Source organism: Hydrogenophaga sp., from assembly GCF_036675665.1.
GTDB lineage: Bacteria > Pseudomonadota > Gammaproteobacteria > Burkholderiales > Burkholderiaceae_C > Hydrogenophaga.
This window is the reverse complement of record NZ_JAKFEO010000083.1, coordinates 55,424-105,843: the sequence shown is the minus strand read 5'-3', so window position 1 is coordinate 105,843 and position 50,420 is coordinate 55,424. Positions and strand designations below refer to the sequence as shown.

Annotated in this window: 47 protein-coding genes, 3 tRNA genes and 1 pseudogene (1 of these 51 cut by a window edge); 29 read left to right on the top strand and 22 right to left on the bottom strand. The window is 64.6% G+C overall.

What is annotated here, in order from left to right:
- The first annotated feature begins 649 nt into the window (after positions 1–649).
- On the top strand, positions 650–835 hold the full coding sequence (locus tag V6M63_RS20245) for a hypothetical protein (protein ID WP_304778080.1): 186 nt from the start codon (positions 650–652) through the stop codon (positions 833–835).
- Positions 836–851: 16 nt separating this feature from the next.
- Complete coding sequence (locus tag V6M63_RS20240) at positions 852–1,283, top strand: hypothetical protein (RefSeq protein WP_304778078.1); 432 nt, start codon at positions 852–854, stop codon at positions 1,281–1,283.
- 59 nt (positions 1,284–1,342) lie between these two features.
- Here V6M63_RS20240 and V6M63_RS20235 read toward each other — a convergent pair whose 3' ends face one another.
- Positions 1,343–1,495, bottom strand: coding sequence for a hypothetical protein (locus V6M63_RS20235; protein WP_304778075.1), 153 nt, complete (start codon positions 1,493–1,495; stop codon positions 1,343–1,345).
- A gap of 655 nt (positions 1,496–2,150) precedes the next feature.
- Here V6M63_RS20235 and V6M63_RS20230 point away from each other — a divergent pair.
- The 3 genes from V6M63_RS20230 (at position 2,151) to V6M63_RS20220 (ending at position 4,618) form a co-directional block, all read left to right on the top strand.
- On the top strand, positions 2,151–2,339 hold the full coding sequence (locus V6M63_RS20230; protein ID WP_304778072.1) for a hypothetical protein: 189 nt from the start codon (positions 2,151–2,153) through the stop codon (positions 2,337–2,339).
- A gap of 96 nt (positions 2,340–2,435) precedes the next feature.
- Positions 2,436–3,344: a hypothetical protein gene (locus V6M63_RS20225; RefSeq protein WP_304778069.1), complete on the top strand. Its 909-nt coding sequence runs from the start codon at positions 2,436–2,438 to the stop codon at positions 3,342–3,344.
- A gap of 146 nt (positions 3,345–3,490) precedes the next feature.
- Positions 3,491–4,618, top strand: coding sequence for a hypothetical protein (locus tag V6M63_RS20220; RefSeq protein WP_332744805.1), 1,128 nt, complete (start codon positions 3,491–3,493; stop codon positions 4,616–4,618).
- Positions 4,619–4,874: 256 nt separating this feature from the next.
- On the opposite strand, the gene V6M63_RS20215 is transcribed toward V6M63_RS20220, so the two are convergent.
- Entirely contained in the window at positions 4,875–5,591 is a 717-nt protein-coding gene (locus tag V6M63_RS20215) for a hypothetical protein (RefSeq protein WP_332744803.1), read from the bottom strand.
- Positions 5,592–5,941: 350 nt separating this feature from the next.
- Between V6M63_RS20215 and V6M63_RS20210 the strand changes: the two are divergent.
- Both V6M63_RS20210 and V6M63_RS20205 read left to right on the top strand, forming a co-directional pair.
- Positions 5,942–6,612 (top strand): annotated as a pseudogene (locus V6M63_RS20210) (ATP-binding protein); the annotation flags it as partial.
- A gap of 921 nt (positions 6,613–7,533) precedes the next feature.
- Positions 7,534–8,658 (top strand): tyrosine-type recombinase/integrase, encoded by a 1,125-nt coding sequence (locus V6M63_RS20205; protein ID WP_304778066.1) that lies wholly within the window; start codon positions 7,534–7,536, stop codon positions 8,656–8,658.
- Positions 8,659–8,761: 103 nt separating this feature from the next.
- Here V6M63_RS20205 and V6M63_RS20200 read toward each other — a convergent pair.
- The 3 genes from V6M63_RS20200 to hrcA all read right to left on the bottom strand — a co-directional run bounded on the left by V6M63_RS20200 (position 8,762) and on the right by hrcA (position 10,003).
- Positions 8,762–8,838, bottom strand: a tRNA-Arg gene (locus tag V6M63_RS20200).
- A 28-nt stretch (positions 8,839–8,866) separates the two neighbouring features.
- A tRNA-Ile gene (locus V6M63_RS20195) sits at positions 8,867–8,943 on the bottom strand.
- A 40-nt stretch (positions 8,944–8,983) separates the two neighbouring features.
- Complete coding sequence (gene hrcA / locus V6M63_RS20190) at positions 8,984–10,003, bottom strand: heat-inducible transcriptional repressor HrcA (RefSeq protein WP_332744801.1); 1,020 nt, start codon at positions 10,001–10,003, stop codon at positions 8,984–8,986.
- A 100-nt stretch (positions 10,004–10,103) separates the two neighbouring features.
- Here hrcA and V6M63_RS20185 point away from each other — a divergent pair, with 100 nt between their 5' ends.
- Genes V6M63_RS20185 through rapZ form a run of 3 tightly spaced genes read left to right on the top strand, consistent with a single transcriptional unit; the run spans position 10,104 to position 13,632 of the window.
- On the top strand, positions 10,104–11,015 hold the full coding sequence (locus V6M63_RS20185) for an NAD kinase (protein ID WP_442909624.1): 912 nt from the start codon (positions 10,104–10,106) through the stop codon (positions 11,013–11,015).
- A 44-nt stretch (positions 11,016–11,059) separates the two neighbouring features.
- Positions 11,060–12,703, top strand: coding sequence for a DNA repair protein RecN (recN, locus tag V6M63_RS20180; RefSeq protein WP_332744798.1), 1,644 nt, complete (start codon positions 11,060–11,062; stop codon positions 12,701–12,703).
- Positions 12,704–12,717: 14 nt separating this feature from the next.
- A complete protein-coding gene (gene rapZ, locus V6M63_RS20175; protein ID WP_332744796.1) occupies positions 12,718–13,632 on the top strand; it encodes an RNase adapter RapZ in 915 nt (304 codons plus the stop codon).
- On the opposite strand, the gene mutY is transcribed toward rapZ, so the two are convergent.
- From mutY to mutM, 3 genes are all read right to left on the bottom strand, one after another.
- The gene (mutY, locus tag V6M63_RS20170) at positions 13,629–14,732 is read right to left on the bottom strand and encodes an A/G-specific adenine glycosylase (protein ID WP_332744793.1); all 1,104 of its coding nucleotides are present in this window, start codon (positions 14,730–14,732) and stop codon (positions 13,629–13,631) included. The two genes, rapZ and mutY, sit on opposite strands and share 4 nt — an antisense overlap.
- On the bottom strand, positions 14,729–16,672 hold the full coding sequence (locus tag V6M63_RS20165; protein ID WP_332744791.1) for a dynamin family protein: 1,944 nt from the start codon (positions 16,670–16,672) through the stop codon (positions 14,729–14,731). Before V6M63_RS20165 ends, mutY begins: the two co-directional genes overlap by 4 nt.
- A gap of 93 nt (positions 16,673–16,765) precedes the next feature.
- Positions 16,766–17,581: a bifunctional DNA-formamidopyrimidine glycosylase/DNA-(apurinic or apyrimidinic site) lyase gene (gene mutM, locus V6M63_RS20160; RefSeq protein WP_332744790.1), complete on the bottom strand. Its 816-nt coding sequence runs from the start codon at positions 17,579–17,581 to the stop codon at positions 16,766–16,768.
- Positions 17,582–17,672: 91 nt separating this feature from the next.
- Here mutM and V6M63_RS20155 point away from each other — a divergent pair, with 91 nt between their 5' ends.
- The 7 genes from V6M63_RS20155 to pth all read left to right on the top strand — a co-directional run bounded on the left by V6M63_RS20155 (position 17,673) and on the right by pth (position 23,603).
- Positions 17,673–19,487: a tetratricopeptide repeat protein gene (locus V6M63_RS20155; protein ID WP_332744789.1), complete on the top strand. Its 1,815-nt coding sequence runs from the start codon at positions 17,673–17,675 to the stop codon at positions 19,485–19,487.
- Complete coding sequence (locus V6M63_RS20150; protein WP_332744787.1) at positions 19,484–19,957, top strand: lipoprotein insertase outer membrane protein LolB; 474 nt, start codon at positions 19,484–19,486, stop codon at positions 19,955–19,957. The genes V6M63_RS20155 and V6M63_RS20150 overlap by 4 nt, the downstream gene beginning before the upstream one ends.
- Positions 19,958–19,971: 14 nt before the next feature.
- Entirely contained in the window at positions 19,972–20,862 is an 891-nt protein-coding gene (gene ispE / locus V6M63_RS20145; RefSeq protein WP_332744819.1) for a 4-(cytidine 5'-diphospho)-2-C-methyl-D-erythritol kinase, read from the top strand.
- 94 nt (positions 20,863–20,956) lie between these two features.
- A tRNA-Gln gene (locus V6M63_RS20140) sits at positions 20,957–21,033 on the top strand.
- A gap of 100 nt (positions 21,034–21,133) precedes the next feature.
- On the top strand, positions 21,134–22,108 hold the full coding sequence (locus V6M63_RS20135) for a ribose-phosphate pyrophosphokinase (protein WP_056269363.1): 975 nt from the start codon (positions 21,134–21,136) through the stop codon (positions 22,106–22,108).
- A gap of 100 nt (positions 22,109–22,208) precedes the next feature.
- Positions 22,209–22,841: a 50S ribosomal protein L25/general stress protein Ctc gene (locus V6M63_RS20130; RefSeq protein ID WP_332744784.1), complete on the top strand. Its 633-nt coding sequence runs from the start codon at positions 22,209–22,211 to the stop codon at positions 22,839–22,841.
- A gap of 90 nt (positions 22,842–22,931) precedes the next feature.
- Positions 22,932–23,603, top strand: coding sequence for an aminoacyl-tRNA hydrolase (pth, locus tag V6M63_RS20125; protein WP_332744781.1), 672 nt, complete (start codon positions 22,932–22,934; stop codon positions 23,601–23,603).
- On the opposite strand, the gene V6M63_RS20120 is transcribed toward pth, so the two are convergent.
- The 5 genes from V6M63_RS20120 to V6M63_RS20100 all read right to left on the bottom strand — a co-directional run bounded on the left by V6M63_RS20120 (position 23,540) and on the right by V6M63_RS20100 (position 27,903).
- Positions 23,540–23,851, bottom strand: coding sequence for a YfhL family 4Fe-4S dicluster ferredoxin (locus tag V6M63_RS20120; protein WP_332744780.1), 312 nt, complete (start codon positions 23,849–23,851; stop codon positions 23,540–23,542). The two genes, pth and V6M63_RS20120, sit on opposite strands and share 64 nt — an antisense overlap.
- 16 nt (positions 23,852–23,867) lie before the next feature.
- A complete protein-coding gene (gene coaD, locus V6M63_RS20115) occupies positions 23,868–24,386 on the bottom strand; it encodes a pantetheine-phosphate adenylyltransferase (protein ID WP_332744778.1) in 519 nt (172 codons plus the stop codon).
- Between the two features lie 36 nt (positions 24,387–24,422).
- The gene (gene rsmD / locus V6M63_RS20110) at positions 24,423–25,037 is read right to left on the bottom strand and encodes a 16S rRNA (guanine(966)-N(2))-methyltransferase RsmD (RefSeq protein WP_332744776.1); all 615 of its coding nucleotides are present in this window, start codon (positions 25,035–25,037) and stop codon (positions 24,423–24,425) included.
- Positions 25,038–25,156: 119 nt separating this feature from the next.
- Positions 25,157–26,503, bottom strand: coding sequence for a M16 family metallopeptidase (locus V6M63_RS20105; RefSeq protein ID WP_332744774.1), 1,347 nt, complete (start codon positions 26,501–26,503; stop codon positions 25,157–25,159).
- A complete protein-coding gene (locus tag V6M63_RS20100) occupies positions 26,500–27,903 on the bottom strand; it encodes a M16 family metallopeptidase (RefSeq protein WP_442909622.1) in 1,404 nt (467 codons plus the stop codon). The genes V6M63_RS20105 and V6M63_RS20100 overlap by 4 nt, the downstream gene beginning before the upstream one ends.
- 29 nt (positions 27,904–27,932) lie before the next feature.
- Between V6M63_RS20100 and ftsY the strand changes: the two genes are divergently transcribed.
- Positions 27,933–28,958 (top strand): signal recognition particle-docking protein FtsY, encoded by a 1,026-nt coding sequence (gene ftsY / locus V6M63_RS20095; RefSeq protein ID WP_332744772.1) that lies wholly within the window; start codon positions 27,933–27,935, stop codon positions 28,956–28,958.
- 4 nt (positions 28,959–28,962) lie between these two features.
- Here the strand turns inward: ftsY and V6M63_RS20090 are convergent, their stop codons facing one another.
- A complete protein-coding gene (locus V6M63_RS20090) occupies positions 28,963–29,172 on the bottom strand; it encodes a zf-HC2 domain-containing protein (protein WP_332744771.1) in 210 nt (69 codons plus the stop codon).
- Entirely contained in the window at positions 29,169–29,753 is a 585-nt protein-coding gene (locus V6M63_RS20085; RefSeq protein ID WP_332744770.1) for a sigma-70 family RNA polymerase sigma factor, read from the bottom strand. The genes V6M63_RS20090 and V6M63_RS20085 overlap by 4 nt, the downstream gene beginning before the upstream one ends.
- Before the next feature lie 198 nt (positions 29,754–29,951).
- On the opposite strand from V6M63_RS20085, the gene V6M63_RS20080 reads away from it, so the two are divergent.
- Genes V6M63_RS20080 through V6M63_RS20040 form a run of 9 tightly spaced genes read left to right on the top strand, consistent with a single transcriptional unit; the run spans position 29,952 to position 37,901 of the window.
- The gene (locus V6M63_RS20080; protein ID WP_332744768.1) at positions 29,952–30,233 is read left to right on the top strand and encodes a BufA1 family periplasmic bufferin-type metallophore; all 282 of its coding nucleotides are present in this window, start codon (positions 29,952–29,954) and stop codon (positions 30,231–30,233) included.
- A gap of 28 nt (positions 30,234–30,261) precedes the next feature.
- Entirely contained in the window at positions 30,262–31,167 is a 906-nt protein-coding gene (bufB, locus tag V6M63_RS20075) for an MNIO family bufferin maturase (RefSeq protein ID WP_332744766.1), read from the top strand.
- Positions 31,164–31,991 carry a DNA-binding domain-containing protein gene (locus tag V6M63_RS20070; RefSeq protein ID WP_332744764.1) on the top strand — a complete coding sequence of 276 codons (828 nt, stop codon included), beginning with the start codon at positions 31,164–31,166 and terminating at the stop codon, positions 31,989–31,991. Before bufB ends, V6M63_RS20070 begins: the two co-directional genes overlap by 4 nt.
- On the top strand, positions 31,988–32,476 hold the full coding sequence (locus V6M63_RS20065) for a DoxX family protein (protein WP_332744763.1): 489 nt from the start codon (positions 31,988–31,990) through the stop codon (positions 32,474–32,476). Before V6M63_RS20070 ends, V6M63_RS20065 begins: the two co-directional genes overlap by 4 nt.
- Before the next feature lie 38 nt (positions 32,477–32,514).
- Complete coding sequence (locus V6M63_RS20060) at positions 32,515–33,738, top strand: ABC transporter substrate-binding protein (RefSeq protein ID WP_332744761.1); 1,224 nt, start codon at positions 32,515–32,517, stop codon at positions 33,736–33,738.
- The gene (locus V6M63_RS20055; RefSeq protein WP_332744759.1) at positions 33,714–35,396 is read left to right on the top strand and encodes an ABC transporter permease; all 1,683 of its coding nucleotides are present in this window, start codon (positions 33,714–33,716) and stop codon (positions 35,394–35,396) included. The genes V6M63_RS20060 and V6M63_RS20055 overlap by 25 nt, the downstream gene beginning before the upstream one ends.
- Positions 35,393–36,043, top strand: a complete 651-nt coding sequence (locus V6M63_RS20050) for an ATP-binding cassette domain-containing protein (protein ID WP_332744757.1) — start codon at positions 35,393–35,395, stop codon at positions 36,041–36,043. The genes V6M63_RS20055 and V6M63_RS20050 overlap by 4 nt, the downstream gene beginning before the upstream one ends.
- Positions 36,033–36,638 (top strand): CDP-alcohol phosphatidyltransferase family protein, encoded by a 606-nt coding sequence (locus V6M63_RS20045; protein ID WP_332744755.1) that lies wholly within the window; start codon positions 36,033–36,035, stop codon positions 36,636–36,638. The genes V6M63_RS20050 and V6M63_RS20045 overlap by 11 nt, the downstream gene beginning before the upstream one ends.
- A 48-nt stretch (positions 36,639–36,686) precedes the next feature.
- On the top strand, positions 36,687–37,901 hold the full coding sequence (locus V6M63_RS20040; protein WP_332744753.1) for an ATP-binding protein: 1,215 nt from the start codon (positions 36,687–36,689) through the stop codon (positions 37,899–37,901).
- Positions 37,902–37,965: 64 nt separating this feature from the next.
- Here V6M63_RS20040 and V6M63_RS20035 read toward each other — a convergent pair whose 3' ends face one another.
- The 7 genes from V6M63_RS20035 to V6M63_RS20005 all read right to left on the bottom strand — a co-directional run bounded on the left by V6M63_RS20035 (position 37,966) and on the right by V6M63_RS20005 (position 46,557).
- Entirely contained in the window at positions 37,966–40,719 is a 2,754-nt protein-coding gene (locus V6M63_RS20035) for a cation-translocating P-type ATPase (RefSeq protein WP_332744752.1), read from the bottom strand.
- A gap of 60 nt (positions 40,720–40,779) precedes the next feature.
- Positions 40,780–42,147: a sigma-54 dependent transcriptional regulator gene (locus tag V6M63_RS20030; RefSeq protein WP_332744750.1), complete on the bottom strand. Its 1,368-nt coding sequence runs from the start codon at positions 42,145–42,147 to the stop codon at positions 40,780–40,782.
- 11 nt (positions 42,148–42,158) lie between these two features.
- A complete protein-coding gene (locus V6M63_RS20025; RefSeq protein ID WP_332744748.1) occupies positions 42,159–43,478 on the bottom strand; it encodes an acetate kinase in 1,320 nt (439 codons plus the stop codon).
- A 140-nt stretch (positions 43,479–43,618) separates the two neighbouring features.
- Positions 43,619–44,212 (bottom strand): hypothetical protein, encoded by a 594-nt coding sequence (locus tag V6M63_RS20020; RefSeq protein ID WP_332744747.1) that lies wholly within the window; start codon positions 44,210–44,212, stop codon positions 43,619–43,621.
- On the bottom strand, positions 44,212–44,892 hold the full coding sequence (locus tag V6M63_RS20015; protein ID WP_332744746.1) for a C39 family peptidase: 681 nt from the start codon (positions 44,890–44,892) through the stop codon (positions 44,212–44,214). Before V6M63_RS20015 ends, V6M63_RS20020 begins: the two co-directional genes overlap by 1 nt.
- 14 nt (positions 44,893–44,906) lie before the next feature.
- Entirely contained in the window at positions 44,907–45,227 is a 321-nt protein-coding gene (locus tag V6M63_RS20010) for a hypothetical protein (protein WP_332744745.1), read from the bottom strand.
- A 130-nt stretch (positions 45,228–45,357) separates the two neighbouring features.
- Positions 45,358–46,557, bottom strand: coding sequence for a hypothetical protein (locus tag V6M63_RS20005; RefSeq protein WP_332744743.1), 1,200 nt, complete (start codon positions 46,555–46,557; stop codon positions 45,358–45,360).
- Positions 46,558–47,081: 524 nt separating this feature from the next.
- Here V6M63_RS20005 and V6M63_RS20000 point away from each other — a divergent pair.
- Together V6M63_RS20000 and V6M63_RS19995 are read left to right on the top strand one after the other, a co-directional pair.
- Positions 47,082–49,244: an FAD-dependent oxidoreductase gene (locus tag V6M63_RS20000; RefSeq protein WP_332744741.1), complete on the top strand. Its 2,163-nt coding sequence runs from the start codon at positions 47,082–47,084 to the stop codon at positions 49,242–49,244.
- A 70-nt stretch (positions 49,245–49,314) separates the two neighbouring features.
- Positions 49,315–50,420: the 5' portion of an FAD-dependent oxidoreductase gene (locus V6M63_RS19995; protein WP_332744739.1), read on the top strand. It continues 106 nt past the right edge of the window; only the first 1,106 of its 1,212 coding nucleotides appear in the window; it begins with the start codon at positions 49,315–49,317; the stop codon falls past the right edge of the window.

Below are 50,420 nucleotides of genomic sequence, written 5' to 3'. Positions count from 1 at the left end.
CTTTGAAAGGAGCCAGCAGTCCCGATTCAATGCCCGCGAGCATTACCCACAGCATGCTGACGGAGCACCCCAAATGGTTTGAGAATCAAACCAGCAACCGTCCACCGGACGGGGTCAACTCCAGTCCCGCGTCAATACGTGCGCCCGACCTGGCAACGACTTAGGTTCCGAAGATTCGATCTCACGGCAAGGAAGTAGAGCGGCACGCTTGTCACCGCTTGCTCTAACAGAGACGCAACTCTCTGGGCCGGAACGGCCCGTAGCGGGCCAAGCCGGGCCAACCTTGCCCGCCAGCCTCTGACTACTCACCTCATTTGGCCCGGAGTGGCCCGCTCCGGGCCAGGCCGGGCCAGGACGACTTGGTTGCCGCGATCAAGCTGCTAGTACCTGGCCTGAAGTGGCCCGGAGTGGCCCGGAGCGGGCCACTCCGGGCCAGGGACTGGTCGCCATCGCTTGCGCACTTGTGCGGGCGACCAGAAACTCCTCTCCCAGCACACCCCGTGCATGCAACTTCTTCAAGGAGAGTCCAATGAAACACGCTGCGAACATCACCTGCGTCCCAGCTCGAGCAATCAACGCTCGCTACAAGGGGGCCCCTTACGGGGTCCTTCGCCGTGGACATGAGGCAATGCTCAACACGGTGGGCGCCATGAACGACTTCGACAACATCTTGATCTGTGGTGGCGGTGGCGCGGCGTTCCTTGAGTTTCTCCGCACTCATGCTCGTGAGCTACGCCTTCGTCTGAGGATGGATGGCGGCTCAACCTTCTCCAACGTGCGCAGTTTCCGGGTAGTGGCCGACTACTCTGTGAACGAAGCCTCCGCAAACCGTTGATCGAAGGGAGCACAACATGGCGCAACGAAAACGATCACAGAATTCAGCTGACGCTCTGCGGTTGCGGGTCCGAGTCACCATTCACCCCGATGGGGTCGGGCTTCTGGACTATCTCAAGGGGATCAGCCCCGCAGGCCTAAGCATGGAGATCCTGCAGTTGATCCAGTTGGGCTACCAGCTCCGAATGGCCATTGGCCGCATGAGTTTTTCGCCCCTCGGCCAAATGCTGCCTTCGCCTGCTCCAGTTGCAGATTCAGCGGCCCCCTTGGATCTTTCGGTATCCGATGGCGCACCGGAGAGAACCCAAGTGAGTGCTGCCGATCACATGGAGGAAGGAGCATCGTGCGCCAGTCCGTTCGACGCGAAATTCAAGAGCCTCTTTGGACAAGCATATGAAAAAACCATGAACAAAAGAGCTACGGCCCGAACTGGGCCACCAGGGGAATGAAAACGAGACGCGGTCACTCATCAACTCATTCAGCAGTGGTCCATAGAGATGTGAAGATTTCAAGGGCACTCTTCACCACAGGCCATCTGCTCTCGCTCACGCCGTGTTTCCTCTTTGAGCTCTGCGATCGCTTTGTTCATCCAGCGGATTCCACATACGGCTACCACGATGCCCACAGCCATGAATATCTTTAGCAGATCTGCCGCCGTCATTTGAACTCCTGGTTGGTCGCAATTCTTCCAAAAGATTCTAGGCGTCCATGCTCAGAAATCAAGATGAACGCTATGGAAAAGCGTGCACCTGCGCATGGCATCACAACTCAGTTTGGTGAGGACGGGCAACGGGCCCCTAGATTTTTCATTCACCCGATGTACTCCGCTTGCCAGCGGTATGCAGGGCGAGCTGCAGACGACGAAAATTGACCGCGCGGACTTGACATCAGGTCTTCTTGTGCGAACTTGGTCTGACCAATCACACACAAGAGGAACAAATGACTCCCACTCACCAAGAAGCGGTTCGGGCCACGGCTTGGCGCCAAAGCCTGAGACAGCACTTCGACATTGCCGCGCTAGATCGATCTTCCACCGAGGCGCCCCACTGGCTCTTGAGGTCTGCGTGCGTACGCAACCTGCTTGTGCAGAAGTTGTGTCGATTGCGGCCCGACCTGGCTTTCTCGATCTGGAAAAACTCCAGTGCCTTGGATCCCCTGCTTGAGGCCATGGTCGACGAGCTTGATCTGCGCACGATGCCTGAACCCAGCAGCGTGCAGGAGCAGATTTGCTTTCTGCGTTGGGCCGTTGCACAGCTCGTCTTGAGAGAGCGATGCCGTTCGCGTGGCCACAGCTACCTCATCACAGGAGCTAGGGCATGAACTCCACAACCTGGCTGGCGCTCGGATTCATCGTTCTTTTTGTAGTACTAGCGTCTCAAGGCAGCAGCAGCGCGAGAGGTCGATCATCAAACTCTGATGACGACGATGACGACTCCTACAAGCAGATTCAAGACCAGATGGAAGAGGACAACCTGTACCGCCTCTGGCAGGACAGCGACTACTGATTCAGCCATGACAAAACCATCACACATCAGCATAAGCCAGGAGCCATCTAACTTGGTTCCCACGAAACAGTCCTCCGTCCGCACCGGAGGGATGCCATGAAAGAAGAACTGCAATCACTGCTTGTGGAGTGTTTGAGCGAGATACAACAGGGAAGGCAGACCAGGACTGCTAGGAGCACGTCACTTCAAACCGGCGAGAACGCAATGGCTCCCGGCTCACAAACCGCAGAGGATCTGGACCAACTTGCCGTCACGGCGACCCGGCTGGCCTACAGGCACCGCCAAAAAGTCACTTTCAATGAACTCCTGGCCATACCCTTGCTGTTCTGCGAGATGGACCATGTGGTCGTCAATGACGGCCCAGCTCTGCGGCCGCGCTCAACACATTGGGACATGGTTCAGGAGGCCCTGCAAAATTGGGCACCCGAAGGCGTACGCACAAGTGTCCTGCACCGGCTACCGTGGGTAACTGATCTTGAGCACTGGGAACCTGAGACCACCCGCTTCTTGCTTGAACACGCGCTGCCCGGAGGTGCGACGTTTAAGCACGAGCTGGCACTTCCAGCACATCAACCCGCAAACACCCCAGCATCGCGACTCGGATTCGTCCTGCTGGTGGCAAGCAGTGAACGAGGCTGGCCATCCCGTCGGCTCGTCCGCCCGCAGGAGGACGCACGCCTTAGAAGTGTCCTGAATTTTGTGCTTGAACTCGAAGGGACATGTGTTGCGAAAGTGGGTCCGGTATTGCCCATCTCAGAGGCACTGACCCAGGGCGTCTGTGACTGGTTGACGTTTGAAATCGAACCCTCGGCCCACACCACCTGGAATCTTCATCTTGACCGATGCGATGTAGATCGCAGGTGGATACACGTCGGGCGAGCTGGCGAACCGGCGTCCCAGTTTCGCGTTCCCCTCCGGTGCCATCTGATTGGCTCGACGGGTCTGTCACGAATCGTCTCCCACATAAGCCTGCTCGCCGCACGCCACCCAGAGGTACGGCAGTGAGGCGCAGGGCTGAGCTGTATCTGCTCGCACTTGGCTCCTGTGGACTCACAGTTGGCTATGTGGCCTGGCCTGGTACCGCGTGGGGAGGCGCCCTCAGCATCCTGCTGCCTTTCATGTGCGGAGTTCAGCCAACTCGTTTACAGGCCTTGGCAATCTCCGCTGGCTACTACCTTGGCGCGCTCGGTCCATACGCCATCTGCGGGTTGCTGGAGACCCAGGGCATGGTGGAGTGGGAACGGCTGGTGACCGCTTGCGCGGTTTTTACCTTCTGTGCAGTGGCATGGGCGTTCGCTGGTGGCCACCACCCGACTGCATTTAGGCGGTTCGTCACAATGCTGGGCGTGTGGTTCGTGACACTCGCCACACCCATGGGTGGATGGGGTTTGGCACATCCGAGCTTTGGTTGGCTATTCATCGGCAAAGGCGGAATGGGCCCGCTGACATTTGTGATTGCCGGTGTTTTGACCGCGTTTCTGGTCACCGCTATTCGCAGAGAATACGAGCGGCGCGCACCGATGAGCGTGATATCCGGGCGATCGCTCGCCTTTGCCATCTGCGCCATTGTGATTCTGGGCGGAACCTTCGATCAGACGGCTGCACCAAGCCACTTAGGTCCTGTCGCAGCAGTGTCGGCCAATCGAACTCAGGGAGAGCTGCATAGCCCCGACGTGCAGCGTGAAAAAGTCCTGCGGCTTGAGGTGCTGCTCGGCAAGCTCGCCCTAGTCAACCTGCAGCATGAACCGATCCTGCTGGTGTTCACACCCCAACGGCACATCGGGGTGAAGCTTTCCACAGAGCGGGAGGCTGTCCTAAAGGAACTTCGTACTTCAGTGACGCGCCACAAGATCGGGCTAGTGGTGAACTTGGCCACTGAAACCTCGGGACCCTCGCCAACGATTTCGTCGAACTGCACAGCTTTGCTCCCGAGCACGATGGCCATATCAATCACGTTTCGGAATCGAGTCTGCAATGTAGAGGTGATACCAATGGACTCATCTGATCGAGCGGGCACTGGCAGTTCTGTCGACCGACCACTTCCACGTCTTGAGATTTCGTATCAACGTTGGCCGCAGTATGAGTTGAAGCCGTCTCTGGAGCTTTGGACTTCACTTGTGAAATCGAGAAATCATGCGCGCATCGTCGTTTTCAGCACTACGGGCGATACCCCTTGGATGACTCACACGAGCCGTTTTGCAGCAAAACAAGTGCTTTCGCTCAATTGGGCCACGCGTAGCGGCGTCATCTTTGAAACACTCGGACGAGCGGAAGAGTGAAACGCGATCGGAGAATAGGACGCGATTGCGAGCGGAAACCATGACGCCTTGAAAGGATGTAACTTTGGAGTAAAGGTACGCCCATTCATTGGCGATTGCTATGACTGCGTCATCTCCCGAACATGATCCTTGATGTTGATTGAGGATCTTGAGCGACTTTTAGCTGAAAATCACAAACACCCTGAAGTCCCGCCCAATCCTATGGCTCGGGAAGCTTCCAAGTGTACTTGCCTTCCGCAAGCATTCTCGCAGTTTGCTAGAACTTCAGGCCGCCGCTTCCTTGAAGCCACTTAACCCAAACAAGCGTGATGGTTGGAGCACTGTAGCCCAGCGATTGCGTCACTGCCTTGATGGCCGCCTCCATCTCCAATGCGTTTACGCGTATCGATTCAAACTCATTCTGGTTTTTGGCAAGCTGCATGTAACCCATATAGTCCTCAAACATGAGGTGTGCATACGCACGGCGCAGGTCTTGATAGGTGACCGGCATCAAACTTTTAGAAATACGGTGGGTCGCGAGTACACGCTCAAACCTTCGATAGCTCTGATCTTTAGATAGGCCTTCATATCCCATAGTATTGCCGGCAGCTTTCTCCGAATGTTGCAAGCACCGGGAATAGACCTGACGTTGACGGTGCACCGTAGAAGGCAACTTTGCATAAGGGATTAAGCGGGAGCGACCATCTTTTGTTCCCCGCTGGACAAGCAATCCCGCAGGCGTGATCGATTCGTGAGGCTTTAAGTCCAGCGCCTCGGAAAGCCGAAGACCAGAGATCAGCATCAGATCGCATAACAATGCCTCATCCGGGTTAGTTGTTGCCACCCTCCCAATTAGTTCTTCGCAATCGGTTACTAATTTTCTTGACATTGAGTTTGCCAGCAACTCTCGGACTGATGCACTTATGGTGCTCTCAACTTTCGGATTGCGCATGGCCTTCTGTCGCTTGGGATTCTTCGGGATATCGTCTTGCATTTGATCTGTTCCAGTGCAGTTGGGTTGGGTGAAAGAGCCTAGGCCCTCGGAGACACCTCAACGGTAATGCCGTTCCCTCGTCACGCTCCCCCACCTTTCACGGGGAACACCCCCCGTTGACGCACCCCCGTTGATTAGATTCAGTAGAGATGCATCATTTCGAACTACAAATTCTGGACGAGTGAACGTCAGATGCGCGCGCGCCCACCCGGCTACCCGGCACCGAGCGCTGGCGCAAACCTCGCGTGTTCGTGGCCACGCTGCGTTACTCGCGGCGCAGCTTCCGCCTCGTGGTCTGAAATTCCGGCCAAGAGATGTGGGCCAAGCTGCACGAGCAGGCCTGGCGCTACTTCGCGGCCATGCTGCAATGCGAGCTGGACCGCCAGCGCGCTCGCCTGACCAAGCGCCGCTTCAAGCGATCGGGTCTGGATGAGCGGCCCTCGCTGGCGAACTTCGTCTGGCGATTCAACCCGAAGCTGCCGCGCAGCGCCTGCTTCGAGCTGCAAGCCCTGAAGTTCATCGGTGAGAGGGCCATCGCGCTAATCATCGGCAAACCGGGTGCCGGCAAGAGCCATTTGGCCAAGGCCGTGGCCTACTAGGCCACGCTGCAGAAGTACGACGTGCGTTACGTGGAGACCGACACCGAGTTCGCCCGCTACGGGCTAGCCAGCACTGCCGAGCAACTGACATGCAGGATAGAGCCAGACCTGCTGGTGCTGGACGACCTGTTCCTGGCCGACGCTTCGCCGATGTGAGCGCCGCGTTGCTTCAGGGCATCGTGCACCAGCGCTACAAGCTGCGCCGCTCCATCGTTATCACCTCCAACCGCGTTGTGCAGGACTGGGGCGAATACCTGGACGACGCCACTATGGCCACCACCATCTTGGGCCGGCTCATACACCGCTGAGTGATGCTGGAGTTCTAGGGCAAAAGCTATCTTCTGAAGGAGGCCGCCTCACGTTTCGCCATTACGTCCACATCGCCAGAATCCGACCGCCCTGCCTGGAGCAGTTTGGGCTAGCCATCGGGGACCACGCTGGGGCACACGTTGGTGCTGATCTCTCTAGAAAGCATTGTTCTCATGGAATCTTGGAACAGATGCAGGACATAGCATCTCACTGAAGTCGGTTATTCAGCGCGTGTGGTGTTCTTCAGAGCAGCTTTCAGTCGTCGGTGACAAGGGTCAGCGCGCGGGACTGGTCGGGATCGATTGACCAGGTTCGGTCTACCCAATACATTTCCAGTCACCGTACGAGAGTACGTGAAGGCACATGCCTTCCTTCAACTTGAGTTCACCGTTTTTACGAGTGAACTCTGCATAGATCAGCGATGTGATGAGTCTCGAATGAAAAGACTGGTCATGGTTGTCTGATTGATTCAGATCTGACCTAGATACCCGGGTCAGCGCACGCAAGTGCGTGAAGGCGAAATCCTTCAATCATCGCGAGCTAGCAGCCATTCACGCGCCAGCTTCGCACCGGCCGCCTTCTGCGCAGGCCACACAGGCATTTTCCGTTCCGCTCTTCGCAAAGCGGGCTCTTCATTTTTTCCTTTTCATCATTTGGGCAAGTTGTCTGCGCCCAGGCTCGGCTTTGCCTCACTGAGGCGCTTGCGTACTGCCGTGCTCTTGACAAGTTACTGACCTATGAAATCTTGATCAGAGAGAACCACACATGAAAGAAAAACCACGACCCGACTTCGACGATGAGCTCCCTCGGTACTGCATGAACCGCCAGAACGCCATTCAAGCACTTTGCGTCAAGCCAAACTACTTCGACACGCACATCAGGCCGCGCTTGAGAACAACAAAGCAAGGCACTTCGCTCCTGTTCCTTTGCGAAGAAGTGAAAGCGATCGCATACGAGATGTTCGACAAATCAGGCACCGAGAGCGCTCGGGCCGACGACATGCAGACAAAACCAGTAAACACGAGTGAAACACCATGGGGAAAAAATCAACCGGCATCTACAAACGGCAAAACGGTAGCTGGGTCGTCGACAAACGCGTTGAAAACGTTCGGTTTTACCAAAGCTTTGGATCATATGAAGACGCAGAAGCGTGGCTCACCCGGGAACTAGAAGCACTACGGCAGACGCGTGTCCATGGCGCCACCCCCCAGATCACCTTCGACCAAGCTGCTGGGCGCTACATTGAAGAGAATGCGCATATGGCGTCAGTGGAGTCGTCTGGCTATCACCTGAAGGCCGTGATGCCCTACATTGGCGACCTTCTGCTTGAGCAAGTTCACTCAGGAACACTGCGGCCTTTCATTGATGCTCGACGCGAGGCAAAGATCTCACACAAAACGATCAATTTGAGCTTGGGCGCGGTGCGTCGAGTCCTCAATCTGGCAGCGGGAACATGGCGCGATCCCGATTCGGGCAAGCCTTGGCTGGTCTCTGCCCCGCTGATCACCATGTTGCCTTTGACAGGCCATCAGCGCCCGCCACGGCCGATCACTTGGGACGAGCAGGCGCTTTTACTGAAGGAGTTGCCGAAGCATCTTCACGAAATGGCGCTGTTTACCCTGCACAGTGGCGTGCGAGATGATGTGGTTTGCAATCTCCAATGGGCTTGGGAGATCCCAGTGCCGGAGCTCAACATCTCTGTTTTCGAGACCCCGCCAGAAAACGTCAAGGGGCGCCGCACTTCAAAGCTGGTGGTGTGCAACAGCATTTCCCAGGCCGTGATTGAGGAAGCGCGGGGGCATCACCCAACCCACGTTTTTGCGATGTCTTGGCGCCACCGTGAACTGGGACCAATTAAGGCCATGAACAACAGCGCGTGGCAAGCTGCGCGCGCAAGGGCTGGTCTGGGCGATCTGCATGTACACGACCTTCGCCATACGGTGGGCATGCGACTGCGTGAGGCTGGCGTCAGTGAGTCGACCCGGCGGGACGTCCTGTGGCACAGCAATCGCTCCGTTACGGACCACTACTCCATGGCCCAGATCCGAGAGATTCACGAAGCTCTTGAGAAGATCACACACCCGACCAACGGCTGGAACAAGAGCCTCCAGGCGCTAAAAGCGGAGCACGCGCTGCGGAAAGCCGGCACACGGACTTGAGCCTCGTATGCTGATGATCAATTCCGAGTCCCGCAAAAGTCCCGCAGCAAAGAAAAACGGGCTAGCTCTTTTGGAGCTAACCCGTTGATCTAGAACGATGTTCTGGTGCGGCTGGCAGGAATTGAACCCACGACCCCTTGGTTCGTAGCCAAGTACTCTATCCAACTGAGCTACAGCCGCGAAGCCTTGAATTATAGCAGGGTTTTTTTGGTAGGCCGTGTTGGACTTGAACCAACGACCAAAGGATTATGAGTCCTCTGCTCTAACCAACTGAGCTAACGGCCCGACAACAGCGGGATTGTAGGGGCCGGGCTCGGGCAAACCTCTACTTGTTGTGGCTCAGGGCGTTGCCCACCAGTTTGGCGGTCACATCGACGATCTGGATCATGCGTTCGTAGGGCATGCGTTGAGGGCCGATCACGCCCAGTGTTCCAACGATCTGGCCATCGATCTCGTAGGGCGCCGTGACCACCGACAGATCTTCGTACGGCACGACCTGACTCTCGCCGCCAATATAGATACGCACGCCGTCGGCCTGGGCCGACACATCCAGCAGGCGAATGAGCTGGGTCTTTTGCTCGAACAGGTCGAACATGCGGCGCAGGTTGCCCATGTCGCTGGAAAACTCACTCACCGAGAGCAGATTGCGTTCACCCGACACCACCACCTCGTCTTGAGCCGAGTCGTTTTCGGCGCCGATGTCCACCGCCGCCTTCATGAGGTCTGCAATCTCACCGCGCAAGGCGTCGACCTCGTTCTTCAGCCGTTCGCGTACAGCCTCCATGGTCAGGCCTGAATAATGGCTGTTGAGGAAATTGGCTGCTTCAAGCAACTGCGACTGGGTGAACGTTGCCTGTGTGTGGATGATGCGGTTCTGCACCTCTCCCTCGGGGGAGACGATGATCACCAGGACCCGCCGGTCCGACAGGCTCAGGAATTCGATGTGGCGAAACACAGAGGCACGGCGCGGGGATGTGATGACGCCCACGAACTGCGACAGACTGGACAGCATGTTGGCCGCGTGGCTGATGACACGGTGCGGCTGACCAGCCTCGATGCCCGGTGCCGTCATCTCGCTCACGGGCGACAGACCTTCGCGTCGCACGGTGAGCATGGTGTCGACAAACATGCGGTAGCCGCGCGCGGTTGGGATGCGTCCGGCCGAGGTGTGTGGGCTGGCGATCAGGCCGAGCTCTTCCAGATCGCTCATCACGTTGCGGATGGTGGCCGGCGACAGCTCCATGCCGGCGGCACGCGCCAGGGTGCGCGAGCCCACGGGCTGGCCGTCGGCGATGTATCGCTCGACAAGGGTTTTGAGCAGCAGCTTCGCGCGGTCGTCCAACATCGCTTCATTTTACGGAGAGACCACTGCCCGGTACCGCTCGCAAGCGAGGGTTTTCGGGCAATCCACCACAGACGGGCTATGTTGTAATTTGCGCATGAGCATGCCCCCCGACACACGGTCCACCCCCATCCGATCGGACCGACCCTTGCGCTTCTCGCATGTGGTTATCGTCGGCAAATACCACGCACCTGGGTCGCGAGACGCGGTCGACGAAATCGCGCACTTCCTGCACGACGAGGGCTGCGACGTGTCGCTGGAGCAGGAAACTGCGCTCAACACCGGCCTGACGCAATACCGGGCGCTCTCGGTACCCGAGATGGGCCAGCACTGCGATCTGGCCCTGGTGGTGGGAGGCGACGGCACGATGCTGGGCATTGGTCGACAACTGGCGCGCTACGGCGTGCCGCTGGTGGGTATCAACCAAGGGCGCCTCGGCTTCATCACCGACATTCCTTTTGAAGATTTCCGCGCCAAGCTGCACCCCATCCTGCGCGGCTCGTTTGAGGACGATCCGCGCTCGCTCATGGCCGCCAGCGTGTGGCGCGATGGCCGCTGCGTGTTCGAGGCCACCGCACTTAACGACGTGGTGGTCAACCGGGGTGGCGCCGCCAGCATGATCGAACTGCGGGTGGAGGTGGACGGGCATTTCGTGGCCAACCAACGCGCCGACGGCCTGATCATTGCCTCTCCCACGGGTTCTACCGCTTACGCCCTGTCGGCCGGGGGGCCGCTGCTGCACCCGGCGATCGGGGGCTGGCTGATGGTGCCGATCGCGCCGCACACCTTGTCCAACCGGCCCGTGGTGTTGCCCGGGCACAGCGAGATCGCCGTGGAGATCGTCTCGGGCAAGGAAGCCAGCGCCAATTTCGACATGCAGTCCTTCACCAGTCTGTTGCACGGCGACCGCATTGTGGTACGCCGATCCGAACATGCCTTGCGCCTGCTGCATCCGGTGGGGTGGAGTTACTTCGACACCTTGCGCAAGAAGCTGCATTGGAACGAAGGGGTCTGAGGACCCGTCAGAATTCCGCCTGTCCACAACACCCGACACCCATCATGAGTCTCCGCCGCATCGCCCTGCGCGACTTCGTCATCGTGCAATCCCTCGACTTGGAACTGGGCCAGGGTTTTGGCGTGCTCACGGGCGAGACCGGTGCGGGCAAGTCCATCCTGATCGACGCGCTGCAGCTGGCGCTGGGTGCCCGGGCCGAAAGCGGCGTGGTGCGCGAAGGCGCCCCGCGCTGCGAGATCGCTGCCGAGTTCGACGCGCCCGCCTCCCTGACACCCTGGCTGGAAGAACAAGGTTTTCCGGTGGAGGACGGCCTGCTGGTGCGTCGCACGGTGGACACCGAGGGCCGCAGCCGCGCCTGGATCAATGGCAGCGCAGCCACGATGGCGCAGCTCAAGGCCTTGGCCGATGGCCTGGTCGATATCCACGGCCAACATGCCTGGCAGAGCCTCACGCGTGCAGAAGCCGTGCGTGACCTGCTCGACGCCTACGCCGGTATCGACGCCACCGGCGCCACCCAGGCCTGGGCTCAGTGGCGCCAAAGGCGCAAGGCCCTGGACAACGCGACCGAGAAGCAGAACACGCTCCAGCAGGAAAGCGAGCGCCTCGCCTGGCAGATTTCGGAACTCGACAAGCTCACGCCGCTGCCCGGCGAATGGGAAGAACTGAATGCGCAGCACAGCCGCCTGGCCAACGCGCAGGGCCTGCTGGACGCCGCGCAAGCCGCGGTCACCGCACTGGACGACGAGGAACCCGGTGCGGCGACACTGATCCACCGCGCGCTCGTGGCTCTGCAGGCGCAGGCACACATCGAGCCCCGGTTTTTGGACGCCATCGCCGCACTGGAAGCCGCCTTGGCGCAAGTGCAGGACACCGTGCACAACCTGCACCAGTACGCACGCCACACCGACCAGGACCCTGCCAGTCTGGACGCGTTGGATCAACGTCTCGCGCAGTGGGTGTCGTTGGCCCGGCGCTACCGCCGCAGTCCCGACGAACTGGCCGAGGTGCTCGGGCAATGGAAAAGCGAGCTGGCCGCAATCGATCAGGCGCTGGATCTGGACGCACTGCAGCAGGCCGAGCGCTCGGCCTGGAAAGCATTCAACACCGAGTTGCAAACCATCACCAAGGAACGCCAGAAGGCTGCGCCCAAGCTGTCAAAGGCGGTCACTCAGAGCATGCAGAGCCTGGGCATGCAGGGCGGCGTGTTTGAAGTGGCGTTGCAGCGCCTCGATGAGGCCCAGGCACATGGTTGGGAACAGGTCGAATTTCGCGTGGCGGGCCATGCCGGCGCCACACCCAAGCCGGTGGGCAAGGTGGCCTCGGGTGGTGAACTGTCCCGCATCGCTCTGGCGATCTCGGTGGTCACCAGCCGGCTGGGGCAGGCGCCCACGCTCATCTTCGACGAGGTGGACTCGGGCATCGGAGGCGCCGTGGCGCACACCGTGGGCCAGTTGCTGCGCCAGCTCGGGCGCGACCGCCAGGTGCTGGCCGTGACCCACTTGCCCCAGGTGGCGGCCTGCGCCGACCACCATCTGCTGGTGAGCAAACAGATGGTGGGGCGGCAGACGCTGAGCACGGTCACTCCCATCGAGCACGAAGCCCGTGTGGTTGAACTCGCACGCATGCTCGGCGGCAGCGAGAAATCGGAAATCTCGCTGGCCCATGCCCGCGAACTCCTGTCGGCTTGACCGATCCAACCACCATGTCCTCACCCAACGAAACGCCGATTCACCTGGTGTTGATCACCGGCATGTCCGGGTCGGGCAAATCGGTCGCGCTCACCGCGTTGGAGGACGTGGGCTTCTACTGCGTGGACAACCTGCCGCCCGAGCTGCTCGAATCCTTCATCGAACTGGAACAGAGCCACAAGGCCAGCAAGGTGGCCATCGCCATGGACGTGCGCAGCGCGGGTTCGCTGCCGGGCTTGCCCAAGCGGCTGGCGCAGTTGCAGCACCACGCCCAGCGCCCGGTCAATCTCACCACGGTGTTTCTCGACGCCACCACCGACACGCTGGTACGCCGGTTTTCAGAGACGCGACGGCTGCATCCTCTGTCGCTCAAGCAGTTCAACGACCAGCACCGAGCCCTGACCGATGCCATCGAGCAGGAGCGCGAGTTGCTCGCTGAATTGCGGGACCAGGCGCTGGTGCTCGACACCAGCCTGATCCGCCCCACGCACCTGCGCAGCCAGATCAAGGACCTGCTGGGAGCCACTCAGGCGCCGCTCACGCTGGTGTTCGAGTCGTTTGCCTTCAAGCGCGGCATCCCCATGGACGCCGACTTTGTCTTCGATGTGCGCATGCTCCCCAATCCACATTACGAGCCCGAACTCAAACCCCTGACGGGCCGCGACGCCCCGGTGGCAGCCTACCTGGCTGCGCAACCCGAAGTGCTGCAGATGGAGCAGCAGATCACCGACTTCCTCGGACACTGGCTTCCCCAGATGTTGCGCGACCACCGCAGCTATGTGACCGTGGCCATCGGCTGCACGGGCGGGCAGCACCGTTCGGTGTACCTGGTGGAGCGGCTCGCGCGTGCGTTCGGCATGGACTGGTCCACGCGTGTGAGACACCGCGAGGCCGATAGCTGGCCAACGCCGATCGTGCCAGGCGTTTAAATCCTCGCAAACAGGTCAGGCACCCACGCAGCGTGCAGCAGCAGCTTCACCGGCGCGGGCAGGCCATGCTGGCCCAGCCGTTCAGCTTCCACCCACTGGCCTTCAGGCAATTCGCCGGGTAACGGCTCCGACGTGAGTTCCAACAGCAAGGGGTGCAACCGCAACTCCCGGTGGGTGAGGCTGTGCGACACGGCGTCCAACGCGATCAACCGATTCACCCAGGCAGAGGGCAACCCAGCGCAAGCAGCTTGCTCGCTTTCAAACACCGGCGGGCAATACAAACCGGCCCAGATGCCGCTGGCCGGTCGGCGCTGCAGCCAGAAGCGTTCCTGCCCATCGGCGCGCTTCACGAGCAGCAACCACCAGCTTTCATGACGACGCTTCAAGGTGCGGGTCTTCACAGGAAAACGCTGCGGCTCGCCTGACTGATAGCCCCGGCAAATGCCCTGCATGGGGCACTGCCCACAGGCCGGGCGGCTGCGCGTGCACAACGTCGCCCCCAGGTCCATGAGCCCTTGTGTGTAGGCCGTCATGTCGTCGGCAGAGGGGTTGTTCGGCAACAGCGCCTGCGCGATCTCCCACAGCTCGCGTTGGGGTTTCGTCTGCGCCAGATCGCCCTCAAACGCGAGCAAGCGCGTGAGCACCCGTCGCACATTGCCATCCACGATGGAGATACGTTCGCCAAAACAGAACGATGCAATGGCCGCTGCGGTGGAAGCACCGATGCCGGGCAAGGTTTCGAGCCCTGCGGCGGTAGAGGGAAATTCGCCACCGTGCGTGGCCTCCACCGCCTGTGCGCAGCGGTGCAGGTTGCGCGCCCGGCTGTAGTACCCCAGGCCGCTCCACAAGGCCATGACCTCGTCGGCTTGCGCGGCGGCCAGGGCGTGCACGTCGGGAAATCGCTCCAGGAAACGCGCGTAGTAGCCCAGCACGGTGCTCACCTGGGTCTGCTGCAGCATCACCTCGGACAACCACACACGATAAGGATCGCGGATGCCCTGCCAAGGCAAGCCGCTGCGCCCGGCGCGGCGTTGCCAATCGATCAGCAGGGGAGCAAAGGCAGGGGGCAGATCGGCACGCCGGCCCAAGACACCGCTCATGCCGTCAAGGCTTCGGCGGACTCTTCTTCGGGCGCGGCCAGCAGGTGGTCGGTCAGCTCGGCCAACTTGGCATCGAGCAGGTTGAGTTTCGCCTGGTGGGTCTGCAATTCGCGGATGCGCTCGTCGAGACCACCTGCGGCCTGCTGGATGCGCGAAACCGCTTCAATCCGTCGGGTGAAATTGCGGCGGCGCTCGCGCAACTGGGCATCCAGCTGAGCCGCAGCCGATTTGTTCCACAGCTCCACCTCGTTGACCGCCGTGTCGTACACCACGCGCAGACGGCTCATGAGCGCGCGCGCCAGGCGCTCGGCAAACTCGGGCTGAGCCAGCTTGAGCGCGTTGCCCAAACTGAGGTACTGCAAATGACTTTTCTCGATCAGATCGAGGTCCTTGACATACTGGGCGAGCTGCGGCGGCGTGGGCGCCTGCAATGAAAAACCGTACTCGGCGTTCAGGCTCTTGAAGCTGCCTTCCAGCATGGCCTGGATGTCGCCGGCCATGCCATCGGCCTTGGCCATGTCGGCGCGCAGCCGATCAAACGTGTGGTCGTAGGCGCGGCGCACGCCCAGCTTGATGCCTGGCTGTCGAAGCGCCTTGGACAACACCGACACCTCGGACTTGAGGTGTGTGGCGCTCAACATGGCAAACAGGTCCTTGAGCAGGCGCAGGTGGACCGAACGCACGGCCTGGATCTTGGCGCCGCTGGCATCGAAGTCGGCCTGCTCTTGCTCGATGCGCAGGCGCATCTGCTTGATCACGCCGGCGTTTTTGCCTCGCAATCCATCCAGTTCCTGGATCTGCTCCACCAGATCGCGTGAGCGGGTGTGCACCATGCGCGTGGTCTCCACCCGCAAAGACTGGATGCCGGTGGCCACGGCCGCACTCAGGATCTTGCGCCGCTGGCCCAGCAGGTCCACGCCCAGCGCAGTCTCGAGTTCCATGAGATTGCTCGCTTCGAGCAACTTCTTGTCGCGATTGACCTTGGCCAGCAGGCCCTTCTGGGCAGACACCGCCAGCACCTGGCGCGGCGAAAGCCCGAGAATCTCGGCCGAGTCGGTGCGTTGCGATGCAATCTGCAACTGAACTTGCTCGGGCGAGCTCAGTGCGTCCCACATCGTGTCGATCTTGTTGAGCACAACCAGGCGCGACTCCTTGCCCTCGCCCAGCACCGACAGATGCTGGCGCCAGATGGTGAGGTCGGATTTGGTCACGCCGGTATCGGCCGCGAGAATGAACACCACAGCCTGCGCCTGGGGCAGCAGACTCACGGTGAGTTCAGGCTCGGCACCGATCGCATTGAGCCCGGGCGTGTCCAGAATCACCAGGCCTTGCTTGAGCAATGGGTGAGCCATGTTGATCAGGGCATGACGCCACTTCGGCACCTCCACCGTGCCATCGGCTGCGGCCAGCGGATTGTCATCGGGCGTTTCATCGCTCCAGAAACCCAAGTCACGCGCTTCGTCCAGCGTGACCCGGCGAACCTCGGCCACCTTCTGGATCGCACGGGCGAGCTGCTTGGGATCGTTCACATCCAGGTCAATGCGCTCCCACTTGTCGGGCGCATTGCGCCAATCCAGCAACGACAGCGGTTGCAGGCGGGTCTCGATGGGCAGCAGCCGAAGGCAAGGCGGCACCTCGGCGTCGTAGCCCAACTCGGTGGGGCACATCGTGGTGCGGCCGGCGCTCGCCGGCATGATGCGACGCCCATAGCCGGCAAAAAACACCGCGTTGATCAGCTCCGACTTGCCCCGGGAGAACTCGGCCACGAAGGCCACCATGATCTTGTCGTTCTTGACCTGGGCATGCAGACCGTCCAGGCGCTCGCGGATGCCAGGCTCCATCAGGTCGTGATCGGTCAACCACTCGGCAAGCAAGCGCAAACGCAAGGCAAACTGCTTGCGCCACACGCCATGTTGATCAAATTCCTGATTGAAACTCATAGGTCTGATGTTGTAACCACTGGTCAATATAGCATCGGCCTTCCACGCAAAACCGGGCGGCCTGCATGCCCGACAGCCGGGCCGGCCAACGGATCAAGCTTTCTGGCAAGTGGTGCAAAAAAACGTCGAACGCTGCCCTTGGCGAATGGCCTTGATGGGTGTACCACATACCCTGCAGGGTTGCCCTTCACGCCCGTAGACCATGGCATCCAGCTGAAAGTAGCCCGACTGGCCTTCGGCACTGGAGAAATCGCGCAGGGTGCTGCCGCCGAGTGCGACCGCGCGCGTGAGCACCTGAACGATCGCTGCGTGCAGACGCAGGACGCGCGGCTTGCTCAGCCGATCTGCTCGCAAGGTCGGCCGAATACCCGCCATGAACAAGGCTTCCGACGCATAGATGTTGCCCACGCCCACCACGATGTCACCGGCCAGCAACACCTGTTTGATCGCCGATCGCCGCAACTGCAGGGCTCGGTGAAAAGCCAGGGGGTCAAAGCCCGCCTCAAGTGGCTCCACCCCCAGGCTGCCGAGCAGCTTGGCCGCTGGCGCGACGTCCAGCGCCTGGGCATAGACGACCGCGCCAAAACGACGCGGGTCGTGCAGACGCAATGTGCCCTGGCTGGTCAGCAACTCAAAATGATCGTGGGTGCCTCGGGGCGGCAGCACCTGCGCAAACTGAAGGCTGCCCGACATGCCCAGGTGCAGCAGCAGGTGCCCCTCGTCCAGGTTGAGCAACAGGTACTTGCCCCGGCGGGTGACCGAGCGAACCGATCGCCCCTCCAAAACGGCCGCCTCGCAGCCCAAAGGCCAGCGCAAGGGCTTGCCCATCTCCAGGCGCAAGACCGAAGCCCCCGCAATGCGGTCGGCAAAGCTGCGCCGGGTGACTTCGACTTCGGGGAGTTCGGGCATGGATCGGTATTTTCTTCAGGGCATCCGGAACGCTTGTGCGGTCTTCCGATCACACCCCTGCACCCCGAAAACCTTCCATTATCATGAACCAATGAATACCTTGCACCGCATCGCAGGCCCGTCCACCCAGCATGCCGGGCTCGTGCGCAAGTCGGCACTGGCTGTCGCATTGGCCGCCTGCTTCTGGGGCGCCGCGGCACAACCCACCCCGACAGCTCCTGCGCAAGCGCCAGCCACTGCACCGGATTCCGGAGAGGTCGTCAACTCAGCATTGAACGCGCCGCTTTTTTACCAATTGCTGTTGGGCGAACTCAATGTGCGTGCAGGCGAGCCCGGAACAGGCTACTCCTTCATCCTGGACGCCGCCCGCAAGCAACGTGATCCTCATCTCTACCGCCGTGCGGTCGAGGTGGCGCTGCAAGCCCGCTCGGGTGAAGCGGCGCTGACTGCGGCGCGCGCCTGGTCGCAGGAAATCCCCGGCAGCTCTGAAGCCAACCGGTTCGTGCTGCAAATCCTGCTGGCTCTCAACCGCGTCAGTGAAACCGGGCCCGTGCTGCAGACCATCCTCAACGATGTCAGCACAGCGGAGCGCAACGACACCATCAACGCCATTCCCCAGACGTTTTCCCGTGTGACCGACAAGGCGCTTGCCGCCGCTGTGGTGCGTGAAGCTTTGGGCCCATACCTCAAACAACCTCTGCACGCAGCCACTGCATTCACCTCGGTCGGCCGGATGTATCTGGCGCAAGACCAATTGCCCGAGGCACTGATCTCGGCCCGCCTGGGCCACACCGCAGAACCTGCATCGCCATTTCCCGCTCTGCTGGCCCTTGAGCTCATGGAACGCGGTGAACAGTCGGCCGAGCCCATCGTGCAGCAGCAGCTCGATGCCAGCAGCATCGCCACACCGGCCGACACCGCTGTCGCCCTCGCGTATGCACGCATCCTGTTGGACACGCAACGCAATCAGGAAGCACGTGCACAGCTTGAAAAGCTGACGGCCCGCCAGCCCGACCTGGCTGAACCCTGGCTGTTGCTCGGTTCGGTGCAACTGCAGGAAAACGCCTTGCCTGCGGCCACTGCATCGCTGGAAAAGTACATGGCGCTGGCCCGACAGTCGGGCGACGAGCGTGCTGCCCGCGGCCTCACGCAAGCCTATTTGATGATGGCGCAGATCGCCGAAAAGCGGCAGGATTTCCCGGCCGCCGCCGCGTGGCTGGACCGCATTGAAAACGCCGAAGACATCATGGCAGCGCAGATGCGCCGCGCGTCGCTGCTGGCTCGGCAAGGCCAGATGCCTCAGGCCAGGGCCCTGTTGCGCAGCCAGCCCGAGCGCACCCCTGACGACGCTCGCCTGAAGCTGGTGGCCGAAGCCCAGTTGTTGCGCGATTTCAAAGCCTGGCAAGAGGCCTATGAGGTCTATGGCGAAGCGGTCGCCCGATTCCCCGACGTGGCCGATCTGCGTTATGACCAGGCCATGATGGCGGAGAAAGCAGGCAAACCAACCGACATGGAAGTGCTGCTGCGCGCCCTGATCGCTGCCAAACCCGATTTTCACCACGCCTACAACGCACTGGGCTATTCGCTGGCCGATCGCAATGTGCGCCTGCCCGAAGCCAAAAAGCTGATCGAAAAAGCGGTTGAACTCGCGCCCGGCGATGCCTACATCCAGGACAGCCTGGGCTGGGTGGAATTCCGCCTGGGCAACATCGCGCGTGCGCTCGACATCCTGCAAACCGCTTATGGGAAACGCCCCGATCCGGAGATCGCGGCGCACCTGGGCGAGGTGCTTTGGTCACAAGGTCAACGAGACCAGGCGCTGAAAATATGGCGCGAAGGCTTGATGCTCTCGGCAGACAACGAGACCTTGCAAGGAACACTCAAGCGCCTGCGCGTCAAGCCATGAGGTGGGCGGCGCTGCTGGTCACCGTGGCTCTGCTGACGGCTTGCGCCACCCCGCAGCGCGTTGCCGTGCCCGGCGAAGAATTCTGGAGTGGCCGCCTGGCCATGACCGTGCAGAGCGATCCACCCCAGTCGTTTTCAGCCAGCTTCGATTTGCGCGGCACGCCGGCCACCGGTGAGCTGCAACTCACGACGCCTCTGGGTACGTCGCTGGCCACGGTGGTGTGGTCGCCCGGCAGTGCCGAACTGCGCCAGGGTGGCCAGATCACGCGACGTGGCAGCCTGGACGAACTCACCGCCGAACTCAGTGGCACGCCCGTGCCGGTGGCCGCCCTGTTCGACTGGCTGCGCGGGCGAACAGGCGATGTGCCGGGCTGGCAGGCCGATCTGGCCAGACAACCCGAAGGCCGCATCACGGCGCGCCGGCTGTCTCCACCTCCCACAGCCGAGCTTCGGGTCGTCGTGCAGCCATGAGCCTCGGGACGACCTTGCGGCGTTTGCTGGACGTCCCGGCACCCGCCAAGCTCAACCTGTTTCTGCACATCACCGGACGGCGCGACGATGGCTACCACCTGCTGCAATCCGTCTTCATGCTCATCAACTGGAGTGACTGCCTGCATTTTGAGCTGCGCCCAGACGGGACCATCAGCCGGGAAGACCTCACGCTGATGCGGCTGCCGGCCGACGACCTCTCGGTGCGCGCAGCGCGGGCTCTGCAAGCCGCGACCGGTTGCACTCACGGCGTACACATCGGCTTGGAGAAACATCTGCCCGCCGAAGCCGGCATGGGCGGTGGATCGTCGGACGCAGCCACCACGTTGCTCGCGCTCAACCGCCTCTGGGGCCTGGGACTGAATCGTCGGCAACTCGCAACCATTGGTTTGAAACTGGGCGCCGACGTGCCTTTCTTCATCGGTGGACGGCACGCGTGGGTCGAAGGCGTGGGCGAGCAGCTCACGCCCGTGCAACTGCCCAACACACAGTTTGTGGTGGTCAAACCGCAGGGCGGTGCATCGACACAGCGCATCTTCAGTGCACCGGAGCTCAAACGCGACACAAAAACTGCTACAATCCAAGGCTTTGCTGCAAACGACTCGCAAGAAGATGCCCAAGCAATTGGGGTGATCGATATCCAGGAAATCCTGGCTTTCGGGCACAACGATCTTCAACCCGTGGCGCAGGCGCTGTGTCCCGATGTGGGACGCTGCATTCAGTGGTTGCAAGACCAAGGTTTGCAGGGGCGCATGACCGGATCGGGTACGGCGGTGTTTGCGCAAATGCCGCAGGCCATGCAACTGACCACCGCCCCGGGCGACTGGACGGTTCGTGAATGCAGCAACATGGATGTCCATCCATTGCTCGACTGGTGCTCCGATTAGAATCGGCAAGCGTTCAGCCCAGGCAGTGGTTGCGCAACCTGCGACAGTTTTTTCGGTGGTCTGTCCGGCTTCACGTTGAACAGACCTCCTGCGTAGGGGAGTCGCCAAGTTGGTAAAGGCACTGGATTTTGATTCCAGCATGCGAGGGTTCGAGTCCTTCCTCCCCTGCCACCCGGTTTTCATCACATCACGTACCCAACCGGCCGTTCCACGAACGGCCATTTTTTGACGGCGATCCATTTGGGCCGTCGCTCAAACAGCTGGGAACCCCATGCAAGTTCAGCCGCCCGATTTCATGATCTTCACCGGCAACGCCAATCCGGTGTTGGCCGCCGAGATCGCACAGCATCTGGGTACCCAGCTCGGTGCGGCCAACGTGGGGCGCTTCTCCGACGGTGAAGTGACCGTGGAGATCACGCAGAACGTGCGCGCGCGCCACGTGTTCGTGATCCAGTCCACCTGCTCACCGACCAACGAGAACCTGATGGAACTCATCATCATGGTCGACGCGCTCAAGCGCGCATCGGCCGTGAGCATTTCCGCCGTCATCCCCTACTTCGGTTATGCCCGCCAGGACCGCCGCCCGCGTTCGGGCCGCGTGCCGATTTCGGCCAAGGTGGTGGCCAACATGCTGACCGCCGTGGGCGTGAACCGCGTGCTGACCATGGATCTTCACGCCGACCAGATCCAGGGCTTCTTCGACATCCCGGTGGACAACATCTACGCCTCGCCGGTGCTGCTGGGCGACCTGCGCCAGAAAAACTACCCCGACCTGCTGGTGGTCTCGCCCGACGTGGGTGGTGTGGTGCGCGCACGTGCGCTGGCCAAGCAGCTCAACTGCGACATGGCCATCATCGACAAACGCCGACCCAAGGCCAATGTGTCGGAAGTCATGCACGTGATCGGTGACATCGATGGCCGCAACTGCGTGATCATGGACGACATGATCGACACCGCCGGCACGCTGGTCAAAGCTGCCGAGGTGCTCAAGGAGCGCGGCGCCAAACACGTCTACGCGTACTGCACGCACCCGATCTTCTCGGGCCCCGCCATCGAGCGCATCGCCAAGGGCAGCGCCCTCGACGAGGTGGTGGTGACCAACACGATTCCCCTGTCGCAGGCCGCCCAGGCCTGCGCCAAGATCCGCCAGCTCTCCGTGGCGCCGCTGATGGCCGAAACCATCGCGCGCATTGCCTCGGGAGAGTCGGTGATGAGTTTGTTTGCCGATCAGGACAACCTCTTCTAAGAGGACCTGAAGGCAGCAAAAGCGGGTGGCCTCCATGGTGGGGGTCGCTCTTTTGAAACAGAGGCGTTCTGGTCGCGGAACCCCTCCTCAGGAGTAATTTATGCAATTCGTCGCTTTTGAGCGCGCCAAGCAGGGTACGGGTGCGAGCCGCCGTCTCCGCAACACCGGCCGCACGCCCGGTATCGTCTTTGGTGGTGAAACACCCGCCGCCACGATCGAACTCGATCACAACGCCCTCTGGCACGCCCTGAAGAAGGAAGCCTTCCACTCGTCGATCCTCGAGATGGACGTGGCTGGCTCGGTGCAGAAGGTCCTGCTGCGCGATGTGCAGTACCACCCGTACAAGCCACTCGTGCTGCACGTGGACTTCCAGCGTGTGAACGACAAGACCCGTCTGCACAAGAAGGTGCCGCTGCACTTCATCAACGAAGAGAACTCGCCTGCGGTCAAGACCGACAAGTGCGTGATCAACCACGTGATGACCGACATCGAAATCGAGTGCCTGGCCACCCAGCTGCCCGAGAACATCACGGTCGACCTGGGCGAAGTCGTCAAGGGCGGCACGGTTCACACTGGCGACATCAAGCTGCCCAAGGGCATCAAGCTCGTGATGCACGGCCGCAAGAACCTGACCATCGCCACCGTGGTGGAGCCGGTTGAAGAAGTTGTGGCCGCTCCGGTGGTCGCGGCTGTCGACGACAAAAAAGGCGCTGCCAAAGGCAAGAAGAAGTAATCTGTCCTCGGACGATCACTGCCTTGAAACGGCCCGCCTTGGCGGGCCGTTTTGCTTTCAGCCTTTCATATCTGCCGATAATCCGATCCCATGATCAAACTCATTGCCGGCCTGGGCAATCCGGGCCCGGACTACGAACACACGCGCCACAACGCCGGTTTCTGGTGGGTGGACGAAGCCGCGCGCCTGCTCAAGACTTCGCTGCAGATGGAGCGCGGCCATTTCGGCCTGGTGGCGCGCGCCGTTGTCGCGGGCCAGAACGTCTGGCTGGTGGAGCCGCAGACGTTCATGAACCTCTCGGGCAAGTCGGTGGCGTCGGTGGCACGCTTCTTCAAGATCGCGCCCGAAGAGGTGCTGGTGGTACACGACGAACTGGATCTGCCGCCGGGTGAGGTGAAGCTCAAGAAAGGTGGCGGGCACGCTGGCCACAACGGGCTGCGCGACATCCACGCGCAATTGGGCAGCCCCGACTACTGGCGCCTGCGTGTGGGCATTGGCCACCCGGGCAACAAGAACGAGGTCGCGAACTGGGTTCTGAAGAAGCCTTCACCCGATGACCGCATTGCGATTGCCCAGGCACTGGACCGCAGCCTCAAGGCCCTGCCGCATTTGATCGCCGGGGAGATGGACAAGGCCACAGGGCTCATCCACACCAGCAAGCCGCCGCGGCCCAAACCACCGCGGCCGGCGAAGCTCGATCAGGTAGCGGCCGAAGGCGGTGCGCCAGGTGAAGGCGCGTCACCGGCAGCCGACAAAGGCTGACCGGCCTTTTGCAGACGCTGGTATTTCTGCCAGAGTGTTTCGCGCGACTCGATGTGGTCCGGGTGGATCGGGATGCAGCTCACCGGGCAGACCTGCACGCACTGCGGCTCGTCAAAATGGCCCACGCACTCGGTGCAGCGCGCGGGGTCGATCTCGTAGATCTCCTCGCCCATGTAAATGGCCTGGTTCGGGCACTCGGGCTCGCACACATCGCAGTTGATGCATTCGTCGGTGATCAGCAGGGCCACGGCAATTTCTCCCGACTCAAGCCTGCAAGGGAGCGGGCTTGAGGTTCGAGCCTACGTTGGGGCTCACCATCTGCGACACGTCACCGCCCAGCTGAGCAATCTCGCGCACCAGCGTGCTGGAAATGCACTGCAGTTCGGCCTGCGGCAACAGGAACACCGTCTCCACCGCCGGGTTGAGCTTGCGGTTCATCGCCGCCATTTGGGCTTCGTAGTCGAAGTCGGTCAGGTTGCGGATGCCGCGCACCACGGCACAGGCGCCTTGCTGACGGCAGAAATCCATGATCAGGCCATCGAACGGCAGCACACGCACGAGGCCGGGCATGCGAGACGCCGCTTCCGCCGCCATGTCGAGCCGCTGCTGCAAGGCGAAGCGGGTCTTCTTGTGGTGGGCGATGGCCACCGCGATGATCACCTCGTCGAACAAGCGCGCAGCGCGGCGCGCCACGTCTTCGTGCCCCAAGGTGAGCGGGTCGAAGGTGCCGCTGTACACAGCCACTCGGGGCTGTTTCGAAGGCGGGGAAAGGTCGGAACTCATCCCTGGAATTATGCGCGCGGTGCGGTCAGCGCCTGCTCACTGCGCGGGCAATGGCCGCAACAGGTGAAAGGCCACCGCGCCCGCCTTGCCCTGGCGGTGCACCTGCAGGCCGAGTTGCGCGAGTTCGTCGTCGAGCCAGGGGCGCGGCGCTTCCAGGTAGACGAGTCCTTCAGCACCGATGGCCTGACGCGCGGCGGCCAGGGCCGAGAGCACCAGCGCTTCGTTCTGCCCGTCGGCAAACGGTGGGTCGAGAAACACCACATCCAGGCCCTGCCCGGCACGCTGGCGCAGGGCAGCCACACCGTCACCGCGCTCCACGCGCACGCTGGTCGCCTTGAGTTTGGTGGTGATGCGGTTGAGGTTGGCGAGCAAGGCACTGTCCTGCTCCACCAGCACCACCTCGGTGGCGCCGCGTGAAGCGGCTTCCAGCCCCAGCGCACCGGTGCCGGCAAAGGCATCCACGCAGCGCAGGCCGGTGAGGTCCTGCCCGAGCCAGTTGAACAGGGTTTCGCGCACGCGCGAAGGCGTGGGACGCAGGCCGGGGCGATCGGCCACCGGCAGCAGCGTGCGTTTCCAGAGGCCACCAATGATGCGGATTTCGTGCGGTGCATTGGCCGCAGCGCGTGCCGCGGGGACGGGGTGTTTTTTCATGGCAGTGAGCTTACGCGACGCATGAAACAACGCCAGCCCAGGAACACCGCGGAACTGGCTCTGCCAGGCCGCAGGTGTTGCCCCCTGGGGGAAGGCGCCGAAGGCGCTTCGGGGGAGTCCTAAGGTTTTGCACCAACGACCACCGTGACCATGCGATCGGGCTGCAAAACCCGGGCAAACGAGCGCCGGATGTCGGCCACGCTCACGCGCTCGATCTGCTGGGTCCAGGTGTCCAGGTAGTCCAGCGGCAGGCCGTTCCAGCCGATGTTGGCCACGTTGTCCAGCAGCTTGCGGTTGCTGTCGATGCGCAGCGAAAAGCCGTTCACCAGAAACGCCTTGGCAGCGCTGAGTTCGGCCTCCGTGGGGCCTTGCTCCACAAATTCCCGCACCACGTTGCGCGAGACCTCCACCGCCTGGGCGGCCTGGTCGGGGCGCGTGGTGAGGCCAATCTGGAAGGCACCCGCGTGGCGGCCCGGCGCGAAGTAGCTGAACACGCTGTAGCTCAGCCCGCGCTTCTCGCGCACTTCGGTGGTCAGACGCGAGACGAAACCTCCACCGCCCAGTATGTAGTTGCCCACGAAAAGAGGGAAGAAGTCGGGGTCGTTGCGGGCGATGCCGGGCTGGCCGATCACCACCTGTGCCTGCGCGGCGGCAAAGGGCAGACGCTCGTCGATCGCGCGTTCCAGCGCCTGCACCTGGGGCATTGCCGGCAGCGGCTCGCAACCGTGGGCTTTCAGCGGCGCCATGAACTGGCCCACGATGGCGTCGGCCTGGGCGCGGTCGATCGCACCCACCAGCGTCACCTGCGCGCGGCAGGCCACCACGTGGCGGCGGTAGAAGGTCTGCATGTCGGCCACGCTGATCGCGTTGAAGGTGGCGGCATCGGGCTGAAAGCCATACGGGTGGGTGCCGTAGACCGCGCGCGCAAAGGCGCGACCCGCTCGCGTGCCCGGACGGTTTTCGGCTTCCTTGAGAGACGCCACCAGGCGCTCACGGTCGCGCTGCCACACGGCTTGCGGCCAGGCGGGCGCACCGATCTGGCGGGCGGCCAGGGCCACGGCGCGCTGCAGCAGATCGGGCTCGGTCAGGGTTCGCAGCGACAGGGTGAAGCGGTCCGCACTGGCCTGGGCACCAAACTGCGCGCCCAGGTCCACCCAGGCCTCGCTGAGCTGGTTCTCGTCCAGCGCGGGCAGGCCCGGCTGCGCGGCCACACCGTCGGACAGCAAGCCCGCCGTCGCACCGGCCAGCCCGGCCTGGGCCGCCGGGTCGCGCCGACTGCCACCATCGAAGTCGAGCTGCACGTCCAGCATGGGAATGGACGGGCTGGCCACGAGGTAGACACGCGCGCCGCTGGCATGGGTCCAGTGTTCGATGGGAATGGCCGCCTGCGCGGTGTTGATCACGCCTGCGAGCAAGACCGACAACACAGCGGCGAAACGGAGGGATGGTTTCAGAAAGACCTTCATTTCCGCCCCCCCTCGGGCACGAGCACCGCGGTGGTGAGCTGCGCGTCGGAAAAATAGCGCTGCGCCACCGACTGCACCTGGGCGGCGGTCACCGCGCGCAGTCGATTCATCAAGCGGTCTCCGGTGTTCAGGTCCATGCCGTTGACCCAGTAGCTGCCGAGCTCCTGCGCCTGGTTGAAGACCGAGTCGAGTTTGTAGACCTCACCCGCGGTCCACTGCGTCTTGACGCGGCGCAGCTCGGCTTCGCTGATGCCCTCGCGCGCAACGCGCTGCACCTCCGACTTCAGCGCGGCGGCAGCCATGTCGGCACTCACGCCTCGGGCCGGCACCGCGCTGAGCGAAAAGATCTGCGGGCCGCGGCCCATGAGGCCGTAAGACGCCGCCGCGCTGTCGGCAATGCGCTTGCCCCCGGTGCCCTGGCCCTGCACCAGCGCGCGATCGAGCCGGGCGCCGCTGTAGCCATTCAGAACAGCGGCAAGCACCGTCAAGGCCAGCGCATCCTGGCTGGTCGCGTCTTCGCTCTGTGCACCACTCCAGCGCGGCACCTTGTAGGCCAACGCCACCACGGCCTGATCGGCCACGGCGCGGTACTCCATGCGACGCGGACCGAACTGTGGCGGCTCGTCGCGCGGCTTGCGCCCCGGCACGGCGCGGGCGGGAATGGGGCCGAAATGTTTCTCGGCCAGCGCACGTGTCTGCTCCACGTCCACGTCACCCGCGATCACCACGGCGGCGTTGGCGGGCGTGTACCAGCGCTGGTGAAACGCGCGAGCGTCATCGGGCGTGAGCGACTCGATGTCGCTCATCCAGCCGATGATGGGCCGGCGGTAGGGGCTGGCCTGGTAGACCATGGCGTTCATGGCTTCGAACATGCGCGCGCGCGGTGACTCTTCGGTGCGCTGGCGGCGTTCTTCCTTCACCACCTCGATCTCTCGCTTGAACTCGTCGTCGCTCCACCGGTTGTTGGCGAAACGGTCGGCTTCGAGCTTCATCACGGCCTCCAGCGCCTGGGCCGGTACCTGCTGGTGGTAGGCCGTGGCATCGCGGCTGGTGAAGGCGTTGTCGCGCCCGCCCAATGCGGCAATGCGGCGCGAGAACTCGCCCGGCTGGAGGTCCGGCGTGCCCTTGAACATCATGTGCTCGAGCACGTGGGCCACGCCCGAGGTGCCGTCCACCTCGTCGATGGAGCCCACACGCACCCACAGCATGTGGGCCACGGTGGGCGCGCGCCGGTCGGGCCGCACGATCAGGGTCATGCCGTTGGCCAGCGTGAAGCTGTGTGCGACCGGCGTGCCGGAGGGGAGCGTTGAGGACTGTGCAAACGACCCGAAAGCCGCGAAAGTCAGTGCGAGAGACAAGGCGGCGCGGCGCCCGTCAGGCAGGTTCGGAGTGCGTTTCATAGAATGCAATGGATTCTAGAGATGGACAAATGTTCTCGTTCTTTCGCAAAAAAGCCCCCACTGCGCCCTCACCGGCCGCCCCCACCACCTCCGCAGTCACGCCTGCGGCAGCCCCTCCCGTCGAACTGGCCGCGCCGCCACCCGCCGCCGCACCCGTGCGCCAGGGCTGGATGGACAAACTCAAGACCGGCTTGCGCAAGACCGGTTCGAGCATCACCACGGTGTTCACCGGCACGCAGATCGACGATGCCCTGTACGAAGAGCTGGAAGCCGCGCTGCTGATGGCAGACACCGGCGTGAAGGCCACCGCCCACCTGCTGGCCGACCTCAAGCGACGTGTGAAAGACAGCAAGACCACCGACCCCGCCGCCGTCAAGGGTCTGCTGGCCGACGCCATCACCGAACTGCTCACGCCCCTGCAAAAACCGCTGGTCATTGGTGAACACAAGCCCACCGTGATCATGGTCGCGGGCGTCAACGGCGCGGGCAAGACCACCTCCATCGGCAAGCTCACACGCCATCTGGCACAGAGCGGTGCCAGCGTGCTGCTGGCGGCGGCCGACACCTTCCGCGCCGCCGCGCGCGAACAGCTCGCAGTGTGGGCCGACCGGAACACCGTGGAAATCATCACCCAGCAGGGGGGCGACCCGGCCGCCGTGAGCTTCGATGCGGTGACGGCCGGACGCGCGCGCGGGCGCGACGTGGTGCTGGTGGACACCGCCGGACGCCTGCCGACGCAACTGCACCTGATGGAGGAACTTCGCAAGATCAAGCGGGTGGTGCAGAAAGCCGACCCGACCTCACCTCATGAAGTGTTGCTGGTGATCGATGGCAACACCGGCCAGAACGCCTTGATGCAGGTGAAGGCCTTCGACGAGACCCTGGGTTTGACCGGTCTCATCATCACCAAGCTCGACGGCACCGCCAAGGGCGGCGTGATCTGCGCGATCGCGCGCGAGAAGCCGGTGCCGATCTACTTCATCGGCGTGGGTGAAAAGCTGGAAGACCTGGAAACCTTCAACGCGCGTGAGTTTGCGCAGGCCCTGCTGAGCTGAGCGCTCAGTTCTCGTTGTCGGCGTAGTTGCGCCACTGGCCCATGGCATTGCGCATGGTCAGCAACTGGCGCTCGAAGCGGGGGCAGGCCTCGCACATCGCCATGTGCAGACGCAGGGCCCATCGCTCGACCAGCGGCAGGGCGCGGTCCTCGCGAGCAATCAAAAGCGCGGAGACTTCCTTGCAGGTGCGGCGCAGCGGGTAGACGGGCTTCATGGCGTGGTCGGGCGGGCAAACCAGTTGAGTTCAAGACATTCTCGCAACCGCAGCCGTGCCCGGTGCAACTGCACATAGAGGTTGGTCGGGGTCAACGACAGTTCCTTACAGATCTCCTCGCTGGAGAGCTCCAGCCATTCGCGCATCAGGAACAAGCGCCCCTGCACGGCCGGCAGCTTGTCGGTGCAGGCTTCCAGCACCTCGAAGAACTGCCGGCTGTTCAGGTCCTGCTCCGGATTGCCCCATTCGGCAGGCTTCTCGGCATAGTGTCCGTCGGCCTTGAAGGCCATGTGCTCCAGCGGATCGACGCCCTCGTCGTCGTTGCCGCTCGACAAACACGCCTCGCGGCTGTTCTGCCGCAGGGCGTCGATGATCTTGTGCTTGAGGATGCCCACCAGCCAGGTCTTGAGCTGAGAGCGTTGCTCAAAACCCTGCGGACGCGAGATCGCGGCCAGCATGGTTTCAGACACCGCGTCTTCAGCCCAGGCATCGTTGCGCAGCTGCAGCCGTGCGAACTTGAGGAGATACACACGCAAATCCGCAACCTGCTGCTCGAACGATGGGGGTGGGGGCTGCTGCATGGGGGCTGAGTGTAATGAAACGGCCTATGCCCAGCGAGCGCATCCACGACCCGCTTTGAAGAATATTTTTTCGGTGGGCACGGAAGGAAGCGTAAGAAAACATCCGGTCGCCAGACCAACCCCCAACCCGCTGGTGATGCAAACGCGAAAGCACCGCACGACCTCGGGTTGTCCTTCAACCCATCTCAGGAGCTTCCCATGAACCAACGCACCATGATCGCCGCCGCCGCCACCTCGCTGATGTCGCTGGCCCTGCTCTCCTCTCCCGCCTTCGCGCAGAACACCGCCAAGGAAAAATGCTTCGGCATCGCGAAGGCCGGACAGAACGACTGCGCCAGCATCGCCGGCACCCATTCGTGTGCGGGTCAGGCCAAGGTCGACAACGACAAGGGCGAATGGAAATACGTGCCTGCCGGCACCTGCAAGCAGATGGGTGGCATCGGCATGGAGCAGGCCAAGATGGACATGAAGAAGTCCTGATCCCCGCGCTCCCTTCAAGGCCAGCGCCATGACCGCCACCGACCCACCACTGCAGACCCACGAGGTCGCGTCCATGGGCATCGGTTGGCGGCACCCCCACTACGCCGAGCTGCTGCAGCAGCAGCCGGCGCTGGACTTCATCGAGGTTCATTCCGAAAACTTCTTCGCCCCCGGTGGCGCCGCGCGTGCGGTGCTGCGCCAGGGGCGCGAGCACTACCCCGTCAGCCTGCACGGCGTCGGTCTGTCGCTGGGCTCGGCCGCCGGCATCGACGATGCGCACCTCAACCAGCTCGCGGCCCTGGTGGCCGAGATCGAGCCCGTGCGCGTGAGCGACCACGCCAGCTTTGCGCGCGGGTCGCTGTCGCATCAACCCGTGCAGACCGTGCATGCCTCCGACCTGCTGCCCACGCCCTTCACCCGCGAGGCGCTGGACGCGATGTGCGCCAACGTGCAGCGCGTGCAGGACCGTCTGCGCCGTCCCATCGCAGTGGAAAACCTCTCGGCCTACCTGCGCTGGCAGGCCGACGAACTCAACGAACCCGAATTCCTCAACACACTGGCGCAACGCACCGGCTGCGGCCTGCTGGTGGACGTGAACAACATCTTCGTCAACGCACTCAACGACCGGCTGCAGGGCTCGTCGAGCGACCCGCTGACCACCTGCCGACGCTGGCTCGACACCATCGATCCGCATGCGGTGTCCGAACTGCACCTGGCCGGCCACGTGGACTGCGGTGACATCGTGATCGACGACCACGGCAGCCGCGTGGTGCCCGAGGTGTGGGCGCTGTACCGCCATGCGCTGGCGCGCTTTGGTGCGGTGCCCACGCTGATCGAGTGGGACACCGGTGTGCCCGAGCTGTCGGTGCTGCTGGACGAAGCCGCCACCGCACGCGAACACGCCCGCCATCCACGCGAAACGGTGCCCGCATGAACACCTTGGCCATGCAGCAGCAAGCCCTGCTCGACGCACTGTTCGCCCGACCCGCCAGCGCACGAGCCACCAGTGCCACGCAGCAACTGCAGGCGCTGCTCGAACCCCGGGCCGAGCGCGGCCTCATGGCCTACCGGGCCAACGGCCACGAACTGGCCCAGCGCAGCCTGCTCGGCGCCTACCCGGTGATCGCGCAGCTCATCGGCGCAGAGAGCTTCAACGCCCTGGCGCGCGACCTCTGGCACAGCCACCCACCGGTGCACGGCGATCTGGCGCATTGGGGCGACGCCCTGCCCGCCTTTCTGGCAACCAGCGAACAACTGATCGACGTGCCCTACCTGGCCGACGTGGCCCGCGTGGAGTGGGCGCTGCACCACGCGGCCGGGGCCCCCGATGCACACACCGATCTTCAAAGTTTCGCGCGCCTGTCCACCGAAGACCCCCAGACACTCACCCTGGTGCTGGCGCCCGGCACCGCGGTCATCACCAGCCCCTGGCCGGTGGTCGGCCTCGTCACCGCACACACCGAAGGCCGGCCCAGCCTCGCCGAGGTGGGCGAACGCGTGCGCCACCGCGTGGCCGAGACCGCCGTGGTGTGGCGCCAAGGCTTTCGGCCATGTGCGGCGGTCTGCCCGGCCCAAACCCTCGGCGTGCTGCGGGCCTTGCTCGCAGGAGCCCCCTTGCCCGACGCCCTCGCGCGTGCCGGCACCGGTTTCGATTTTTCCGACTGGCTCAGCCAGGCCGTGCGCAGCGGCCAGGTGATCGGCGTGGCCAGCGCAGCTTCCGCACTTCCCTCGTCCAGACCTCACCAGGAATCCCCATGAACCCACCCACCCTGCTGCGGCGCGGCTTCGCGCTGTGGTCCCTCGTCACGCGCGCGCTGGACATGGCGCAACCGCTGGCCGCGCTCGCCGCGCGCATCTACCTCGCCCAGGTGTTCTTCCTCTCGGGCCTGACCAAGGTCCGCGACTGGGACACCACCCTCCTGCTGTTCACCGAGGAATACCACGTGCCGCTGCTCTCGCCCGAGCTCGCCGCCGTCTCGGGCACGGCAGGCGAACTGGTGCTGCCCGTGCTCCTGCTGCTGGGTCTGGCCGGCCGCTTCTCGGCACTGGGCCTGTCGGTGGTGAACGTGGCGGCCGTCCTCAGCCTGGCCGAGATCGCGCCCGCCGCGCTGCAGCAGCACATCACCTGGGGTGTGCTGCTGGCCGCGCTGGCCTTGTACGGGGTGGGCAAGTGGTCGGTCGATGCCCTGTGGATCGGTCCTCGGCTCAACCGCTCGGCTGCACCGGGCATGGCCTTGAACTAAGCTGCGCACCTGCAGTCATTGATCCCGGAGAAACCGCTTTGCCTCAACCCACGCCCACCACCCACCTGTCTCGCCGCCAATGGCTGTTGGCCGCCGGAGCCGCCGCCAGCGCGTCCTTGCAGCCGGCCTGGGCGCAGTCGAACTGGCCCGCCATCGAGCAGGCCGCCCGTGGCCAGACCGTGTTCTGGAACGCGTGGGCCGGCAGCGAACAGACCAACGCCTACATCCAGTGGGTGGCGCAGCAGGTGCAGGCTTCGTTTGGCGTGAAGCTGCAGCACGTGAAGATCACCGACACGGCCGACGTGGTCAAACGCGTGCGAGCCGAGAAGGCCGCGGGCCGCACGGCCGCCGAAGGCACGGTGGATCTGGTCTGGATCAACGGCGAGAACTTTGCCGCGATGAAGCGCGAGGGCCTGCTGTTCGGCCCATACGCCGAAAGCCTGCCCAACTTCCGCTGGGTCGACGTGGAAGGAAAACCCACCACGCTGAACGATTTTTCCGTGCCCACCGAGGGCATGGAGTCGCCCTGGGGCATGGCGCAGTTCACCTTGTTTGCCGACAGCAAACGCCTGCCGCAGCCGCCGCAAGACATGCGGGCACTGCTGGCGCTGGCCCGCGCCCGACCCGGGCGCATCACCCACCCGCGCCTGCCGGACTTTCACGGCACCACCTTCATCAAGCAGGCCCTGGTCGAGTTCGCGCCCGATGCGAAGGCACTGGCCCAACCCGTGACCGAAGCGGCATTCACCGCGCAGACTGCCGCGCTGTGGCCCTTCCTCGATGCGCTGCGCCCGCACCTGTGGCGCGCGGGCAAACAGTTCCCGCAGAACGCTGCCGCCGTGCGCCAGATGATGGCCGACGGCGAGCTGCTGCTGGCCATCACCTTCAACCCCAACGAAGCCGCCAACGAGATCGCGGCGAAACGCCTGCCCACCTCCGTGGTGAGCTGGCAGTTTGAAAAGGGCACGATCGGCAACACGCATTTCGTCGCCATTCCCTACAACGCACGCAGCAAGCCCGGCGCCCAGGTGGTGGCCAACTTCCTGCTCTCGCCCGCCGCGCAGGCGCGCAAGGCCGACATCGCGCATTGGGGCGATCCGACCGTGCTCGACGTGGCGCGTCTGCCCGCCTCCGAGCGCGCCCTGTTCCAGACCGGCAATCTGCCCGGCCTCGTGACCCAGGGTGCGCCCACGCTGCCCGAACCCCACGCCTCGTGGGTCGATCCGCTGGAGAAGGAATGGGCACGCCGCTACGGCGTGTGAGCCCCTTGGCACGCCACGCCCCATGGGTATTACGCCGCCGGCTGGGTGCTGGCGCCCTGCTCGCGCTGGTCGCCGTGCCGCTGTTGTGGACCGCACTGGAAGCGCTGACGACCGGCAGCACCGCCGCCGCCTGGCGCTCGCTGGCGCAAGAACCGGCACTGGCCCCGGCCGCGCTGCTCACGCTGTGGACCGGCCTCGCCTCCACGCTGCTGGCCTGGTGGGGCGCGGCCGCGCTGCTGGCGCGAGGCTTCGTGCGCCAGCGCCTCGCGCGCCTGCTGCGCGGCCTGCCGCTGATGCTGGCCACGCCCCACGCCGCGCTGGCCATCGGTCTGCTGTTTCTGCTCGCGCCCAGCGGCTGGCTGCTGCGCGCGCTCTCGCCCTGGCTCACCGGGTTTGACAGCCCACCACCCTGGCCCACCACGCAAGACCCCTGGGGCCTGGGCCTGATTGCAGCGCTCGTGATCAAGGAAATTCCGTTCCTGCTCTGGACCGCCGCCACCCAGCTGCAGCGCGACGACGTGCGCCAGCGCTGGCGCGCCGAACACGCGCTGGCGCAAACCCTGGGCTATGCGCCGCGCCGCGCCTTCTGGCTGGTGCTGTGGCCGCAGTTGTCCACGCGCCTGCGCTGGCCCTTGCTCGCGGTGCTGGCCTACGGACTCACCGTGGTCGACATGGCGCTCGTCATCGGCCCGGCCACGCCGCCCACACTGGCCGTGCTGGCCTGGCAATGGCTGCAGGACGCCGAGCCCGCCACCTATGCGCAGGGTGCCGCCGCCGGTGGGTTGCTGGCCCTGATGGTGCTGGCGTGCAGTGCACTCTGGCTGGCTGCGCAGCAGTTGCAGCGCAAGGCACTCGCGCACGGCCACGGTCTGCGCGGTTCGCCGGCGCGCACACCGGGCACCGACACCGGTCTGTGGCTGCTGGTGGGTGTGTACGCCGCCGTGTTGCTGGCGCTGGCCGTGGGCAGCGTCAGCGGCGTGTGGGCGTTTCCCGCCGTGTGGCCACAGAACTTCACCACCGCCGCCTGGCGGCAGGTGGCGCAGAGCAGCGGCACCGTGTTCACCACGCTGTGGCTCGCATCGGGCAGCAGCGCCATCGCGCTGGTGTGGAGCGTGGCCTGGCTGGAGCTGGCGCCGCGCCGCTGGGACGAAGCCCTGCGCCCGCTGCTCTACCTGCCGCTGGTGCTGCCCGCCGTGCTGTGGGTGGTGGGGCTGTACGGCGTGGGTCTGCAACTGCGGCTGGAAGGACAGGCCGGGGGTCTGCTGATCGCCCACACGCTCATGGTGCTGCCCTATGTGCTGCTGGCGCTCAGCCCGGCCTACCTGGGCTTCGACCCGCGCTACGCCCAGCTCAACGCCAGCCTGGGCCGCTCTGGCCGGGCGTTCCTGCTGCGCGTGAAGTGGCCGCTGCTCAAGCGCTCGCTGGCCTCGGCCGCCGCCGTGGGTTTTGCGGTCAGCGTGGCGCAGTACCTGCCCACGCTGTATGTGGGTGCGGGCCGTTTTGCCAGCGTCACCACCGAAGCCGTCACACTCGCCTCGGGTGGGCAGCGCTCGCTCACCAGCGCCTATGCCGGCCTGCAGCTCGCCCTGCCCGTGCTGGCCTTCGCACTGGCGGCCTGGCTGGGTCGTCCCCGCCGATTCCGAAACACCGCCGCATGACGCTCGCCGTTCACATCCACCGCCTCGCCACCCGAGACCACACGCTGGTGCAAGACCTGCGCATCGAGGTGGCGCCGGGCCGCATCCTCACGCTGATGGGGCCCAGCGGCAGCGGCAAGAGCTCGGTGCTCGCGGCCATCGCCGGCACGCTGCACGGCGTGACCGAGGGCAGCGAGGCCCTGCGCTTTGAAGGCACGGTGACGCTGGACGGACGCGACCTCACGGCCTTGCCCACCGCACAGCGCGGCATCGGCCTGCTGTTTCAGGACGACCTGCTGTTCGCGCACATGACGGTGGCCGAGAACCTGCTGTTCGCGGTGCCTGCCGGACCCCGACGCGAGCGTCTGGCCGCGGTGGAAGGTGCACTGATCGAGGCAGGTCTGGCCGGTTTTGGCGAACGCGACCCGGCCACGCTCTCGGGCGGGCAGCGCGCGCGCGTGGCGCTGATGCGCGCACTCCTTGCGCGCCCCCGGGCGCTGCTGCTCGACGAGCCGTTTTCCAAACTCGACGCCGCGCTGCGTGACCAGTTCCGCGCCTTCGTGTTCGATCACCTGCGCAAGAGCCAGGTGCCCGCCGTGCTGGTGACACACGACGCGGCCGACGTGGCCGACCCGTCACTCGTGGTGGAGCTCGGCCGTGCTCGATAGAGCGATTCAACAGGTGCTCAAACCGGTGCTCACGCGCATGGCGCGCATCCTGGTGCGCGCGGGCGTGGGCGCCGATGCACTCAGCTTCATCGGCTTCGCCATCGGCATGGCCGCCGCCGTGTCCATCGTGTTCCAGCACTTCATGGCGGGCCTGGTGTTGTTGTTGTGCTCAAGGCTCATGGACGGGCTGGACGGTGCGGTGGCGCGACTCACCCGCCCCACCGACCGCGGCGGCTTCCTCGACATCACGCTGGACTTCCTGTTCTACGCGGCCATTCCGCTGGCGTTTGCCGTGGTCGACCCGGCGCACAACGCGCTGCCCGCCGCCGTGCTGCTGGCCAGCTTCATCGGCACGGCCAGCAGCTTCCTGGCCTTTGCCATCGTGGCCGCCAAGCGCGCGCTGGCGTCCACCGCATTTCCCGACAAGAGCTTCTATTTCCTGGGTGGTCTGACCGAGGCCACCGAGACCATCGCCGCGTTTGTCGCCATGTGCCTGTGGCCGCAGTGGTTCGCGCCCATCGCCTACGGCTTTGCGGCGCTGTGCGCCATCACCACGGCGTTGCGCATCGGTTGGGGCTGGCAGCGCTTCAAGTGATCTACTCAGCGCATTGAGTAAAATATCTCAACGCATTGAGTAATTTTCATGAGCACTGAAATTCAAAGAGACGGACTCCATAGTTTCGCTCAGCGACTGGGCGAGCCAAGACGCTTCCTGCAAGTGGTGGCCGGCCCGCGCCAGGTGGGGAAGACCACCCTGGTGCGGCAGGCGCTGGCAAGGCTCGGATCGGATCAAAGCCGCCCATCGATCGCGCAGCACAGCGTGAGCGCGGACAACCCCGGTCTGCAGGGTTCTGGCTGGTTGTCCACTCACTGGGAAACGGCGCGATTCCTCGCCGCACAGGCGGGAGCGTGCGTGCTCGTGCTGGATGAAGTCCAAAAGCTCCCGCGCTGGACCGACGAGGTCAAACGGCTTTGGGACGAAGACACGGCTGCGGGTCGTGATGTGCGGGTGGTGGTTCTGGGGTCCGCACCGTTGTTGATCGCCAGGGGACTGACCGAGAGCATGGCAGGCCGCTTCGAGATGACGCGTCTGGGCCACTGGCGGTACCGGGAGATGCGGGAAGCATTCGGCTTCACGCTGGACCAGTTCATCTTCCACGGTGGATATCCCGGCTCGGCCTCACTGGTGGAGAACGAAACCCGCTGGGCGGCCTACGTGCGCGATGCCTTGATCGAAACCACCATCTCCAAAGATGTGCTGCTGATGGCGCCGGTGCAGAAGCCCGCGCTGCTGCGGCGGCTCTTCGATCTGGCGTGCCGCTACAGCGGGCAGATGTTGAGCTACCAGAAGATGATGGGGCAACTCACCGACGCGGGCAACACCACCACGCTGGCCCACTATCTGGAGCTGCTGGAAGGCGCGGGCATGGTGTGCGGCCTGCAGAAGTACGCGGGGCAAGTGCTTCGACAACGCGCCTCCAGCCCCAAGCTGCAGGTGTTCAACACGGCGCTGATGGGTTCCATCGCGGCATCTGAAGGCTTCGGATTTGAGCGCCTGCGGTCCACGCCCGAGCTCTGGGGCCGCATGGTGGAGAGCGCGGTGGGCGCGGAACTTCTGGCCAGGCACGTGAGCCACAGCACCACCCAACCCTTGATCCACTATTGGCACGACGGTGGCCGCGAGGTCGATTTCGTGCTGCGCCAGGGCCGCGAATTGTTCGCGCTGGAAGTCAAGAGCGGCATGCTCCCGGGCAACGTGTCCGGACTGAATGCATTCACCACCGCATTTCCCGGCACGCGACCTCTCGTGCTCGGCACCGGGGGTTTGCCGCTGGAGAGCTGGTTCGCCGCCGATTGATTCGCTGCCGCGGGCCCAGTCAGCACCCGCGAGGTGCCCCGGGACGATTCTGGTCTACCGCTGCTCAGATGCGGTGCACGCCTCGGTACCGCAGCCAAGCCTTCTCGGCCTCCACGGCCAGGAACAGGCCCACGGCCAGCGCGACGATGACGCCCCAGGTCGGCGCATCCAGCGCGGCGGTGCCGAACAGCTGCTGCATCGGCGGCGCGTAGGTCAGCAGCAGCTGGAGCACAAGCGTGATCACGCCAGTCCACACCGCCACCGGGTTGCCCAGCAAGGTCTCCCACGTCAGGCCGCTGGCGGTGAAATGCCGCACGTTGAAGAGGTAGAAGATTTCACCCACCACCATCATGTTGATGACGGTGGTGCGCGCCATCTCCAGGCTGCCACCGCGCGCCAGTTGCCAGTTGAAGACGAGGAACGAGGCGCCCATGAGCAGCAGGCTCACGAACACCACGCGCGTGAGCATCCAGCGCGTGATGAGGGGCTCGACGGCCGGTCGCGGCGGGCGCTGCATCACGCCGCGCTCGGCCGGCTCGAAGGCCAGCGAGATGTCCAGCGTGATGCTGGTCACCATGTTGATCCACAAGATCTGTGCGGCCGTGACCGGCATGGCCAGACCGGCGAACACCGCCAGCAGGATCAACCCGGCCTCGCCACCGTTGGTGGGCAGCACGAACAGCAGCGACTTCTTGATGTTGTCGAACACGGTGCGGCCCTCGCGCACCGCGCCGGCGATGGTGGCGAAGTTGTCGTCGGTGAGCACCAGGTCGGCCGCCTCGCGCGCCGCGTCTGTGCCGCGCTGCCCCATGGCCACGCCGATGTCGGCGGTCTTGAGCGCGGGCGCGTCGTTCACGCCGTCCCCCGTCATCGCCACCAGTTTTCCCTCGGATTGCAGCGTGGCCACCAGGCGCAGCTTGTGCTCGGGGCTGGCGCGCGCGACCACATCGGTCTGCGCCAGACGCACTTTCAACGCCGCATCATCGAGCCGGTCGATCTCGGCACCGGTCAGCGGCAGGCCATCGCGCAAGCCGATCTCGCGGCCAATCGCGCCTGCGGTGATGGCGTGGTCGCCGGTGATCATCAACACGCGGATGCCGGCCCCATGGCAGTCGGCCACCGCCTGGATGGCCTCGACACGCGGCGGGTCCATCAGTCCCACCAGCCCCAGCAGGGTGAACCGCGGCGTGATGTCGTCCATGCGCAATGACACCGTCCCCGCCGGCAGCTCGCACTCGGCCAGGGCCAACACACGCTGGCCCTGGTCAGCGGCCTCGTCCATGCGGGCCTGCCAGGCAGCGCTGTCCAGCGGAGCGCCCCGGTGGTCGTTCACGCACAGCGACAGCACGCGCTCGGGGGCGCCCTTGAGCAACGCAAACACCCGCCCGGCGTGGTCGTGGTGCAGCGTGGCCATGAACCGGTGCTCGGACTCGAACGGGATGTCGTCCAGGCGCGGCGTGAGCGCTGCCTCGTGCGCCGGGTCCAGACCGGCCTTGCGCGCCATCGACAACAGCGCGCCTTCGGTGGGGTCGCCCGCCAGCACCCAGCCATCGGCCGGCGTGTGGTGCAGTTGCGCGTCGTTGCAGAGCAGCGCGCAGCGGGCCAGGCGTTGAAGGGCGGCTTCCTGCGTCACGTCCAGCGCCGAGCCATGGTGGTGAAAGCCACCCTCGGGCGCGTAGCCCGCGCCGGTCACGTCCAGCGTGCGCCCCGCCAGCATCACGCGCACGGCCGTCATCTCGTTGCGGGTCAGGGTGCCGGTCTTGTCGGTGCAGATCACGCTGACCGATCCCAGCGTTTCCACCGCGGGCAGGCGCCGCACCACCGCGCGCTGGCTCGCCATGGCCGCGGTGCCGATGGCCAGGGTGATGGTGACGATGGCGGGCAGGCCTTCGGGAATGGCCGCCACGGCCAGCCCCACCACCGCCAGGAAGAGCGCCATCGGGGGCAGGCCTCCGATGCAGGTGCCGTAGAAAAACGTGATCACGCTCACCACCCCGATCACCAACGTGATCTGGCGCGCGAACTGGTCCAGGCGGCGGGTCAGTGGCGTGGCCAGGTTGCTCACGTCCGAGACCAGCGCACCGATCTTGCCGATCTCGGTCTGACGGGCCGTGGCGACCACCACGCCGCTGGCCTGCCCCACCGCCACGGTGGTGCCGGCAAAGGCCATGCACAAGCGGTCGCCCAGCGGCGCACCCGGAGCCACAGGCGCGGCGTCTTTCTCGGCGGGCACCGACTCACCGGTCAGCGCGGCCTCGTCGATGCGCAGGTTCTTGGTGCGCAGCAGCCGCAGGTCGGCCGGCACGCGCGCGCCCGATTCCAGCAGCACCACATCGCCAGGCACCAGCTCCGCGGCATCGATCTCGTGACGGTCGCCACCGCGCAACACGGTGGCCCGGCTGGCCAGCATGGCGCGCACGGCATCCAGCGCACGCTCGGCCTTGCCTTCCTGCACGAAACCAATCAGGGCATTGATCACCACCACGCCGAGGATCACCGCGGCGTCCAGGTAGTCGCGCAGCCAGACCGTGACGAGTGCGGCCACGAGCAGCACGTAGATCAGGAGGTTGTTGAACTGGCGCGCCACGCGCACCCACAGGCGGGTGGGCGCCACCTGTTCGATGCGGTTGGGGCCGTGCTGCGCCAGGCGCTCGGTGGCCTGGGCAGGGGTGAGTCCGGTGTCGGCGCTGTTGAGGCCCTGCAGCACGGTTGCGCCGGGGCGTGCATGCCAGGCGACAGGTGCCGTCGAGGCCTGAGGGGGTGGATCTGATCCGGTGGACATGTGCCGACCATAGCCCACCGCGGGCTGTCGCAGCATGACGCGCATCAAGCCTGCGGCCGGGAATTCGCCACGCACACCGGGTCCCCGCGGCCGGGCTCAGGGCCGCTGGGCCAGCACGGCCGGGTCGTTCCCGATGCCGTGTTTGTCCATCAGACGGTACAGGGTCATGCGCGAGACGCCCAGCTCGCGCGCCGCCAGGGTGATGTTGCTGCCCACGCGCATGAGTGCGCGGCAGATCACATCGCGCTCGGCCGCGGTGCGCGCCTGGTCCAGGTCGATGCCCGCCGTGCCGTCGGCGGGCTGGAGTCCGAGATCGTGAGCGCCGATCCAGCGTTGCTCGGTCATGACCACCGCGCGCTGCACGCGGTTGAAGAGCTCGCGGACATTGCCAGGCCAGGTGTGGGCTGCCATGGCCTCCACCGCCTGCCGGCTGAATCCTTCCACGCGGTGAGGCTGACCGGCGGTGCAGATCTTGAGAAAGTGAGCGGCCAGCAGTGGCACGTCTTCCATGCGCTGGCGCAGTGGCGGCACTTCGATCGGCAACACGTTGAGCCGGTAGAACAGATCTTCCCGAAATCGGCCCACCGCCACGGCGTCGGCCAGGTCGATGTGGGAGGCGGCGATCACGCGCACATCCACTGCGGTGCTGCGCACCGCGCCCACGCGCTGGATGGACTTCTCCTGCAGGAACCGCAACAGATTGGCCTGCAGTTCCAGCGGCAGGTCACCGACTTCATCCAGAAAGATGGTGCCACCGTCGGCCGCTTCGATCAGGCCTCGCCGATCCGCCGTTGCCCCGGTGAACGCCCCCCGCACGTACCCAAAGAGCTCGGACTGGATCAGCGAGGGGGCGATGGCGCCGCAGTTGACCTCCACCAGTGGGCTCCCCTTGCGCGGCGAGCACACATGAATGGCCTGAGCTGCCAACTCCTTGCCGCTGCCGCTCTCCCCGCAGATCAGCACCGGTGCACTGGTCTCGGCCACCTTTCGAATCTGCCTGCGCAGCTTCACCATGACCTCTGCCTGCCCCACCATGCCCAGGGTGTCACCGTTGGACAGCGGAGGAATGGTGGCGTTGCGCAGCAGGGCGCGCTGCTCGGCATGCTCCAGCATGCGGTTCAGGTCTCGCCACTCCGGTGGCAACACCTGGTAGTCGAAGAAGCTGCCCAGGATCAGCGCACGGAAAGCGGGCGACTCCAGTTCGCCGGGGCCACACAGGGCCACCCATTCCGTGGGTGACGACGCATGGACACAGGCCTCCATGGCGGCCACGTCGGCGGCGTCCAGCCTGGGCCCCGTCCCAGCCACCAGCAGCGCCACGTCAAACCTGCGCAGTGCCAGCAGGCGGCGCGCGGCTGGCAAGTCCTGGCAGCGCACCACCACCCACCCCGAGCGCTGCAGATGGTCCTCCACCAACGTTGCCTCTTCGCTCAGGCCCAGGCAGAGGATCTTGCGCGCGGACATGGCCGGGCCTCTCAAAACGACATCGGCAAGCGCACGCTCAACGTGAGGTCGGGCGTGTCGCGCGTCAGCCCGGCACCCACGGTGACGTTCAAGGTGGTCTTCTGGCTGAAGCGGTACGAATACCCGAGCAGCAGCGAAGACAGCTGGGCGCGCACCGACGAGACCACGGGCACGCCGTTCTGCTTGGTTCGCCCGACCGAGTTCAGGTCCACGCCCATGCTGAAGGACGAGCGCTCGTTGAGCGCCAGGCCCATGCCGAAGCTGATGCCCCAGACATTGCCCGGCTTGACCGAACCGATGAACTCCTGCTGGCCGTCAAGCACCCGGCGGCTCACGTTGCTGCGGCCAAAATTGTGCGTGTAGCTGATGCCGCCAAAAAACACGGCGGGATCCGACGGGAGGAGCCACGTGAGCGAGGGCTGCAGCGAGTAAAAGCCCGACCCGGTGGGCAGCTTCAACGGCAGGCCCGTGCCGGTGGTGTTGCCCTCGCAGCGGGTCACACAATCGGTTACCACTTCGAACGGGTCCTTGCCGGTGCGGGTCTTCAGACGCAGGGAACCGATCAGGAACGGGTCGTTGCCCTGGGGCTGGTTGATCTGGTAGCGGGCCGCGAACTCGATGTCGCCCAGGGCGCTGCCACTCGCGTTGAACGCCCTCTCGGAGGCCGACCCGGTGAAGACCTCCCGGCTGACGGAGTCGTCCGATCGGTAGACGTAGGGCAGCTTCATTTCCACTTCGAGGCGGCGGGTCAGTCCCCAACGACCGGTCAGGGCCATGGTCAAGGTGTTGCGCTTGACTTCCCGTATGTCGATCAGGCCGATCAACAACGCCGGAATCACGGTGTAGCCCACCAACGCGACCCGGTTGCTCGACGAGTAGCCGTACTGGATGGACGGCTCGAGCACGTAGTGACCAGGCTGCGTGAGGATGCCCGGCTGGTCAAAGATGGGGGCCACCGCTGGTGGCTGGGGATCTACCTGCGGCGCAGCACCGACCCGCACGGGGCGACCCTCGCTGTCGGCCGGGGCGGACACTTCCCCGGGGGGCGTCGCCGCCGGCGCTGCAGCCGCCGCGGCTGCTGCCTGCGCGTTGCTTTCGGCCTGCGCCAACGCACGCTCCAGGTCTTGTTGGCGGGTCGTCTGTTCCAGCAACTGCTGGCGCATCGTCTCGATCTGTCGACCTTGCTCGCCGACCAGCTGTTCGAGAGCCTGCATGCGCTGAGCCACGCCCTGGCGGGCTGGCACGCCCTGGGCCTGCGCCCAGGCGCTGGACAAGACCAAGACCGAACCGGTCACCGCCCTCCACGGGTGGTGAGAACTGATGGTTTTCATTCTGCGGCTCCCCCAAAGCTGCAACGTCGCGTTGCATCAGCAGCAAAGTGTGTTGCCGCTGGTGACGCCATCGTGCAACCGCCTCGGCGGGAGCCGATTGAGCGTGCTCAATCAAAGGCAAACGCAACTCGGCCCGGTCTTCACCGCTGGCCGATGCTCTGACGTATGGCCTCGGACAGGGTGCTTTGGAGGCTCGACAACCTCAACAGACCCAGGGCATTGCTGCTCGCGTCGATGACGGTCTGGTGGAGGATCTGCTGGTTGTTCAGCGAGTTCTGAATGACCGTTCCCGGGGTGCCAACCTCGACGGTGCTGACAGTCGGCGCGGTCGCGCCCGGCGCGCTCACGGGGGACACGGTGGTACCCGACACGAAGGTGTTGCCCGGTCCGTTCTGCACCAATCTGAGGGACTGCAGCTCCTCGCGAAGGCGGGCCACCCAGTCCAGGGACATCCCTGCACCGTTCTCGACATTGAGCGTGGTGCTGGTGATCATCTCGCCGTTGATGAACACCGAGCGCGTGATGCCGAACGACACTACCAGGCCGCCACCCAGGAAGAAGCCGCCACGCAGCGAGTCCAGTCTTCGGTCGTTCACTGCCTGCCAGGTCTGGCCCGTGGAAACCACCGGCGGCGCGGCCTGTGCAACGCCCACCAGCGTTCCCAGCAGGCACAGAGATGCGGCAGTCCTGGCCAGAGTCGCCGCCCGGCTGTGGTGTCGGATTCGGGTGCGCATCAGAAGTCTCCCGGTCCGTGCCTGGGCAAAACCAGGGCGCCCGTGCCGGAGCGCGCCATGTCGCTGCCCAGTGGCGCGCGCGGCGCCACCCGCCAGTCGGCGGCGAGATTGAAGCGCGCCTGCTCCATGCGGTTGTGAATGACGAACAGCAGCTTGCTCTGCCATTGGGACTCGAACACATCGAGGGGCACGGCACGCGTTCCCTGCGACGGATCACCGACGAGCACGCGGTCGTCCTGCAGCCCCTTGATCACGACGAAGTGCTGGTAGCCATTCTGGTTGATCAGCACGATAGCGGGGATGCGCGCCTCTTGCAGCTTGCGCAAGGGTTGTTCGAAGCCATCGGCCTCGAAGCCGAGGCTGGCCAGAAATCGCTTCATGTCCAGCAACGAGAAGCCTTCGCGCTGGATCTTGGCCTGGTCACCCTGTGCATACATCCGGGCAAACACGGTCTGTTCGTCGATCGGGGTGCCGTAGTGGTGGGTCAGCAGCGTGGCGATGGCCGCCGATCCGCAACTGAAGTCGTATTGCTGCATCAACGTGCCGGCCAGGCGGGCCTGCCGGATGCTGGTCACGGGCATGGTCACGTCGCCCGCCCCGGTGGAGGGGAAGTGCGCGGTCTGCGCGCACACCGATGTGGCGGCAGACAGCAAAACGATCAACAGCGAATGCACTGACATGGCACGATCCCGCTTCAGTTCATCTGCAGGTTCAGAATGACGGCGTTCTGGATCAGCACGTTCGCCCCCGAGTTCTGGATCACGACGGGCATGCCGCTCATGTTGGCGAAAGCGCCCGCGCTGATCGCGTTGTTGCCGGTGTTGACATGGCGCGCCGTGTTGTCGGCGGTGGTGCCGGTCAAGGTCATGTCGTTGCGCACGTGGGTGCTGCCGCCACGCTGGGCATCCAGCGTCGAGGTGCCCACGGGAGTCGCCACAAAGCCATGCTGCGCGGACTCAGGAGCCACTTGAGCGTTGGCATGGGGTGTCAGCAAGGATGCGGTGAGCAGACACAAGACTGCTCCATGGGGGCGGTGCGACATCATGGTTTGCCCTCGGTGGTTGATGAGGTTGGCAAACAACACCGCGCGGCTGCGCGTGCATGGGCGCCAAGCGCCGCGCGGTGTGATCTACGTCAGCGTTCGTTCAGTTGCCCACAGCCAGGTTGGCCTGCACATTCACGCTTTGCTGGACCAGCGAGGAGATCCCGCTGTTCTGGCTGGCGATCATGATGCCCGCGGCCGATTGCCCGACGCTGGTCATGGTGTTGGCCATGCTGAAGGTGCCGGCGTTCACGTTGTTCGTCCCGCCTGCACCACCCGTGCCGCCCGCGCCGTTGCCGCCGGTGCCGCCGTTGGCGGTGACGGTGCCGCCACTGCCGGCGCCACCGGTGCCACCGGTGCCGCTGCCGCCGCTGCCGCCGTTGCCCGCAGCGTTGGAGCCATTGCTGGCGCCGCCGTTGGTGGCGCTGCCGTTGGTGCTGGAGCCGCCGGCGCCGCCGGTGCCGGTGCCGGCCGTGCGTGTGCCACCACCACCGCTGCTGGTGGCGGTGCCGCCGGTGCCGCTGGAAGCGGAGGCGCCTGCAGAACCGCTGGTTCCACCCGCACCTCCATCGCCGTCGCCGTTGCCGTTTCCGCCGTTGGCCGAGCCACTGCCGCCGCCATCGCCCACGCCCCTGCCGTTGGCACGGGCTGAGCCGCCGCTGTCGTCGCCAGTGGCGCGCCCACCACGGCCGGTGCCACCGTTGCCGGCGGACGCGCTGCCGTTGTTGGCACTGCCGTTGCTGGCGTCGCCATTGGAGGCATCACCGCCCGCTGCGCCCACCGCGCCCACACCGCCTGCGCCGTTGCCACCGGTGCCCGAGCCGCTGGCGCTGCCGCCATTGCCCTTGCCGCCGTAGCCACCATAGGCTTTGCCGCCGTCGGCGCTGCCGGTGTTGTAGGCGTTGTTGCCAATGCCGTAGGCACTGTTGCCACTCACCGTGCCGTGCAGTTTGCTGGTGGCGGTGACGGTCGTCACGTTGAAGGCGTTGCTGAAGGTGCCTGTGGAGCCATTGTTCAGCACCGCCGAGCGTTCCGCATCTGCCGTGGCATTGCCGGAACGCTTGTTGACGCTGCTGTCGGCCCGGTCGGTGGTGGTGGTGGTGGTGTTCGTATTGGTATTGGTATTGGTATTGGTATCGGTGCTGGTAGTGGTGTCTGTGCTCGTGGTGGTGTCGGTACTGGTGCTGGTGCTGGTGCTGGTGCTGCCGTTGTCAGTGGTCTGATTGGTGGTGGTGTTGGCCTGCGCCACGCCGCTGATACCAAACGCAACCGCCATGGCCGAAGCCAGAAGTGTCTTCTTCATAGGTCCTCCGAAAGTTGAATGAAACGGGAACAGGGTTGAGTTGCGCAGGCGCAAATCGGATGGTGCTTCGCAACTTTGGTGCCACACGGGCGGGCAGATGCGGCGCAAGCCCTCCACCAGAGGGAGAACAGCGCGGCGACGGGACACCGCGTGGCCCTGCGCTCGGGACCTTGGTCAGCGGCTTCTGCAACAACTGTCACACGCTGTTGACGCGCCCAGGGACGCAGCCGAGGCTCGCAGGCTGGCCACCCCCAAGACACCTCACCGGGACCAGCGCCTTCGTGTCGCAACCGTGTGACACGGTTGGACGCTGGGGAACGCGTCCCGGCGGGTGAGCCAGGGACTTTTCCACAGGCACAACCCGTTGCGAGCGGGCCTCGAAGGACTGCCACAACTGTGTGACAGCGAGACCACCCTCCGGCTCCCAAGCCGGTTCTTTCCGAGTGGCGGCGGTGACCAGGGGATGGTGTAAGAATGCAACGGCCCCGGCGACCGACAGGTTGCAAACCCACACTGGAATTGTCGTGACCTTTCGAAAGCTCTTGTTGCTGGCCGCGGTGCTGCTGGGCACTGCGGCCTTTTTCTTTTTCGATCTGGGCCGTTTCCTCAGCCTGGACTACCTCAAACAAAGCCAGGCCAACTTCGAGGCGCTCTACACCGCCGAGCCGCTGAAGATCTCGCTGGCGTACTTCACCCTCTATGTGGTGGCCACCGCACTCTCGTTCCCCGGCGCGACCATCATCACGCTGGCCGGCGGCGCCATCTTCGGACTGTGGTGGGGCACGCTGCTGGTGTCGTTTGCCTCCAGCCTGGGCGCCACGCTGGCGTTTCTGGTCTCGCGCTTCGTGCTGCGCGACAGCATCGAGGCGAAGTTCGGCAACCGCCTGGCCGAGATCAACCGCGGCATCGAGAAGGACGGCGCGTTCTACCTGTTCACGCTGCGGCTGATTCCGGTGGTGCCGTTCTTCGTGATCAACCTGGTGATGGGCCTCACCAAGATGAAGGCGCTGACCTTCTACGCGGTGAGCCAGATCGGCATGCTGGCCGGCACGCTGGTGTATGTGAACGCGGGCACGCAGCTGGCGCAGATCGATTCGCTCCAGGGCATCCTGAGCCCGGCGCTGCTGGGTTCGTTCGTGCTGCTGGGCGTGTTTCCGCTGATCGCGAAGTGGCTCGTGGGTCTGCTGCAGAAGCGCAAGGTGTATGCGCGCTGGGCCAGCGCGAAGCCCGCGCGATTCGACCGCAACCTGATCGTGATCGGCGCCGGTGCGGGCGGCCTGGTGTCGGCCTACATCGCGGCGGTGGTCAAGGCCAAGGTCACGCTGGTCGAGTCCCACAAGATGGGCGGCGATTGCCTGAACTACGGCTGCGTGCCGAGCAAGGCGCTCATCAAGAGCGCGAAGCTGGCCCACCAGATGCGCCACGGCCAGACCTATGGCCTCGACAGCACCCAACCCACCTTCAGCTTCAAGGCAGTGATGCAGCGCATCCAGGACATCGTGCGCACCATCGAGCCGCACGACAGCGTGGAGCGCTACACCGGTCTGGGTGTGGAGGTGCTGCAGGGCTACGCGAAACTGGTGAACCCGTGGACGGTGGAGATCGCGCTCAACGACGGCAGCACGCAGACGCTCACCACGCGCAGCATCGTGATCGCCGCCGGTGCCAGGCCCTTGGTGCCGCCTCTGCCGGGTCTGGAAGACAGCGGCTATGTGACCAGCGACACGATGTGGGAGAAATTCGGCCAGCTCGACGACGTGCCCAAACGCCTGGTGGTGTTGGGCGGTGGTCCCATCGGCTGCGAACTCGCGCAGAGTTTTGCGCGCCTGGGCTCGCAGGTGACGCAGGTGGAGATGGCGCCGCGCGTGATGGTGCGTGAAGACGAAGAGGTGAGCGAACTGGCGCGCCAGGCGCTCATGAAAGACGGTGTGGACGTGCGCACCGGTCACAAGGCGCTGCGGGTGGACAGCAGGGACGGTGTGAAGGCCATCGTGGTGGAACACGCCGGCGCCGAGCAGCGCATCGAATTCGACGAGCTGCTGTGCGCCGTGGGCCGCAGCGCGCGCCTCACCGGCTACGGCCTGGAAGCGTTGGGCATACCCACGGACAAGACGGTGGAGACCAACGAGTACCTGCAGACGCTCTACCCCAACATCTTTGCCGCCGGCGACGTGGCCGGGCCCTACCAGTTCACCCACGTGGCGGCGCACCAGGCCTGGTACGCGGCAGTCAACGCGCTGTTCGGCGATTTCAGGAAGTTCAAGGCCGACTACCGCGTGATCCCCTGGGCCACCTTCATCGATCCCGAGGTGGCGCGCGTGGGCCTGAACGAGCAGGAAGCGAAGGAGCAAGGCATCGCGGTGGAGGTGACGAAGTACGGCATCGACGACCTGGACCGCGCCATCGCCGACAGCGAGGCGCACGGTTTCGTGAAGGTGCTCACGGTGCCGGGCAAAGACACCATCCTGGGCGTGACCATCGTCGGCACGCACGCGGGCGACCTGCTGGCCGAGTACGTGCTGGCGATGAAACACGGCCTGGGCCTGAACAAGATCCTGGGCACCATCCACACCTACCCCACGCTCTCGGAGGCCAACAAATACGCCGCCGGCGAATGGAAGCGCGCCCATGCGCCCCACAAGCTGCTGGCCTGGGTGGGCAGGTTTCACGACTGGCGACGCGGATGACGGCGCCCTGATGGGCCGACCTCCGCTGGACCGACCCCGCACCTTGACACGCCACGTACCATCGGAGCCCATGCACCACGGCATCAAGAAACTCCTCCTGCTCGGCGCCGGCCATGCCCATGTGCATGTGCTCGCCAGCCTGGCGCAGCACCGCCCTGCCGATCTGGACGTGACGGTGCTCACGCCCCATGCCTACCAGACCTACAGCGGCATGACGCCCGGCCACGTGGCGGGCCACTACGCCGAGGCCGACTGCCGCATCGAACTGGAGCCGCTGGTGCGTGCGGCTGGAGCGCGCTGGGTGCAGGGGCGCTGCACCGGCATCGATCCGGTGGGCAACACGGTGAGCGTGGCGGCGGCCGGCGGCGCGCAAGGCGTGCCCGCCATGCTGGGCTTTGATGCGCTGTCCATCGACACCGGCGCGGTGATCGACCGCGCGCGCCTGGAAGCCGACATGCCGGGCGCGGCCACCCACGCACTCGCCGTGCGGCCCATCGAAGCCTTCGCCCAGCTCTGGCCCCAGGTGCTGGCACTCGCACAGCAAAAGCCGGTGTCGCTCGCGGTGGTGGGCGCGGGCGCGGCGGGCATCGAACTCATCTTCGCCGCCGAGCAGGGCATTCGCCAGCAGGGCATGCCGGGCGCACGCTTCACGCTCATCACCGGTGGCCCGGAGGTGGCCGACAACTACCGTCCCGCGGTGCAACGCAAGGTGCTGCGTCAGTTGAAGCGGCGCGGCATCACGGTGCTGCGCGAAGCCTGTGTGGGCATTGGTCCAGGCGAGGTGATGCTGGGCAACGGCGCGCGGCTGGCCTGCGACGTGCCGCTGCTGGCCATCGGCACCCACGCACCGCCCTGGCTGCAGGGCAGCGGTCTGGCCTTGTCGGCATCCGGGCAGGTGCTGGTCAATGCGTTCCAGCAAAGCACCAGCCATCCCCATGTGTTTGCCGCGGGCGATGTGGCCAGCCGGGCCGATGAGCCGCACGCCAGAAGCGGTGTCTACGCGGTGCGCGCCGGCCCGCCGCTGGCGCACAACCTGTTGGCGTTTCACCAGCGCAAGCCCTTGAAGCCGCACCAGCCGCCCACGAACACGCTCAACCTGCTGTCGTGCGGCACCGGCCACGCCATCGCGAGCTACGGCCCGCTGAGCCTGGAGGGCGCCTGGGCCTGGCGCTGGAA

What these genes read in the sequence shown, in the direction of transcription:
- V6M63_RS20065 (WP_332744763.1), top strand. Translation starts at nt 31,988, where the DNA reads ATGAACCCACCCACCCTGCTGCGGCGCGGCTTCGCGCTGTGGTCCCTC.
- V6M63_RS20225 (WP_304778069.1), top strand. Translation starts at nt 2,436, where the DNA reads ATGAAAGAAGAACTGCAATCACTGCTTGTGGAGTGTTTGAGCGAGATA.
- V6M63_RS20035 (WP_332744752.1), bottom strand. Translation starts at nt 40,719, where the DNA reads ATGCTGCGACAGCCCGCGGTGGGCTATGGTCGGCACATGTCCACCGGA.
- V6M63_RS20040 (WP_332744753.1), top strand. Translation starts at nt 36,687, where the DNA reads ATGAGCACTGAAATTCAAAGAGACGGACTCCATAGTTTCGCTCAGCGA.
- V6M63_RS20185 (WP_442909624.1), top strand. Translation starts at nt 10,104, where the DNA reads ATGCCCCCCGACACACGGTCCACCCCCATCCGATCGGACCGACCCTTG.
- V6M63_RS20105 (WP_332744774.1), bottom strand. Translation starts at nt 26,503, where the DNA reads ATGAAGGTCTTTCTGAAACCATCCCTCCGTTTCGCCGCTGTGTTGTCG.
- bufB (WP_332744766.1), top strand. Translation starts at nt 30,262, where the DNA reads ATGACCGCCACCGACCCACCACTGCAGACCCACGAGGTCGCGTCCATG.
- pth (WP_332744781.1), top strand. Translation starts at nt 22,932, where the DNA reads ATGATCAAACTCATTGCCGGCCTGGGCAATCCGGGCCCGGACTACGAA.
- V6M63_RS20055 (WP_332744759.1), top strand. Translation starts at nt 33,714, where the DNA reads ATGGGCACGCCGCTACGGCGTGTGAGCCCCTTGGCACGCCACGCCCCA.
- V6M63_RS20205 (WP_304778066.1), top strand. Translation starts at nt 7,534, where the DNA reads ATGGGGAAAAAATCAACCGGCATCTACAAACGGCAAAACGGTAGCTGG.
- V6M63_RS20245 (WP_304778080.1), top strand. Translation starts at nt 650, where the DNA reads ATGAACGACTTCGACAACATCTTGATCTGTGGTGGCGGTGGCGCGGCG.
- hrcA (WP_332744801.1), bottom strand. Translation starts at nt 10,003, where the DNA reads ATGTTGGACGACCGCGCGAAGCTGCTGCTCAAAACCCTTGTCGAGCGA.
- V6M63_RS20230 (WP_304778072.1), top strand. Translation starts at nt 2,151, where the DNA reads ATGAACTCCACAACCTGGCTGGCGCTCGGATTCATCGTTCTTTTTGTA.
- mutY (WP_332744793.1), bottom strand. Translation starts at nt 14,732, where the DNA reads ATGAGCGGTGTCTTGGGCCGGCGTGCCGATCTGCCCCCTGCCTTTGCT.
- V6M63_RS20085 (WP_332744770.1), bottom strand. Translation starts at nt 29,753, where the DNA reads ATGCAGCAGCCCCCACCCCCATCGTTCGAGCAGCAGGTTGCGGATTTG.
- V6M63_RS20005 (WP_332744743.1), bottom strand. Translation starts at nt 46,557, where the DNA reads ATGAAGAAGACACTTCTGGCTTCGGCCATGGCGGTTGCGTTTGGTATC.
- V6M63_RS20150 (WP_332744787.1), top strand. Translation starts at nt 19,484, where the DNA reads ATGAGGTGGGCGGCGCTGCTGGTCACCGTGGCTCTGCTGACGGCTTGC.
- V6M63_RS20100 (WP_442909622.1), bottom strand. Translation starts at nt 27,903, where the DNA reads ATGAAACGCACTCCGAACCTGCCTGACGGGCGCCGCGCCGCCTTGTCT.
- V6M63_RS20090 (WP_332744771.1), bottom strand. Translation starts at nt 29,172, where the DNA reads ATGAAGCCCGTCTACCCGCTGCGCCGCACCTGCAAGGAAGTCTCCGCG.
- V6M63_RS20235 (WP_304778075.1), bottom strand. Translation starts at nt 1,495, where the DNA reads ATGACGGCGGCAGATCTGCTAAAGATATTCATGGCTGTGGGCATCGTG.
- V6M63_RS20070 (WP_332744764.1), top strand. Translation starts at nt 31,164, where the DNA reads ATGAACACCTTGGCCATGCAGCAGCAAGCCCTGCTCGACGCACTGTTC.
- V6M63_RS20050 (WP_332744757.1), top strand. Translation starts at nt 35,393, where the DNA reads ATGACGCTCGCCGTTCACATCCACCGCCTCGCCACCCGAGACCACACG.
- ftsY (WP_332744772.1), top strand. Translation starts at nt 27,933, where the DNA reads ATGTTCTCGTTCTTTCGCAAAAAAGCCCCCACTGCGCCCTCACCGGCC.
- V6M63_RS20080 (WP_332744768.1), top strand. Translation starts at nt 29,952, where the DNA reads ATGAACCAACGCACCATGATCGCCGCCGCCGCCACCTCGCTGATGTCG.
- coaD (WP_332744778.1), bottom strand. Translation starts at nt 24,386, where the DNA reads ATGAGTTCCGACCTTTCCCCGCCTTCGAAACAGCCCCGAGTGGCTGTG.
- mutM (WP_332744790.1), bottom strand. Translation starts at nt 17,581, where the DNA reads ATGCCCGAACTCCCCGAAGTCGAAGTCACCCGGCGCAGCTTTGCCGAC.
- V6M63_RS20165 (WP_332744791.1), bottom strand. Translation starts at nt 16,672, where the DNA reads ATGAGTTTCAATCAGGAATTTGATCAACATGGCGTGTGGCGCAAGCAG.
- recN (WP_332744798.1), top strand. Translation starts at nt 11,060, where the DNA reads ATGAGTCTCCGCCGCATCGCCCTGCGCGACTTCGTCATCGTGCAATCC.
- V6M63_RS20155 (WP_332744789.1), top strand. Translation starts at nt 17,673, where the DNA reads ATGAATACCTTGCACCGCATCGCAGGCCCGTCCACCCAGCATGCCGGG.
- rapZ (WP_332744796.1), top strand. Translation starts at nt 12,718, where the DNA reads ATGTCCTCACCCAACGAAACGCCGATTCACCTGGTGTTGATCACCGGC.
- rsmD (WP_332744776.1), bottom strand. Translation starts at nt 25,037, where the DNA reads ATGAAAAAACACCCCGTCCCCGCGGCACGCGCTGCGGCCAATGCACCG.
- V6M63_RS20025 (WP_332744748.1), bottom strand. Translation starts at nt 43,478, where the DNA reads ATGAAAACCATCAGTTCTCACCACCCGTGGAGGGCGGTGACCGGTTCG.
- V6M63_RS20030 (WP_332744750.1), bottom strand. Translation starts at nt 42,147, where the DNA reads ATGTCCGCGCGCAAGATCCTCTGCCTGGGCCTGAGCGAAGAGGCAACG.
- V6M63_RS20130 (WP_332744784.1), top strand. Translation starts at nt 22,209, where the DNA reads ATGCAATTCGTCGCTTTTGAGCGCGCCAAGCAGGGTACGGGTGCGAGC.
- V6M63_RS20240 (WP_304778078.1), top strand. Translation starts at nt 852, where the DNA reads ATGGCGCAACGAAAACGATCACAGAATTCAGCTGACGCTCTGCGGTTG.
- V6M63_RS20020 (WP_332744747.1), bottom strand. Translation starts at nt 44,212, where the DNA reads ATGCGCACCCGAATCCGACACCACAGCCGGGCGGCGACTCTGGCCAGG.
- V6M63_RS20215 (WP_332744803.1), bottom strand. Translation starts at nt 5,591, where the DNA reads ATGCAAGACGATATCCCGAAGAATCCCAAGCGACAGAAGGCCATGCGC.
- V6M63_RS20015 (WP_332744746.1), bottom strand. Translation starts at nt 44,892, where the DNA reads ATGTCAGTGCATTCGCTGTTGATCGTTTTGCTGTCTGCCGCCACATCG.
- V6M63_RS20135 (WP_056269363.1), top strand. Translation starts at nt 21,134, where the DNA reads ATGCAAGTTCAGCCGCCCGATTTCATGATCTTCACCGGCAACGCCAAT.